The 54,414-nt window shown below is 73.8% G+C and carries 54 protein-coding genes and 2 riboswitches (2 of these 56 only partly in view); of the genes, 22 read left to right on the top strand and 32 right to left on the bottom strand.

Annotation, left to right across the window (positions count from 1 at the left end):
* The 8 genes from ACFVGS_RS05410 to ACFVGS_RS05375 all read right to left on the bottom strand — a co-directional run.
* Positions 1–2,140, bottom strand: the 5' portion of a protein-coding gene (locus ACFVGS_RS05410) for a putative T7SS-secreted protein (protein ID WP_385690585.1). The gene continues 2,483 nt to the left of window position 1, outside the view; only the first 2,140 of its 4,623 coding nucleotides appear in the window; it begins with the start codon at positions 2,138–2,140; its stop codon lies off the left edge, out of view.
* A complete protein-coding gene (locus ACFVGS_RS05405; protein WP_384411503.1) occupies positions 2,140–2,787 on the bottom strand; it encodes a hypothetical protein in 648 nt (215 codons plus the stop codon). The genes ACFVGS_RS05410 and ACFVGS_RS05405 overlap by 1 nt, the downstream gene beginning before the upstream one ends.
* Entirely contained in the window at positions 2,768–3,253 is a 486-nt protein-coding gene (locus tag ACFVGS_RS05400; RefSeq protein WP_385690582.1) for an SseB family protein, read from the bottom strand. The genes ACFVGS_RS05405 and ACFVGS_RS05400 overlap by 20 nt, the downstream gene beginning before the upstream one ends.
* A 178-nt stretch (positions 3,254–3,431) precedes the next feature.
* Entirely contained in the window at positions 3,432–3,989 is a 558-nt protein-coding gene (locus ACFVGS_RS05395) for a Uma2 family endonuclease (RefSeq protein ID WP_384411660.1), read from the bottom strand.
* 236 nt (positions 3,990–4,225) lie between these two features.
* Positions 4,226–4,552: a hypothetical protein gene (locus tag ACFVGS_RS05390; RefSeq protein WP_385690579.1), complete on the bottom strand. Its 327-nt coding sequence runs from the start codon at positions 4,550–4,552 to the stop codon at positions 4,226–4,228.
* Positions 4,549–4,677, bottom strand: a complete 129-nt coding sequence (locus ACFVGS_RS05385; RefSeq protein ID WP_385690576.1) for a hypothetical protein — start codon at positions 4,675–4,677, stop codon at positions 4,549–4,551. Before ACFVGS_RS05385 ends, ACFVGS_RS05390 begins: the two co-directional genes overlap by 4 nt.
* Before the next feature lie 189 nt (positions 4,678–4,866).
* Positions 4,867–6,474, bottom strand: coding sequence for a methionine--tRNA ligase (gene metG / locus ACFVGS_RS05380; RefSeq protein ID WP_385690573.1), 1,608 nt, complete (start codon positions 6,472–6,474; stop codon positions 4,867–4,869).
* Between the two features lie 214 nt (positions 6,475–6,688).
* Positions 6,689–8,707, bottom strand: coding sequence for a VWA domain-containing protein (locus tag ACFVGS_RS05375; protein WP_385690570.1), 2,019 nt, complete (start codon positions 8,705–8,707; stop codon positions 6,689–6,691).
* Between the two features lie 212 nt (positions 8,708–8,919).
* Between ACFVGS_RS05375 and ACFVGS_RS05370 the strand changes: the two genes are divergently transcribed.
* The gene (locus ACFVGS_RS05370; RefSeq protein WP_384411513.1) at positions 8,920–10,998 is read left to right on the top strand and encodes a PhoX family protein; all 2,079 of its coding nucleotides are present in this window, start codon (positions 8,920–8,922) and stop codon (positions 10,996–10,998) included.
* Positions 10,999–11,029: 31 nt separating this feature from the next.
* Here ACFVGS_RS05370 and ACFVGS_RS05365 read toward each other — a convergent pair whose 3' ends face one another.
* The 6 genes from ACFVGS_RS05365 to ACFVGS_RS05340 form a co-directional block, all read right to left on the bottom strand.
* Positions 11,030–12,085, bottom strand: coding sequence for a hypothetical protein (locus tag ACFVGS_RS05365; RefSeq protein ID WP_385690567.1), 1,056 nt, complete (start codon positions 12,083–12,085; stop codon positions 11,030–11,032).
* A gap of 302 nt (positions 12,086–12,387) precedes the next feature.
* On the bottom strand, positions 12,388–13,911 hold the full coding sequence (locus ACFVGS_RS05360; protein WP_384411516.1) for an APC family permease: 1,524 nt from the start codon (positions 13,909–13,911) through the stop codon (positions 12,388–12,390).
* Positions 13,912–14,135: 224 nt separating this feature from the next.
* Positions 14,136–16,319: an FUSC family protein gene (locus tag ACFVGS_RS05355; protein WP_385690564.1), complete on the bottom strand. Its 2,184-nt coding sequence runs from the start codon at positions 16,317–16,319 to the stop codon at positions 14,136–14,138.
* A 58-nt stretch (positions 16,320–16,377) separates the two neighbouring features.
* Positions 16,378–16,614: a DUF2630 family protein gene (locus tag ACFVGS_RS05350; protein WP_384411520.1), complete on the bottom strand. Its 237-nt coding sequence runs from the start codon at positions 16,612–16,614 to the stop codon at positions 16,378–16,380.
* A gap of 70 nt (positions 16,615–16,684) precedes the next feature.
* Complete coding sequence (locus ACFVGS_RS05345) at positions 16,685–17,134, bottom strand: hypothetical protein (RefSeq protein WP_384411521.1); 450 nt, start codon at positions 17,132–17,134, stop codon at positions 16,685–16,687.
* Positions 17,131–17,568 (bottom strand): hypothetical protein, encoded by a 438-nt coding sequence (locus tag ACFVGS_RS05340; RefSeq protein ID WP_384411523.1) that lies wholly within the window; start codon positions 17,566–17,568, stop codon positions 17,131–17,133. Before ACFVGS_RS05340 ends, ACFVGS_RS05345 begins: the two co-directional genes overlap by 4 nt.
* A 149-nt stretch (positions 17,569–17,717) precedes the next feature.
* On the opposite strand from ACFVGS_RS05340, the gene ACFVGS_RS05335 reads away from it, so the two are divergent.
* From ACFVGS_RS05335 to ACFVGS_RS05325, 3 genes are all read left to right on the top strand, one after another.
* Positions 17,718–18,188, top strand: a complete 471-nt coding sequence (locus ACFVGS_RS05335; RefSeq protein WP_384411661.1) for an RrF2 family transcriptional regulator — start codon at positions 17,718–17,720, stop codon at positions 18,186–18,188.
* Positions 18,189–18,323: 135 nt separating this feature from the next.
* Complete coding sequence (locus ACFVGS_RS05330) at positions 18,324–18,770, top strand: RidA family protein (protein ID WP_384411524.1); 447 nt, start codon at positions 18,324–18,326, stop codon at positions 18,768–18,770.
* A 108-nt stretch (positions 18,771–18,878) separates the two neighbouring features.
* On the top strand, positions 18,879–19,307 hold the full coding sequence (locus ACFVGS_RS05325; RefSeq protein WP_384411526.1) for a hypothetical protein: 429 nt from the start codon (positions 18,879–18,881) through the stop codon (positions 19,305–19,307).
* Here the strand turns inward: ACFVGS_RS05325 and ACFVGS_RS05320 are convergent.
* Complete coding sequence (locus ACFVGS_RS05320; RefSeq protein WP_385690559.1) at positions 19,265–19,828, bottom strand: hypothetical protein; 564 nt, start codon at positions 19,826–19,828, stop codon at positions 19,265–19,267. The genes ACFVGS_RS05325 and ACFVGS_RS05320 overlap by 43 nt on opposite strands.
* 438 nt (positions 19,829–20,266) lie before the next feature.
* On the opposite strand from ACFVGS_RS05320, the gene ACFVGS_RS05315 reads away from it, so the two are divergent.
* Together ACFVGS_RS05315 and ACFVGS_RS05310 are read left to right on the top strand one after the other, a co-directional pair.
* Positions 20,267–21,343: an ATP-binding cassette domain-containing protein gene (locus ACFVGS_RS05315; protein WP_385690555.1), complete on the top strand. Its 1,077-nt coding sequence runs from the start codon at positions 20,267–20,269 to the stop codon at positions 21,341–21,343.
* Positions 21,340–22,197: an ABC transporter permease gene (locus ACFVGS_RS05310; protein ID WP_384411532.1), complete on the top strand. Its 858-nt coding sequence runs from the start codon at positions 21,340–21,342 to the stop codon at positions 22,195–22,197. Before ACFVGS_RS05315 ends, ACFVGS_RS05310 begins: the two co-directional genes overlap by 4 nt.
* Before the next feature lie 19 nt (positions 22,198–22,216).
* Here ACFVGS_RS05310 and ACFVGS_RS05305 read toward each other — a convergent pair whose 3' ends face one another.
* The 3 genes from ACFVGS_RS05305 to ACFVGS_RS05295 all read right to left on the bottom strand — a co-directional run bounded on the left by ACFVGS_RS05305 (position 22,217) and on the right by ACFVGS_RS05295 (position 24,466).
* Entirely contained in the window at positions 22,217–22,591 is a 375-nt protein-coding gene (locus tag ACFVGS_RS05305) for a VOC family protein (RefSeq protein ID WP_384411534.1), read from the bottom strand.
* A 149-nt stretch (positions 22,592–22,740) separates the two neighbouring features.
* Positions 22,741–23,364, bottom strand: coding sequence for an FMN reductase (locus ACFVGS_RS05300; protein WP_384411536.1), 624 nt, complete (start codon positions 23,362–23,364; stop codon positions 22,741–22,743).
* 4 nt (positions 23,365–23,368) lie between these two features.
* Positions 23,369–24,466 carry an LLM class flavin-dependent oxidoreductase gene (locus ACFVGS_RS05295; RefSeq protein WP_384411663.1) on the bottom strand — a complete coding sequence of 366 codons (1,098 nt, stop codon included), beginning with the start codon at positions 24,464–24,466 and terminating at the stop codon, positions 23,369–23,371.
* Between the two features lie 118 nt (positions 24,467–24,584).
* Here ACFVGS_RS05295 and ACFVGS_RS05290 point away from each other — a divergent pair, with 118 nt between their 5' ends.
* From ACFVGS_RS05290 to cobM, 3 genes are all read left to right on the top strand, one after another.
* The gene (locus ACFVGS_RS05290; protein WP_385690550.1) at positions 24,585–24,719 is read left to right on the top strand and encodes a DUF6126 family protein; all 135 of its coding nucleotides are present in this window, start codon (positions 24,585–24,587) and stop codon (positions 24,717–24,719) included.
* A gap of 87 nt (positions 24,720–24,806) precedes the next feature.
* Complete coding sequence (gene cbiE / locus ACFVGS_RS05285) at positions 24,807–26,063, top strand: precorrin-6y C5,15-methyltransferase (decarboxylating) subunit CbiE (RefSeq protein ID WP_385690547.1); 1,257 nt, start codon at positions 24,807–24,809, stop codon at positions 26,061–26,063.
* Positions 26,060–26,809: a precorrin-4 C(11)-methyltransferase gene (gene cobM, locus ACFVGS_RS05280; protein WP_384411541.1), complete on the top strand. Its 750-nt coding sequence runs from the start codon at positions 26,060–26,062 to the stop codon at positions 26,807–26,809. The genes cbiE and cobM overlap by 4 nt, the downstream gene beginning before the upstream one ends.
* 21 nt (positions 26,810–26,830) lie before the next feature.
* Here cobM and ACFVGS_RS05275 read toward each other — a convergent pair whose 3' ends face one another.
* The 3 genes from ACFVGS_RS05275 to ACFVGS_RS05265 all read right to left on the bottom strand — a co-directional run bounded on the left by ACFVGS_RS05275 (position 26,831) and on the right by ACFVGS_RS05265 (position 28,943).
* Complete coding sequence (locus ACFVGS_RS05275; protein ID WP_099895366.1) at positions 26,831–26,905, bottom strand: 50S ribosomal protein bL37; 75 nt, start codon at positions 26,903–26,905, stop codon at positions 26,831–26,833.
* A 113-nt stretch (positions 26,906–27,018) separates the two neighbouring features.
* Positions 27,019–27,594, bottom strand: coding sequence for a GNAT family N-acetyltransferase (locus ACFVGS_RS05270; protein ID WP_384411543.1), 576 nt, complete (start codon positions 27,592–27,594; stop codon positions 27,019–27,021).
* A gap of 227 nt (positions 27,595–27,821) precedes the next feature.
* Complete coding sequence (locus ACFVGS_RS05265; protein ID WP_385690543.1) at positions 27,822–28,943, bottom strand: cobalt-precorrin-5B (C(1))-methyltransferase; 1,122 nt, start codon at positions 28,941–28,943, stop codon at positions 27,822–27,824.
* A 27-nt stretch (positions 28,944–28,970) separates the two neighbouring features.
* Here ACFVGS_RS05265 and ACFVGS_RS05260 point away from each other — a divergent pair, with 27 nt between their 5' ends.
* Together ACFVGS_RS05260 and ACFVGS_RS05255 are read left to right on the top strand one after the other, a co-directional pair.
* Positions 28,971–29,747, top strand: a complete 777-nt coding sequence (locus ACFVGS_RS05260; protein ID WP_385690633.1) for a cobalt-precorrin-6A reductase — start codon at positions 28,971–28,973, stop codon at positions 29,745–29,747.
* Positions 29,748–29,755: 8 nt separating this feature from the next.
* Positions 29,756–31,327, top strand: a complete 1,572-nt coding sequence (locus ACFVGS_RS05255; protein WP_385690540.1) for a serine hydrolase — start codon at positions 29,756–29,758, stop codon at positions 31,325–31,327.
* Positions 31,328–31,336: 9 nt separating this feature from the next.
* On the opposite strand, the gene cobJ is transcribed toward ACFVGS_RS05255, so the two are convergent.
* Genes cobJ through ACFVGS_RS05240 form a run of 3 tightly spaced genes read right to left on the bottom strand, consistent with a single transcriptional unit; the run spans position 31,337 to position 34,694 of the window.
* On the bottom strand, positions 31,337–32,830 hold the full coding sequence (gene cobJ, locus ACFVGS_RS05250; protein WP_385690537.1) for a precorrin-3B C(17)-methyltransferase: 1,494 nt from the start codon (positions 32,828–32,830) through the stop codon (positions 31,337–31,339).
* Entirely contained in the window at positions 32,827–33,480 is a 654-nt protein-coding gene (locus tag ACFVGS_RS05245; protein ID WP_384411557.1) for a precorrin-8X methylmutase, read from the bottom strand. The genes cobJ and ACFVGS_RS05245 overlap by 4 nt, the downstream gene beginning before the upstream one ends.
* Complete coding sequence (locus ACFVGS_RS05240; RefSeq protein WP_385690534.1) at positions 33,477–34,694, bottom strand: cobalamin biosynthesis protein CobG; 1,218 nt, start codon at positions 34,692–34,694, stop codon at positions 33,477–33,479. Before ACFVGS_RS05240 ends, ACFVGS_RS05245 begins: the two co-directional genes overlap by 4 nt.
* Positions 34,695–35,390: 696 nt before the next feature.
* Positions 35,391–35,528, top strand: a riboswitch (cobalamin riboswitch).
* A gap of 40 nt (positions 35,529–35,568) precedes the next feature.
* Here ACFVGS_RS05240 and cobN point away from each other — a divergent pair.
* The 4 genes from cobN to ACFVGS_RS05220 all read left to right on the top strand — a co-directional run bounded on the left by cobN (position 35,569) and on the right by ACFVGS_RS05220 (position 41,257).
* The gene (gene cobN, locus ACFVGS_RS05235) at positions 35,569–39,228 is read left to right on the top strand and encodes a cobaltochelatase subunit CobN (RefSeq protein WP_385690531.1); all 3,660 of its coding nucleotides are present in this window, start codon (positions 35,569–35,571) and stop codon (positions 39,226–39,228) included.
* A gap of 94 nt (positions 39,229–39,322) precedes the next feature.
* On the top strand, positions 39,323–39,628 hold the full coding sequence (locus tag ACFVGS_RS05230; RefSeq protein ID WP_385690528.1) for a hypothetical protein: 306 nt from the start codon (positions 39,323–39,325) through the stop codon (positions 39,626–39,628).
* Positions 39,629–39,722: 94 nt separating this feature from the next.
* A complete protein-coding gene (locus ACFVGS_RS05225) occupies positions 39,723–40,898 on the top strand; it encodes a hypothetical protein (RefSeq protein WP_385690525.1) in 1,176 nt (391 codons plus the stop codon).
* Between the two features lie 2 nt (positions 40,899–40,900).
* Positions 40,901–41,257 carry a GntR family transcriptional regulator gene (locus tag ACFVGS_RS05220; protein ID WP_385690523.1) on the top strand — a complete coding sequence of 119 codons (357 nt, stop codon included), beginning with the start codon at positions 40,901–40,903 and terminating at the stop codon, positions 41,255–41,257.
* Positions 41,258–41,305: 48 nt separating this feature from the next.
* Here ACFVGS_RS05220 and ACFVGS_RS05215 read toward each other — a convergent pair whose 3' ends face one another.
* Positions 41,306–41,908 (bottom strand): histidine phosphatase family protein, encoded by a 603-nt coding sequence (locus ACFVGS_RS05215; protein ID WP_384411567.1) that lies wholly within the window; start codon positions 41,906–41,908, stop codon positions 41,306–41,308.
* Between the two features lie 63 nt (positions 41,909–41,971).
* A riboswitch (cobalamin riboswitch) is annotated at positions 41,972–42,112 on the top strand.
* A gap of 35 nt (positions 42,113–42,147) precedes the next feature.
* Between ACFVGS_RS05215 and ACFVGS_RS05210 the strand changes: the two genes are divergently transcribed.
* Both ACFVGS_RS05210 and ACFVGS_RS05205 read left to right on the top strand, forming a co-directional pair.
* The gene (locus ACFVGS_RS05210; RefSeq protein WP_128984069.1) at positions 42,148–42,375 is read left to right on the top strand and encodes a CbtB-domain containing protein; all 228 of its coding nucleotides are present in this window, start codon (positions 42,148–42,150) and stop codon (positions 42,373–42,375) included.
* A 14-nt stretch (positions 42,376–42,389) separates the two neighbouring features.
* Positions 42,390–43,217, top strand: a complete 828-nt coding sequence (locus ACFVGS_RS05205; protein ID WP_384411569.1) for a CbtA family protein — start codon at positions 42,390–42,392, stop codon at positions 43,215–43,217.
* Between the two features lie 81 nt (positions 43,218–43,298).
* Here ACFVGS_RS05205 and ACFVGS_RS05200 read toward each other — a convergent pair whose 3' ends face one another.
* Positions 43,299–44,258, bottom strand: coding sequence for a D-2-hydroxyacid dehydrogenase family protein (locus ACFVGS_RS05200; RefSeq protein WP_385690519.1), 960 nt, complete (start codon positions 44,256–44,258; stop codon positions 43,299–43,301).
* Positions 44,259–44,325: 67 nt separating this feature from the next.
* Here ACFVGS_RS05200 and ACFVGS_RS05195 point away from each other — a divergent pair, with 67 nt between their 5' ends.
* From ACFVGS_RS05195 to ACFVGS_RS05180, 4 genes are all read left to right on the top strand, one after another.
* The gene (locus ACFVGS_RS05195; RefSeq protein WP_385690516.1) at positions 44,326–46,038 is read left to right on the top strand and encodes a carboxylesterase/lipase family protein; all 1,713 of its coding nucleotides are present in this window, start codon (positions 44,326–44,328) and stop codon (positions 46,036–46,038) included.
* Between the two features lie 159 nt (positions 46,039–46,197).
* Positions 46,198–47,547: a hypothetical protein gene (locus tag ACFVGS_RS05190; protein ID WP_385690513.1), complete on the top strand. Its 1,350-nt coding sequence runs from the start codon at positions 46,198–46,200 to the stop codon at positions 47,545–47,547.
* Positions 47,548–47,593: 46 nt separating this feature from the next.
* Complete coding sequence (locus ACFVGS_RS05185) at positions 47,594–48,712, top strand: YhjD/YihY/BrkB family envelope integrity protein (RefSeq protein ID WP_384411576.1); 1,119 nt, start codon at positions 47,594–47,596, stop codon at positions 48,710–48,712.
* A gap of 399 nt (positions 48,713–49,111) precedes the next feature.
* A complete protein-coding gene (locus ACFVGS_RS05180) occupies positions 49,112–49,654 on the top strand; it encodes a GNAT family N-acetyltransferase (protein WP_385690510.1) in 543 nt (180 codons plus the stop codon).
* Positions 49,655–49,768: 114 nt separating this feature from the next.
* Here ACFVGS_RS05180 and ACFVGS_RS05175 read toward each other — a convergent pair whose 3' ends face one another.
* Positions 49,769–51,049 (bottom strand): hypothetical protein, encoded by a 1,281-nt coding sequence (locus ACFVGS_RS05175; protein WP_385690507.1) that lies wholly within the window; start codon positions 51,047–51,049, stop codon positions 49,769–49,771.
* 195 nt (positions 51,050–51,244) lie between these two features.
* On the opposite strand from ACFVGS_RS05175, the gene ACFVGS_RS05170 reads away from it, so the two are divergent.
* On the top strand, positions 51,245–51,457 hold the full coding sequence (locus ACFVGS_RS05170; RefSeq protein ID WP_385690504.1) for a DUF4287 domain-containing protein: 213 nt from the start codon (positions 51,245–51,247) through the stop codon (positions 51,455–51,457).
* Positions 51,458–51,494: 37 nt separating this feature from the next.
* Here ACFVGS_RS05170 and ACFVGS_RS05165 read toward each other — a convergent pair whose 3' ends face one another.
* The 5 genes from ACFVGS_RS05165 to ACFVGS_RS05145 form a co-directional block, all read right to left on the bottom strand.
* Positions 51,495–52,724 (bottom strand): glycosyltransferase, encoded by a 1,230-nt coding sequence (locus tag ACFVGS_RS05165; RefSeq protein WP_385690501.1) that lies wholly within the window; start codon positions 52,722–52,724, stop codon positions 51,495–51,497.
* A gap of 36 nt (positions 52,725–52,760) precedes the next feature.
* Positions 52,761–53,099: a MerR family transcriptional regulator gene (locus ACFVGS_RS05160; RefSeq protein WP_384411584.1), complete on the bottom strand. Its 339-nt coding sequence runs from the start codon at positions 53,097–53,099 to the stop codon at positions 52,761–52,763.
* Positions 53,100–53,273: 174 nt separating this feature from the next.
* On the bottom strand, positions 53,274–53,582 hold the full coding sequence (locus tag ACFVGS_RS05155) for an SCO5918 family protein (protein WP_384411586.1): 309 nt from the start codon (positions 53,580–53,582) through the stop codon (positions 53,274–53,276).
* A gap of 64 nt (positions 53,583–53,646) precedes the next feature.
* A complete protein-coding gene (locus ACFVGS_RS05150) occupies positions 53,647–53,931 on the bottom strand; it encodes a CBS domain-containing protein (protein WP_384411588.1) in 285 nt (94 codons plus the stop codon).
* A protein-coding gene (locus ACFVGS_RS05145) for a DEAD/DEAH box helicase (protein WP_385690497.1) crosses the window boundary here: on the bottom strand, positions 53,928–54,414 show its end. Its footprint extends 923 nt past the window's final position; 487 of the gene's 1,410 nt are visible here — the last part of the coding sequence; the start codon falls outside the window, past its right edge — the gene reads right to left on this strand; its stop codon occupies positions 53,928–53,930. Before ACFVGS_RS05145 ends, ACFVGS_RS05150 begins: the two co-directional genes overlap by 4 nt.

Genomic DNA, 54,414 nt, shown 5'->3' with positions numbered 1-54,414 from the left:
TGTGGCCCAAGGGGTCCGTGCGGGACAGCAGGCGGCCCCGGCTGTCGTACGCGGACCGGGTGACGCCACCGTCAGGTGCCGTCTCGGCGGTGATCCTCGCCTGCTCGTTGACCTCGTAGCGGGTGGTCCGGCCGAGGGCGTCCGTGTACGTCGACTCGCCGTCGCCCCAGGTGAAGCTGCCCGCCATGACGCCGTCGCGGCCCGACTGAGAGACACACCGGTCGCGGTCGTCGTAGACGTAGTCGTAGCGGTGGCCGTTGCTGTCGGTCCAGGACGTCATCCGGCCGCGGTCGTCGTAGCCGAAGCGCAGCGGGCGGCCGGCGGAGTCCGCTACGGAGGTCAGACGGCCGTCGGTGTAGTCGTAGCGCCGGATCTCCTGGTCGCCCAGGTGCAGGGCCGTGATCCGCGAGCCGTCCGTGGACAGGCGGAGCCGGTACCCGCCGTGGTGGGCGATGTCCGTGGGCGCGCCGTCCGCGTCGTAACCGAAGGTGATCCAGTCGCCGTTGCGGTCGTCGATCTGGACGAGGACGGCCTCGTCGCCGTCGTTGTTGCCGCGCCCGTCGCCGTCCCCGTCGCCGACGGTGGCGAAGTGCCGGACGACGCCCGTCTCCGGGTCGGTCACCGTGTACGTGCCGTCCGAGGCGTCCTGGTCCAGCGCACAGCGGCGGGTGCCGTGGGTCGGCAGCACCGGAACACCGGGTGCCGGATGCGGAAAGGCGAGAATGCTGCCGTCGTCACCGACCAGGAGGACGCCTTCGGCGTCGATCTCCAGCCGCTGGTCCACCGTCGACGACCACCCCGGGCCGAACCAGCGGCCCGAGCGGCGGGACGAGTCGTAGACGCGCTGGAACACCAGGGGCAGGGAGCCGGCCAGCGTGAGGTCCGTCTGCGGCAGCAGCATGCGGCCCGTCGCCATGTCGATCGGGTCGCCCTCGCAGACCGTCTCTTTGCACCGCTGGCTGTTGCCGTCCGGGTTGTTCTCGTGGTCCCCGCGGGTGGTGCCCGGCTTCTTCGGCGCGTCCGGCAGGTTCTTCAGGCGGGTCAGGGACTTCAGGCCGCCCGCGCCCTTCGTGCCGATCAGCTCGGGTACCAGGCGGCCGAGGAACTCCGACGGGTCGCCCTTCGCCGCGTCCCAGGCGTTCTTCAGGGCACGGTCCGGGTTCGCGACCGTGGAGACCAGGCCGGCGAGCGTCATGTTGACGCCCTTGTAGTACTCGGCCGGGTGGGTCAGGTTGTACGGGTCGACCGGGTTGACCGAGCGGACGAAGTTGATCAGGCCTGCGGTGCCTTTGACGATGCCGCCGCCGAAGTGGGCCAGCTCCATGCTCTGGCCCACGCCGTAGTCCATCAGCTCCAGCTTGGCCTTCTCCAGGCCCGTCGGTTCCTTCGGCGCGTGCGCGAGCGCGGCGCTGACCGCCGCCTTCGCCGTCTCGCCGGCCTCGTTACGGGCCTTGCGGGCGTCGCCGAGGATGTCGCGGGCGCGCTGCCGCTTGGCCTCGCCCGGGTCGGAGAACTTCCCCGGATGCGGCAGCGGACTGTCCCCCGTGCGGGCCGCGTTGTAGGCGTCGACCTTCTTGTTGTAGCTGTCGGCGGCCGTCCTGGAGTCCTCGTCGCCCTCCTTGTACAGCGCGATCGCCTCACGCGCCTTGCCCTGCGCGCTGACGACCGCCTTCGCGTACGTCTCCAGGGCCTTGGCCGCGTTCTCCATCGCGTCCGCCGCGTGCAGCCAGTCCGTCGGCAGGGTCTGGAACTTCTCCCGGAAGGCGTTGGCCGCCTCGCCCTTCCAGTGACCGGAGTCCAGCTTCTTCATCCCGCCGCCGACCAGGTCGAAGGCCTTCTGGAAGTCCCGGAGGTTCTTCACCGTCGCCGCGATCTTGTCGGGCTTGCCGTGGATCAGCTCGTCCGCCTGCTCCGTCTGCCCGAGCTGCTGCTCCCCGACCTCCGCGCCCAGCGAGGAGGCGGTCTCGTCGCCCCAGTCCTCGACCGCGTCCGCCCAGTCGTGCGCACCGACCTTGTCCAGCGCCTCGCCGGTCTTGTCGGTCGCGTAGTCGATGCCCTCGCCGAGGAGTTCCTTGCCCTTGTCGATGCCCCGGTCGACACCGTCGACCAGCTTGTCGCCCCACTCCCGCCAGTCGACCATCAGCGGCTCTCCCCCCACCGCGGCTGCTCGGCCTGCTCGATCGTCGCCTGATCGGGATCGAGCGTGTCCTTCAGCTCCCGGTCCATCGCGTCACGCAGCTTCGGGTCCAGCGCACCGGAACGCTCCATCGAGTCCAGCAGCGAGTCCTCGACGTCGTACGCGGTGTTCTTCCAGGTCTGCTTGACCTCCTGGTGCGCCGCGGTGAACGACTCCGGGCTCCAGTCCGCGCCGTCCCACGTGTGCTGGTCACGGATGGACGCCCAGCTCTTCTGCTTGACCTCGTCCTCCGACAGGTGCGGATTCCCGTTGAGGGAGTTCACCCCGATCTTGAACGAGTCCTTGACGTACTGCTCCTGCTCCGCGAACGAACCCGCCGACAGGCCCACGCCCTGCGCGAAGCCGTTCCCCTTCAGCGTCAGCGCGCGGACACCCCACTCCCACCGGTTGCAGAACGTCTCGAACTGCGACGTCAACCCGCCGTGACCCAGCTCCAGCCCGGAAAGCGCCAGGTCCGAGAAGCCCCGGCCGACCGTCGCCTCACCGATCATCCCGAGATCCTTCAGCTCGGAATGCGCCAGGTTGATGCCCTTGGCTATCTCCGCCAGCGCCGCCGCCGGCGCCACCAGCTCAGGCTCGTTCCCGCCCACGTACGCCCCCCGTAGTCACCGACCTGTCCGCTTGCGATTCCGCGAGGTCCACTGCCACCTCGTCCGGAACGACCCCCGCCACCGGCGGGAACACCATCCCGTCCGCACTGCCCGCATCCAGCGCCACACCGCCCGGACCCGGCAGCATCGGCACCATCACGTCCAGCAGCCGCGCACCCAGGACCGTCCGGTACGTCCACTCCCGGCCCGCCTCACCCCGCGCCACCGCGAACCGCGCCAGCGCCTCCTCGTCCGAGAACGCGCAGATCCACCGCACCCCGTGGAAGTCGGCGGTCCACAGACTCTCGTTCTCGTCGAACGGCACCAGCACGGCCGTACGCCGGAATTCGCCTAGCAAACGGGCAAACTCGCGCCGTGCCACCGCCGGTTCGTCTGCCGGCCCGTCCGCCGGCTGAGCCGCCGGCGCGGGCGTCGCCGGTACGGCTTCCTCCGCTTCCTGCGCCAACTCCGTCAAACGCGAGACCCGTTGAGGCCTCGCTATGTCATCCCCGTTGCCAGTCACGCGCTCATGCTGTCACGTGATCATTTCCACGAGCAACGCTGAATATGGCCGATTGAGCTTCCGGCCCGTGCTCTGTGACCCGTGGCTGGTGGCTGGTGGCTGGTGGCCGATGCCCGTCGCTTTAGCCGGCCCATTCCTTCAGCGGCGCGGTGTCCAGTTCCATGCCCACGGGCTCCGGCAGGGTCACGGTCTTGCCGACGGTGACGGTCACGACCATGTCGTAGCGGCCTTCCCCCGGCTGCGAGTGGACCAGCACCTCGCCGGCCGCGCGGTCGATGAGGAGGTACACGGGGATGCCGGTCTCGGCGTAGGCGCGGGGCTTCTCGACGCGGTCGCGGCGGTCGCTGTCGGAGTCGTGGGAGGTGACCTCGACGGCCATGAGGACGCCGTCGGCGGAGGCCCACTCGCCCTGGCCGACGAAGGCGTCGCTCGGGGCGAGCACACCGTCGGGACGTGCGTTCCCCTTGCGGTAGGTCTCGACCCGCAGGCCTTGGTCCGGGTGCAGCCACCATTCCGTGTTGGTCTGAATGCAGAGGCGGGTGAGCCACTGGATGATCCGCCCGTGGTCGCCGTCAGGCAAAGCCTTCTCCCCGATCTTCCCGTCGATGAACTCCAGGCGCAGGGCGTCGCTCAGCCGGTCGCCGACCCTGGCGAGCTCCTCGAAGAGCTCCTGGGTCATCGCACGGGTCCGCTGCTCGACTGCCTCCACGGCGGCCTCCTCCGGGATCGGTGGTGCCTTCCACGGTACGTGTTCGTCCGACCGCGCGGACGGATTCGTCGCTGTCGCCATGGCCAGACGTTGGCATATGCCTGACGGCTATGTCGGTGCAGTGCGGGGGGGCTTCACCCTGGCGGGTGATGCCGGTTTCTCGTTCATCGAAGGCTGCCCGCCCACCCCACCCTGTGCCATCGACATCACGTCGTCGGATGGTGCTGTGCCTGGCGGAACCGGCGTAGAGCGGATGTGTAGTCCTTCGCTGCCGGGTCGCCTGCGGGCAGGGTTTCCAGGTGCTCGCCCGCGAAGCTCTGCGCGGCGGTCAGTACCGCGCGGGCGAGGCCTTCGGCGCTGCACCGGCCCACCGGGATGCCGTTCGCCCGTACCCGGACGTGCCCGTCGCGGTGGCGGTGGAAGTCCAGGCGGTACGACGAGCCGATGGGCGTGTAGGTGAGCTTCCGCCTCTCGCCTGAGAGCAGGGGCTCCAGTTGGTGCAGGAGCAGCGGCACCGACAGGTGGATCATCATCCCTGGTCGGGGACGTGTCCGGTCGAGGCCGCCGTGCCGCCTTCGCCCTCGCAGACCATGTCGCCCAGGTCGAAGCCGCTGGGTTCGCCCTGGCCGGGACGGACCGTGAAGGTCAGCTTGATCATGGGCTGTTCGTCTTCCCGGCCGAAGGAATCGACGCCGCCTTCAGCGTGGCCGTCAGGCACGGGGGCATCGGGGTCTCCTCTCCCTTCCGGTACGGCGACGGCCGCCGCCCCGGGCTCTTCCGGTACGGCGACGGCCGCCGCCCCGGGTGGGGCAGCGGCCGTCGAAGCGGGCATCAGGCGCGGCGGACGTCAGTCCTTCTTCGGGTCCTCCAGGCGCGGGAACAGGACCGCGCCCTTCGTCACCGTCGCGCCGGCCGGGAGCCTGCCCCACGTCGCGGCGTCCTGGACCGGCTGGGCGGACAGGGCGCCCAGGGAGGCCTCGGCGCCGAGGGAGTCCCAGAGGGCCTGCGAGGTCTCCGGCATGATCGGGTTGAGCAGGACGGCGACGGCGCGGAGGGACTCCGCGGCCGTGTAGAGGATGGTCGCCAGGCGGGCGCGGCCTTCCTCCGAGTCGTCCTTGGCCACCTTCCACGGCTCCTGCTCCGTGATGTAGCCGTTGACCTGCTTCACGAAGTCGAAGATCGCCAGGATGCCGGCCTGGAAGTCCAGCTCGTCGCCGATCTTCGCGTCGGCCGTCGCGACGGCCTTCGCCAGGCCCTCGTGCAGCGCCTTCTCCGCGTCGCCGTCCGCCGTCGCGGCCGGCAGCTCGCCGCCGAAGTACTTGCCGACCATCGCGGCCACGCGGGAGGCCAGGTTGCCGTAGTCGTTGGCCAGCTCGGACGTGTAGCGGGCGGAGAAGTCCTCCCACGAGAAGGAGCCGTCGCTGCCGAACGCGATCGCCCGCAGGAAGTACCAGCGGTACGCGTCCACGCCGAAGTGAGAGGTCAGGTCCTGCGGCTTGATGCCGGTCAGGTTCGACTTCGACATCTTCTCGCCGCCGACCATCAGCCAGCCGTTGGCCGCGACCCTGCCGGGGACGGGGAGGCCCTGGGCCATCAGCATCGCCGGCCAGATCACCGCGTGGAACCGCAGGATGTCCTTGCCGACCAGGTGCACGTTCGCCGGGAAGGTCTCCTCGAACTTCGCCGGGTTCTCGTTGTAGCCGACCGCCGTCGCGTAGTTCAGGAGCGCGTCGACCCACACGTAGATCACGTGCTTGTCGTCCCACGGGATCGGGATGCCCCAGTCGAAGGTCGAGCGGGAGATCGACAGGTCCTGCAGGCCCTGCTTGACGAAGTTCAGGACCTCGTTACGGGCCGACTCGGGCTGGATGAAGCCCGGGTTCGCCTCGTAGAACTCGAGCAGCTTCGGACCGTACTCGCTCAGCTTGAAGAAGTAGTTCTCCTCCTTGAGGATCTCCACCGGCTTCTTGTGGATCGGGCACAGCTTCGTGCCGTCCTCCGCCTCGATGAGGTCGCCCGGGAGCTTGTACTCCTCGCAGCCCACGCAGTACGGGCCCTCGTAGCCGCCCTTGTAGATCTCGCCCTTGTCGTACAGGTCCTGCACGAACTCCTGCACGCGGTCGGTGTGACGCTTCTGCGTGGTGCGGATGAAGTCGTCGTTCGCGATGTTCAGGTGCTCCCAGAGGGGCTTCCAGGCCTCCTCGACGAGCTTGTCGCACCACTCCTGCGGGCTGACGCCGTTCGCCTCCGCGGTGCGCATGATCTTCTGACCGTGCTCGTCCGTGCCGGTGAGGTACCACACCTTCTCACCGCGCTGGCGGTGCCAGCGGGTGAGCACGTCGCCTGCGACGGTCGTGTAGGCGTGGCCCAGGTGAGGAGCGTCGTTGACGTAGTAGATGGGGGTCGTGACGTAGTACGCCTTCGAGCCCTGCTTCTCGGATCCAGTGGCCGCCATGGTGCGAATTTTAACGGCCGGGGCGAGCGGTCCTCACACGGATAAACCGGGGGCGGGACTCGGGGCCCCGCGCGCGGACCGCTCGGGTCCGGCTCGCGGTCCGCCCCAGGTCCCGCCACGCCCCGCCCCGCCCCGGTCCGGTCGGCTGGTCGGCCGGTGGGTGGGTCGGTGAGTCGGTGGGTTCGGCCGGTGGGTCGGCCGTTGGGTCGGGCCGTCAGACCGTCCAGTCCGCGAGGAGCTCGCGGTAGAAGGTCGCGTGCGGGGTCTCGACCGGGGCCGGGCCCGCGAAGTGGACGGCCGTACGAGGGGTGGCCAGCTTGCGGAGGTAGTCGAAGGCCTTCGTCTCCTCCTCGCCCCACACCGTGAACCGCCAGTGCGTCGCGTACGGGCGGTCCGCGGCCTCCGTCAGCGCCTGCGTGGCGGTCGTCTTCGACTCGGGCGCGCCGTCCGTCTGGAACACGACCAGGGCCGGGCGGGCCGGGTCCGCCGACTTCTCGTGGAGGGCGAGGACCTCCTCGACCGCGCGGTCGTAGTTGGTACGGCCCATCCGGCCGAGGGTCGCGTTGATCTCCTCGACGCGGGTCGGGGTGAGGTCGGCGGGGGTGAGGACGGCGGTGCCGTCGATCTCCGTGGAGAAGAAGACGGCGGTCACGGCGGCGTCCTCGGAGAGGTGCGCGGCGAGCGCCACCGTCTGCTCGGCGAGCCGCTGGACCGAGCCGTCCTTGAAGTACGGCCGCATCGACCCGGACCGGTCCACGACCAGGTAGACGGCGGCGCGGGCGCCGGTCAGTCCCTGCTTCTTGAGGACGGCGCCGGCCGCCTTGTAGGCGTCGGCGAGGTGCGGGGCGGCGGCCTTGACCTTGGCGAGGGAGAGGGCGGGGGCCGGGGTGGCCGCGGTCGGGGTCGCGGAGGGTTCCTCCGCGGTCTCCTCGGCCGCCGCCGGGGCCTCGGCCTCGGGCTGGGCCTGGGGCTCGGCCTCCGGCTGCGCCGGGGCGGGCTCCGCGCTCGCGGCGACGGGCTCGGCCGCCGGAGTCTCGGTTACGGCCTCGGGCTCCGCCTCCGGCTGTACGGGAGCCTCGTCCGCCTCGGCGGCGGGGGCCGCCTCCGGCTCGGCCGCCGGGGCCTCGGGCTCGGCCTCGGTCATGGCGTCGGCCGCCGGGGCCTCGGCTACCGGCTCCGCCGACGTGGGCTCCGCGTCCGCGGCGACGGCGTCTGCGGTGGTCTCGGCCTCGGCGACGGCGTCCGCGGTGGTCTCGGCCTCGGCGGCGGCCGGGGCGGCCTCGTCGGCAACCGGGGCCTCGGGCTCGGCCTCATCCGCGACGGGAGTCTCCGGCTCGGCCTCGGCTACGGGGGCCGCCTCCACGGCGGCGACGGCCTCGGTCTCCACCTCGGCGGCAGCCGCCGGGGCCTCGGTCTCCGGCTCCGCCGGGACTTCCTGCTCGCTCGCCGCCGCAGAGACCGGCGCCTCCGCCTCCGTCTCGGTTTCGGTCGCAGCGGTCGGTTCCTCCGCAGCAGCGGCCTCGGCGGCCTGCGGCTCCTCGGGCTCCACGGCGGGGCTCTCCGCGGCGAGGTTCTCCACGTCGTCAGTGGCCTCGGCACTGGCGGCAGCACCGGCGGCAGGCTTCTCCGTAGCGCTCTGCTCCGGCTCCGCGGAGGAGCCCTCGACGGCAGCCTCGGTCTCGTCCACAGCCGCGTCCGCCGTCGCCTGCGTCTCGGCCTCAGCCTCAGCCACAGTCGCGTCCGCCGTCGCCTGCGCCTCGCCCTCGGCCACAACCGCGTCCGCCGCCTCCGCAGCGTCCGTCTCCGTCTTCGCCCGCGGCGTCTCCGCGTCCCCCGCCCGCCGGGCCGGCGGGATCTGCGGGTTGTCGAACGCGGCCGCCACCAGGTCCGCCGCCGCGCGCTCGGCCGCCGAGGGCCTTCCGCCGCCCGCGGCGCCAGCCGCGGCGCCGGCCCCGGCCTCGGGCGAAGCCGTGTCGGCGCCCGCGCCCGCGCCCGTACCCGCGCCGTCAGCCCTGCCGCCGGTCTGTGCCTCGGCCTGCGCCGCTGCCTGCGCCCCGGTCTGTGCCTCGGCCTTCGCCTCCGCCTTCACCTCGGCGTCCGCCTGCGGCGCCGCGTCCACCTCCCCGTCGCGAGACGTGCCCTGGGGCGGGACGGAGGTTGCCGGGACCTCGAGTTCCGCGGTGTTCGCGCGGTCGCGGCCGAATACCTTGCGCAGCAAGCTCCGAATACCCATGGGGTAACCCCTTCGCATGAGTTGGGTGCGGTATGCGTCCTTCATCCCTGGCCAGGGCGGACACGTAAGGTTAGCGGCCGGGCTCCCCGCGCCCTACGACCCGGGCGCCCCCGGTCGCCACGCATTCATCGTGCGTTCATTCTCCCGCCTCCACCGTGCAGACGTGCGCACATAACGTCACCGCGGACCCGCGCTCAAACCTGGAGGACGACGTGCGCAAACTGCTGCCGATGCTGAGCAACCACTCACACGGAGGCGGCCGTTCCGCCCTGACGTGCCGTTTCCGCTGTGGCGACGCCTGCTTCCAGGAGGTGCCCAACACCAGTGACAACGAGTACGTCGGTGACGTCATAGCCGGCGCGCTCTCGCGCCGCTCCGTCATGCGTGCCGCCGCCGTCGTGACCGTCGCCTCCGCCGCCGGCTCCGCGCTCGCGCTCGGCGACGCGCCCGCCGCCGAGGCCCACACCGGACCCGCCGGACACCACGGGCACACCGCGCCCGGCAAGGCCGACGGCGCCCGCGGCCTGCGCTTCGCGCCCGTCGCGCCCAACACCGCCGACCAGGTCACCGTCCCCGCCGGCTACTCCCAGAACGTGGTCATCCGCTGGGGCGAGCCCATCCTGCGCGGTGCGCCGGCCTTCGACTCCGAGAAGCAGACCGCCGCCGCCCAGGCAGGGCAGTTCGGCTACAACAACGACTTCCTCTCCCTCCTCCCGCTGCGCGGCGAGCACCACCGCCAGGTCCTCGTGGCCAACCACGAGTACACCGACGAGGTCCTGATGTTCCGGGGCTACGACCCCGAGAACCCGACCCGCGAGCAGGTCGAGATCGCCTGGGCCGCGCACGGCCTGTCCGTCGTCGTGGTCCAGGAGGAGCACCGCACCGGCAAGCTCACCCCGGTCACCCGCCACCACCTCAACCGGCGGCTCCACACCACCAGCGAGTTCGAGCTCACCGGTCCCGCCGCGGGCAGCGCGCTCGTGAAGACCTCCGCCGACCCGGCCGGCCGTACCGTCCTCGGCACGCTCAACAACTGCGCGGGCGGCACCACCCCGTGGGGCACCACCCTCCACGGCGAGGAGAACTTCAACCAGTACTTCGCCAACGGTTCGAGCGCCACGGACAAGCGGTACGGCATGGTCGCCGGCGCCTCCGAGCGCAAGTGGGAGCGCTTCGACAAGCGCTTCGACCTCGCGCAGGAGCCCAACGAGGCCCACCGCTTCGGCTGGGTCGTCGAGCTCGACCCGTACGACCCGGAGTCCACTCCCCGCAAGCGCACCGCGCTCGGCCGCTTCAAGCACGAGGCCGCGCAGCCCCGCCTCACCGCCGACGGCCGTCCCGTCGTCTACATGGGCGACGACGAGCGCTTCGACTACTTCTACAAGTTCGTGTCGAGCAAGCGGATGATGAAGGGCGGCTCCCGCAAGGCGCGCGAGCACAACCTCACCCTGCTCGACGAGGGCACCCTGTACGTCGCCAGGCTCACCGGCGACTCCCCGGCCGCGGAGATCGACGGCACCGGCAAGCACCCGAGCGACGGCGAGTTCGACGGCACCGGCGTGTGGATCCCGCTCGCCACGGCCGGCCCCGACGGCGCCGTCTCGCACGTGCCCGGCATGACCGCCGAGGAGGTGTTCGTCTTCACCCGCATCGCCGGTGACAAGGTCGGCGCCACCAAGATGGACCGCCCCGAGGACGTCGAGCCCTCCCCGCGCACCGGCCGGGTCTACGTCGCCCTCACCAACAACAAGGACCGCGGCAAGGCCGGCAAGGCCCCCGCCGACGAGGCCAACCCGCGCAACGCCAACAAGCACGGCCAGATCCTGGAGCTCGCCGAGAACTGGGACGACCCGGCCGGCGACGGCTTCGCCTGGCGGCTCTTCCTCGTCGCGGGCGACCCGAACGACCCCGCCACCTACTTCGCGGGCTTCCCGAAGGACAAGGTCAGCCCGATCTCCTGCCCCGACAACGTGGCCTTCGACCCGCACGGCAACCTGTGGATCTCCACCGACGGCAACCAGCTCGGCTCGCACGACGGCCTCTTCGGCGTCGCCACGCGCGGCGAGCGGCGCGGTGAGCTGAAGCAGTTCCTGACCGTCCCGGCCGGTGCCGAGACCTGTGGCCCGCTCATCCAGGACCGCCGCGTCCTCGTCTCCGTGCAGCACCCGGGCGAGGTCGACGGAGCCTCCGTGGAGAAGCCGGCCTCCGTCTGGCCCGACGGCCCCGGCAAGATCGTCCGCCCGGCGGTCGTCGCCGTGTGGCGCGCCGACGGCCGCGACATCGGCGTCTGACCCACGCCCCGGCGTCGGTCGGGGGCGGGCGTCAGCCCGTCCCCGGCCCCGCCCCTCTCCCTGTCGACGTCCCCGTCCCCGTCCCGGTCCCCGGCCCCGTCTCCGTCCCGAGGCCCAGCCCCTCCCTGAACCGGACGAACTGTTCCTCGGGCTCGCCCGTGTACACCCACGGCACCCACGCCGCCCGCGGCCCCAGCATCCCGAGCAGTTCCCGGGCCAGTTCCACCTGGCCCGCGTAACAGGCGGCGTGAGCGAGGTAGTTGAGCTCGGCGACCTCCTCCGGGCGGACCGGTGCCCCCGGCTCGCGGCCGCCGATCCAGCGGGCGTGCGTACGGCGCAGCTCGGTCACCGCGAGCTCGTGCTTCCAGTGCTGGTCGAAGCCGCGCACCGGCCCCCGCCCGAGTGCCCCGTCCACGACGTAGCGGTACTCCTCGACCCGGGCGATCTGCACCAGGATCGGCAGCGGCGAACCGGGCGGCGCCACGCCCGCCGCGTCCCGCGCGAAGTCGTACATCGCGCCGTGCGTCCCGTGCCAGCGGGCCGACCAGTAGCGGAGCACCTGGGTGTGGCCCTCGGTGTTGTACGGGTCGCGGCGCCGCAGCTCGTCGAACCAGTGGCGCAGTTGGCGGCGCGGCACGCCGCCCTCGTACAGCCGGGCGACGGACAGCAGCGACACCCACGGCATCGGGTCGGCCGGTGCCGCGTCGGCCGCCGCCAGGCACGCGTCGACGGAGGCGTCGACCCGGCCCCGGTCGACCGTGCTGCCCCGGCCGGCGGCGATGGCCGCGTCGAAGACCCGGACCACCTCCGTCGCCGCCCGCAGCACCGCCGCGTCCGGGTTGTCCGGCTCGGCCGCCCGCCAGGCCTCCACCGTCGAGCTGCCCGCGGCGGCGTGCGAGAGCAGCCGCAGCCGGTGGGTGCGGCGCGACCAGTCCTCGCCGGTCGCCGTCAGCAGATCCCGTACGCCCTGCCAGCGGCCGATCACCATGTCGTGACGGGCCTCGGTGAGCGCCCGGTCGCCGAAGTCGGGGTCGAAGTCCGGGGTGAACCGGCCCTGTCGGGCCGAGCGGCGGCGCAGCGCGGCCATCCTGGTACCTCCCTCGCAGGCAGTGGCGGCCGTCGGCGGTGGTGTGGTGGCCGACGGTGTCAGGACTCGGACGTGAGGACGGGAAAGTCGGACTCAGGGGTCCGGATTCAGGGTCCGGACTCGGGGTCCGGACTCAGGCGTCCGGATTCAGGGGTCCGGACTCGGGGGCCGGACTCGGGATCGGAAAACGGTCTCCGGTCCGGCCTTCCGGTCCGGCGCTCCGGTCCGGCGCTCCGGTCCGGTGCTCCGGGCGGGGTGCTCCGGTCCGGTGCCCCGGACCCGGAGGGCGGGAAATCGGGTGCTCAGAAGTCCGTCGCCAGCGATTCGTCCGCCCGCCGCGCACGCGGCGAGTCCGGCGAGGCGAACGGCTCGGCCGCGGCGAGCGAGCGGGCGGCGTCCAGGCGCGCCGGGCGGTAGTAGGCGCTGCCCTTCTTCCAGTACACGAGCATCGGTACGACTCCGGCGGCGAGCCCGCCGAGGCCGATCGTGAGCGAGGCGGTGGAGAGTTCGCCGAGCGACTCGACGAACGCCCACAGCATGAACGCCGAGCCGAGCAGCGGCCAGGCCCCGCCCAGCACGAACTCCTTCACCGAGGTCAGCAGCAGGCCCTTGTACGCGACGACGGCGGCGATGCCCGCGAGGGCGTAGTAGAAGGCGATCTGCAGGCCGATCGCGCTCACCGCGTCGCCGAGGACCTGGCCGATCGAACCGGCGGCGGCCGCGGCGGCGAACATCACGAGCGCGGCGCCGCCGACGACGGCCACCGCCACCCACGGCGTGTTCCAGCGGCGGTGGACGGTGCCCAGCACGGCGGGCAGGGTGCGGTCGCGGCCCATCGCGAACAGCGAGCGGGTGACCTGGATGAGGGTGGTCTCCAGGGTGGCGACGGTCGACAGGAGCACCGCGAGGACCAGCAGCTTGCCGCCGACGCCCGGCCAGATCTCCTGCCCGAGGACGGCGAGCACGTTCGCGCCGCCGCGCTCGATCTGCTCGGCGCTCAGCAGCACGTTGACGGCGACGGTGAACGCCTCGAAGAGCAGGAACACCACGCCCATGCCGACGAGGGCGGCGAGCCCGGCGGTGCGGCGGCTGTCGCGGGTCTCCTCGCTGAGGTTGCTGGTGACGTCCCAGCCCCAGTAGTAGAACGCGGCGATCAGCGCGCCCGACGCGAAGCCGGAGGCCCCGCCGAAGTGGCCGAGGCCGAACCAGGACCAGTCGAAGGCGGTGGCGTGCCCGCGGTGGATGACCGCGCCGAGGACGAACAGCACCAGGATCAGCAGCTCGACGCCCGACATGAGGAGTTGGGCGCGGACGGTGAGCCGCGCGCCGCCGAGGACGACGAGCAGCATCATCAGGAACCAGCCGGCGCCGACCGCCAGGGCCAGGGTGGTGTTCTCGGCGAGGTCCGGGTCGAGGAGGGAGAGCGTGAGGGAGCCGGCGGGCAGCGATCCGGCCACCATGAAGACGGTCGCCGCGAAGACCAGGGCCCAGCCGGAGAGGAAGCCGAGGAAGGGGTGGAGGGTGCGGCCCACCCACGAGTACCCGGCACCGGCGTTGACGTCGATCCGGCCGAGGCGCGCGTAGGCGAGGACGATGCCGAGCATGGGTATCGCGCAGTAGAGCAGCGACGCGGGTCCGGCGAGGCCGACCGCGCCGAAGAGCACGGCGGTGGTGGCGGCGAGCGAGTACGCGGGCGCGCTGCCGGCCACGGCCATCACGATCGTGTCGAAGGTGCCGAGGGCGTTGGGCTGGAGGCCCCGGCCGGGGCCTCGGTCGGGAACGCGGCGGCCGGAGGTGCCGGGTGCTCTGCCGGAAGTGGTGCGCATGGCGGTGTCCTCGGGGGCGCGGGGGGAGGAGGAACGCAGGACGGAGGGGGGAGGTACGCAGGACGACGTGACCGGGCCACCAGGTCGCTCGGGGACGGAACGCGACGTGGATCACGGTGAATTCGAGCGCATCGTAGTCGTACGCGTGGGATCCGGTAACGGCGGTGGGAGGGTTCGATTCCGCAACCGCCGGTAAGGGCTCCCGTACGCCCCTTTGGCCGGGTTTACGGCGCGCTGCGGCCGTCCCGTGCCGAGGAGGCCGAGGAGGCCGAGGAGGCCGAGGAGTTCGAGGAGTTCGAGGAGCCGGTGTCGGGAGATGACGTCCCGGTGTCCGTGGACGGGGTGGCGACGGCGCGGGCCGCCCGTACCTCCTGGCGGAGCGGCGCGAGCACGCCGTCCTCGTCGCCGCCGAGGTCGGCGCGCACCTCCACCAGGACCTCGCTGGAGCGCAGCCCCTCCGCCAGTTCCCGCAACTGCCGTTCCACCACGGCGACCTCGGCCGGGTGCGGGGCGGGCGCGCCGTGGTCGACGCGGATCCGGGCGGCGGTCGTGGCGTCGACGATCCGCTCCACGGCGATGGCCAGCGGCCACCACGCGGCGGCCAGGTCCCCGGCGGGCGGCGGTTCGGTCAGCGCCCGCTGGAACTCGGACCGTACGGTCGACATGTCGCGGTACAGCTTGCGCCGGGCCCGGTGCCGTGCGCCCTGGTCGCCGCCGCCGGCTCCACCGCCCCCGCCGCCGCGCCCGCCGTCGGCCCCGGCCCCTGTCCCGGGTCCGGCCCCGGTGCCGAAGGCCAGTGCCACGTACGCGGCGGTGTCGGCGACCGCGTCGGCGAGCCGGTCCGCGACCCGGGTGTGCCAGGACTCCGGCCACAGCAGGTAGCCGGCGACCAGCGCGATGGCGCAGCCGATGAGCGAGTCGTAGAGCCGCGGCAGCACCAGGTGGAAGCCCTGCTGGTTGAGCAGGTCCGACAGGAGCAGGATGACGGGGGTGATGGCCGCGGTCTGGAAGGCGTAACCCTTCGCGGAGAAGGCCGGGATGAGTGCGGCGAGCACCAGCATCACCGGCACGTCCCACCATCCCCCATAGCCTTCGGCATGGGAGGTGCCCCCAAGGGGCAGCGCGGCGAGGATCGGCGCGGCGACGAGCAGCCCGGCGGCGGTGCCGAAGGCGCGCAGCACGGCCCGCGAGAACACCGAGCCGAAGTCCGGCTTCATCACGAACGTGACGGTGAGCGCGACCCAGTACGAGCGGGGCACGGCGATCAGCGACACGAAGGCCTGCGCGAGGCCGATGCACAGCGCGAGCCGCAGGCCGTAGCGCCAGGACGCCCCGGACAGCAGCACGCCGCGCGCGGCGCGGCGCACCCGCACCCGCAGGGCGGCGGGCAGTCCGAGCCGGTCGTCGACGTTGTACGGGCGCGGCTCGGCCTCGTGGACGACGGTCGCCGCGTACCGCACGGCCGCGTCCACGGCCTTCTCGGACGGGCGGCGCGCCTCGGGCAGGTGCAGCTCCGGCGTGCCGGTGCGGCCGGCTTCGACGGCGTCGGCGAGCTCCCGCACGGCGGCCGGGATCTCCGGGGGCAGCGGCCGGTGGAAACGGCGGGCCGCGAGGTGGGCGGCGGGCGCGGCCTCCACGATCGGGATGACCACGTTGAGCTGCGCGAGCAGCCGCACCAGGGTCGGCGCCCGGCCGTGCCGGCGGGCGCGGCGGCCGAGGACCAGGTCGTAGGACTGGTTGAGCGAGGCGGTGACCGCCTGCCGTTTCTCGTCGTACGCGTCGGTGCCGGCGGCCTCGAAGAGTTCGGCGACGGCCCGGTAGGTCCCGGCGACCGCGGCCCGTTCCGGCGCGCCGCCGCGCAGCGGCCAGCCGAGCAGGGTGAGGACCAGCACGACGACCCCGCCGAGCGCGAGCAGCAGCGGCGCCTTCCACCAGGGGTCGGGCATCGGCAGGCCGGCGCCGACGACGGCGTTGAGGAGCAGCAGCAGTCCGGAGACGGAGGCGACGGCGCCGATCGAGGAGATCATCCCGGAGACCAGCGCGATCAGGGTGAGCACGGCGACGGCGAGCCAGCCCTGGTCGAAGACGAGCGCGCCGAGGGTGACGCCGAGCGCGCCGAACAGCTGCGGGACGGCGATGTTGAAGACCCGCATCCGGTAGGCGTCGGCGGTGTCGCCGATGACTCCGGAGAGGGCGCCCATCGACACGAGCGCGCCGTACGTGGTCTGGCCGGTGGCGAAACCGACGGCGAGCGGCGCGGCGAGCGCGATCGACGCCCGGGCGACGGCGGGCCAGGGCACCGGGGTCGGCTGCGGCTTCAGCCCGGCGGTGAGCCAGGCGGGCGGCGCGAGGCGCGCGCGGGGAGCGCGGAACGCGCGGGTGCGGGGCGGCAGTGCGGGTTTCGCCATGCGTCAAACGTACGGCGGGCGGTGCGGGGCCCGGGGCATCCGGCCGGCGGCCGGTCCGTCAGCTGCGGTAGCCCTCGACCTCGGCCGCCGGCCGGACGGCCGCGGTGTCCGGGTCCTCGCCGAACTCGGCCTTGGCGCGGCGCTGTCGCAGCAGGTCCCAGCACTGGTCGAGCCGGACCTCCAGCTCGGCGAGCCGGGCGCGTTCCTCGTCGTGGAGGCCCCCGGTGCGCTGCCGCAGGCTGCGCTCCTCCTCGACGAGGGAACCGATGTTCTCGAGGATCTCGTCGTTCTCCATGCCTTCCAGCGTGGCCGATCGCTGCCCGTCGCGCGAGGCGGAGACACCCGAGCCGTCAGGTGGCCGGGGCTCAGTGGCGAACCGCCTGGGCGACCTCGGCCTTCGTCTCGCCGGTGAGGGTCCGGTTGCTGCGCGCCGTACCGGTTCTGGACTTCCCGGGTTCGACCGCGTCGATGCTCAGGACGACGGCGTCGAGCAGATTGCCCTCCGTGTCACGGAAGTTCACCATGACCGTGTAGTCGGCGATCTTGTCCTTGGGATTGGTCGCGGTGATCTCGGCGACCGTCCGGTCGGCGTCCACGGAGGTCGGCCCGGCCTTGACGTCGGCGGTGGCGTTGACCCCGTCCTTGATCTCGTCCATCTGCTGCTGTGCGGCGGACGCCACCGCCGCGGTGGCCGAGGAGACGATGTCCCCGGCCGTCTCCTTCGCCGCGTCGCAGCCCGTGAGGGCCGGACCGAACGCGGCGAGGGAGAGCAGCGCGGCGGCGGCGGAAGCCGTACGGCGACGGCGGCGCGTCATACGTCCGCTTTCTTCCCGTACGAGTGGTCGGTGGCCAGGGCCCAGATCACGAAGATCGAGACGGCCATGGAGAACAGCGCCCACCAGGGCTGGTAGGGCAGGAACAGGAACTGGGCGACGATGTTGAGCGAGGCGAGCGCGATGCCCGCGATCCGGCCCCACTCGGCGCCGCTGAGGATCCCGAAGCCGGCGATGGTGACGACGATGCCGAGGCAGAGGTGGATCCAGCCCCAGGAGGTCAGGTCGAACTTGAAGACGTAGTCGCCGACCCGGGCGTAGACGTCGTCCTCGGCGATGGCGGCGATGCCCTGGAAGATGTCCAGGATGCCGATGACCGCCATGAGGACGCCGCCGAAGACGGTGCCGCCGGCGGCCCAGCCGCCGCCCTTCGACGGCTGCGGGGATGTGCGCGGGGGTGTGGTGTTCTGGCTCATGGTGCTCATCGTGAGAGCGCCTGTTCGGTTCGGAACCTTCTGATGGGCCGTACGGGTGAGACGGACGAGACCGGTGAGGCCGGTGGGGCCGGGGCTTTCCAGGGGATTGCGAAGCCGTATTCTGGATGTCTAATATCCAGGATATGAGGATGAACGAGGGCGTGGAGTGGGCGCTGCACAGCTGCCTCAACCTGGCCTGGATCGGCGAGGAGCGGGCGGTCACCGCGGCCCGGCTCGCCGCGTACCACGAGCTGCCCGCGCCGTACCTCAACAAGCAGCTCCAGGCCCTGGTCAAGGCCGGGATCCTGAGCTCGGTCCCCGGTCCCAGGGGCGGCTTCCGGCTGGCCAGGTCGCTCGAGCGGATCACCCTGATGGACGTGGTCACGGCGATCGAGGGGCCGGACGAGGCCTTCCGCTGCACCGAGATCCGCGGTCAGGGGCCGGGGGCGACGGCGGGGAGGCCGACCGCCGAGTGCGCCATCGCCGGTGCGATGGGCCGCGCGGAGCTGGCCTGGCGGCGCGAGCTTGCCGCCCAGACCCTGGCGGACGTACGGGCCCGGGCGGAACGGCAGGCGCCGGGCGCGCCGGACCGGATCCGCCGGTGGTTCGCCAACCTCTGATCCGCCGCGGCCCGCGCGTCCCGCAGATCCGTCCAGCCGATCCGTCCGCCTGATCCGTCCGGCCGGTCCGTCCCGGCGGCCATGAGCTGATTCTGGATGTTCAATGTCCCGTTTATGGAAGGAAGTACGTACGTCATGAGCGTCACGCACCCGCACGAGGACCAGCGCACCATCACCAACCCCGCGACCCTCCACGACCCGACGCCGTTCGGCTACGCCCACGTCGTCTCCGCGCCCGGCGAACTCGTCTTCGTCGCGGGCCAGTACGCCTCCGACGCCACCGGCGCGCCCGTGCCCGGCGACTTCCCCGCGCAGGTCGAGCTCGCCCTCGCCAACCTCCGCCGCGCCCTGGAGGGCGTCGGCCTCGGCCCGCAGCACGTGGTCCGCCTCGGCTCCTACGTCGTCGACCACGACCTCCCCAAGCTGGAGGTCCTCGGCAAGGCCCTGCACGCCGTCTTCGGCGAGCGGCTGCCGGCCCAGACCCTCAGCGGCGTCGCGGCCCTCGCGCTGCCCGGCATGCTCTTCGAGATCGACGCGGTCGCGGTGAGGCCTGCGGCCGGGGCGGGGGCCGCGACCGGCTGATCCACTTGCGGCGGGTACGGGGCGGGTGTGCCCTGGAGGGTGCAGCACGGCCGCACGGCACGTTGCACCGCACGTCCGTGCGGGAAGGCGCGGGAAAGGAGTCTCCCCATGGCCGCACACGCAGCGGTACCCGCCCGCAGGCGGTCCCGCGGGCAGTCCCACAGGGAGTTCAGCACGCACGGCTGGGGCCTGCCCGTCACCCTCGGGATCGCCTACGGCCTGTGGGCTCCCGTCATCGCCCGCCGGGGCGAGGCCCTGTCGTGGGGCCAGTTCTGGCTCGGCCTGGTCTCGGCCGTCGTCCTCGCCGTGTCCGTGTACGGGCTCCGCCGCTACGGCCGGGCGCTGCGGCGCGAGGTGCGCGCGGTGGCCTGGGGCGCGTTGACCGGCATCGCGATCGGCTTCCTCTTCAGCCTGTCCGACCACAGCGTGTTCTCGTCGTCGATGCTCGGCCTGATCGTCGGCGCGGCCACCTTCGCCGCCGCCTTCTACCTCTTCTACACCCACGAGGACGCCGCCGGCCGCCCCGCGCCGTACTGACCGCGACCCGCCCCGCGACCGGTCCGGCGCCGGTAGTACGCGACCGCCACCGCCGCGAGCAGCGGCGGCCAGGCGGCCAGCGGGGCGTAGCAGACGAGGAGCACGGCCTCCTGGACCGGTGAGGCCGGGATGCCCGGGCCGAGCCCGGCGTACGAGGCGTAGACGCCCCACGCGGCGATCGCGCACAGCCCGGCCACGCCCGCGAGCGCGGCCCCGGTCGCGGCGGCCGGGTTCACCCGGCGCCCGCCGAGGAGGGGCAGCCAGCGCGGGAAGACCTCGCCCCAGGGGCGGACGAGGCCGAGGGTGAGGAAGGCGAGCAGTTCGGAGACGACGCTGAGGGACACGACGTAGAGGGTCTCGCCGGGTCCCATCGTGAGGAGCCCGGCGTCCTGGGTGACCGGAAGTCCGGCGACGAGCGCGAGCCGCCACAGTCCGGACGGCAGGACCGCGAGCGGGACGGCGTGGGCGGCGAGGGCGGCCCAACGGGGCACGTCAGGGAGGGCGTTCAGCTTCATCGGCATGGGGCGAGCCTCCCGCCGCGCCCGTACCGGCGCGTCGCCCGGCAGGCCGTTCCGTCTCCGCCGCACGGCGGAGACGGCCTCGTACCCGGGCTACGTGACCGGCTTCGTACCCCGGCTGCGTGATCGGCCTCGTACCCCGGCTTCGTACCGTGCTGCGTACCCCGGCTTCGTACCCGGCCTGCCATGCGGACCTCGTACGGCAGGCCCGGCACCGGCCCGTCACCTGGCACGCCGGACCGGCACGCCCGGCCTGCCCCCGGCCTGACACGCCCCGCCCGGCCTGGCACGCGCCGCCCGGCCTGGCACGCCCCGCCCGGCACGCCCCGCCCGGCCCGCCCTGCCCGGCCCGGCACGCCCCGCCCGCCCTGGCACGACCCGGCGGGCCGTCGGAGACTGGTGGGAGCGGGCGCGAGATCGCCCGCCCGGGAGGACACGCGTATGACCGACCGCGTCGCAGACCCCGCCACCGGCCTCGCCGTCCGGACCGAAGGCCTGGTGAAGGTGTTCGGCACCAACCGTGCCGTGGACGGCATCGACCTGCGCGTCCCGGCCGGCACGGTCTACGGCGTCCTCGGCCCCAACGGCGCGGGCAAGACCACCGCCGTGAAGATGCTCGCCACCCTCCTCCGGCCCGACGGCGGGCACGCGTGGGTCTTCGGCAAGGACGTCGTGCGGGACGCCGACGCGGTGCGCGGCCGGGTCAGCCTCACCGGTCAGTACGCCTCGGTCGACGAGGACCTGACCGGCACCGAGAACCTGTTCCTCCTCGGCCGGCTGCTCGGCCACTCCCGACCCGCCGCGCGCGAGCGGGCCGCGCAGCTGCTCGCCGCGTTCGGGCTCGCGGAGGCGGCCGACCGGCAGGTCAAGAACTACTCGGGCGGCATGCGGCGCCGCATCGACATCGCCGCGTCCATCCTCAACACGCCCGACCTGCTCTTCCTCGACGAGCCGACGACCGGTCTCGACCCGCGCAGCCGCAACCAGGTCTGGGACATCGTCCGTGCGGTCGTCGCCCAGGGGACCACGGTGCTGCTGACCACGCAGTATCTGGACGAGGCCGACCAGCTGGCCTCCCGGATCGCCGTGATCGACCACGGCAAGGTGATCGCGGAGGGCACGAAGGGCGAGCTGAAGGCCTCGGTGGGTTCGGGTTCCGTGCACGTGCGGCTGCGGGAGGCGGAGCAGCGGCCGGCGGCCGAGCGGGTCCTCGCCGCCGCGCTGAACGCCTCCGTGCAGCTCGACCCGGACCCGGTCGCGCTCACGGCCACCGTGAACGGTCACGGCACCGATCTCGGCGCCGCGGAGCAGGCGGCGCGGGCGCTGGCCGAACTGGCGCGGGCGGGGATCACGGTCGACGATTTCGGGCTCGGTCAGCCCAGCCTGGACGAGGTCTTCCTCGCGCTGACGGACCACACGTCGGGGGACGGCAGCGACGGCAGCGACGGCAGTGACGGGGGCGGCGGTGGCGACGGCGGCGACGGAAGCGCCGCCCGGGCGAAGGAGAGCGGGGCATGAGCAGCAGCGTGACCACCACCACCGACGCCGCCTCGGAGTTCGTCGCCCCGAAGGCCGACGAACTGGCCGCCCTGCTCGTCGGCCACACCCGCCCACCGCGGCCGAGCGCGCTGTCCGCCTCGCTGACCTTCGGCTGGCGGGCGATGCTGAAGATCAAGCACGTGCCGGAGCAGCTGTTCGACGTGACGGCGTTCCCGATCATGATGGTGCTGATGTACACGTACCTCTTCGGAGGCGCGCTGGCCGGCTCGGTGTCGGAGTACATCCAGTTCCTGCTGCCCGGCATCCTGGTGCTGAGCGTCATGATGATCACGATGTACACCGGTGTCTCGGTCAACACGGACATCGAGAAGGGCGTCTTCGACCGCTTCCGCACGCTGCCGATCTGGCGGCCCGCGCCGATGGTCGGCTATCTGCTCGGTGACGTCGTGCGCTATCTGATCGCCTCCGCGGTGATGCTGACGGTGGGCGTCGTCATCGGCTACCGGCCGGACGGCGGTGTGGCGGGCGTGCTGCTGGGGACCGCGCTGCTGCTGGTCTTCGCGTTCGCGTTCTCGTGGATCTGGACGATGTTCGGACTGCTGCTGCGCAGCGAGAAGTCCGTCATCGGCGTCAGCATGATGGTGATCTTCCCGCTGACCTTCCTGTCGAACGTCTTCGTCGACCCGAGGACCATGCCGGGCTGGCTGCAGGCCTTCGTCAACAACAGCCCGGTGACCCATCTGTCGACGGCGGTGCGGGAGTTGATGGCGGGCGCCTGGCCGGCGGCGGACCTGGCGTGGACGCTGGGCTGGTCGGCGCTGTTCGTGGTGGTGTTCGGCCCCGTGACGATGCGCCTCTACAACCGCAAGTGACCGGAGAAGGGCCGAGGGATCAGGCGGAGGTACGGGGCGTGGTCTGCTGCACCGCCCAGCGGTTGCCGTCCGGGTCGGCGAAGTAGACGAAGGAGCCCCAGGGCTGGTCGTCGATCGCGCTGACGTCGACGCCGCGGGAGGTGAGGTCGGCGTGCGCGGCCTCGATGTCGGCGACGACCACCTGCATGTTGTCCAGGGAGCCCGGGGCCATCTCGGTGATGCCCTTGCCGAAGGCGATCGAGCAGGCCGACCCGGGCGGCGTCATCTGGACGAAGCGGATGTCGTCGCTGACGGTCACGTCGTGGTCGGCGTGGAAGCCGACCTGCTCGTAGAAGGCCTTGGCGCGGTCGATGTCGGTGACGGGCACGCCGATCAGTTCGAGCTTGATGTCCATGAGAGGCATCATGCGCCGGGCGGCGGCGGGGCGCCCGTCGACCTTCCCGTACGGGTGGGGAGGCCCGGTCGCCCCCTGGGCGCGCCCTCCGGACGGGCCCAGGCGGTTTCTTCCGGATCACGACCCGGCCAAGATCCGGAAGAGGCGGCCTAGTCCAGCCGCAGGTCCGCCAGCTGCTTCTCGAAGGGGACGACCTCGTCGTCCTCCCGCGCCCGTTCCGGGCGGCCCGCGATCAGGTCCGCGAACTCGTTGCCCGCCCGGGTGATCCGGGACGGCAGGCCCTCCGTGTAGTCGTCGCCGCCCGAGCCCCAGTCCTCGGAGGCCGCGTAGACGGCCGTCGGGGCCACCAGGGCGCGGAGGTAGGCGAAGAGCGGGCGCAGGGCGTGGTCGAGGACGAGGGAGTGGCGGGCGGTGCCGCCGGTGGCGCCGATCAGGACCGGGGTGCCGGTCAGCGCCGCCGGGTCGACCAGGTCGAAGAAGGACTTGAACAGGCCGCTGTAGGAGGCCGTGAAGACCGGGGTCACGGCGATGACGCCGTCGGCGCCGGTGACCTCGTCGATCGCCTTCCGCAGCTTCTCCGACGGGAAGCCGGTGACGAGGTTCTTGGCGATGTCGACGGCCAGGTCGCGCAGTTCGACCACCTCGACGTCGACGGCGTACTCCTGTTCGGCCAGCCGGTACCGGGCGGCCTGGAGCAGCCGGTCGGCGAGCAGCCGGGTGGAGGAGGGGCTGCTGAGTCCGGCCGAGACGGCGACGAGCTTCAGGGTGCGCATGAGGTCAGACCTCCTGGTTCTCGGTGTTCTCGGCGTTCCGCAGGACGGCGGGGTGCAGCGGGGCGGTGTCCGGTACGCCGGCCGGGCGCAGGTTCGCGAACTCCTTGCGGAGGACCGGGACGACCTCCTCGCCGAGGATGTCCAGCTGTTCCAGGACCGTCTTCAGCGGCAGGCCGGCGTGGTCGACGAGGAACAGCTGGCGCTGGTAGTCGCCGACGTAGTCACGGAAGGACAGCGTGCGTTCGATGACCTCCTGGGGCGAGCCGACCGTCAGCGGCGTCTCGCGGCTGAACTCCTCCAGGGACGGGCCGTGCCCGTAGACCGGCGCGTTGTCGAAGTACGGGCGGAACTCCCGTACGGCGTCCTGCGAGTTCTTGCGCATGAAGACCTGGCCGCCGAGGCCGACGATCGCCTGCTCGGGGGTGCCGTGGCCGTAGTGCGCGTACCGCTGCCGGTACAGCCGGACCATCTTCTCGGTGTGCTGCCGGGGCCAGAAGATGTGGTTCGCGAAGAAGCCGTCTCCGTAGTACGCGGCCTGCTCGGCGATCTCGGGCGAGCGGATGGAGCCGTGCCAGACGAACGGCGGGACGCCGTCCAGCGGGCGCGGGGTGGACGTGAAGCCCTGGAGGGCGGTGCGGAACTTCCCCTCCCAGTCGACCACGTCCTCCCTCCACAGCTTGTGGAGGAGCGCGTAGTTCTCGATGGCGAGCGGGATGCCCTGGCGGATGTCCTGGCCGAACCACGGGTAGACCGGTCCGGTGTTGCCGCGGCCCATCATGAGGTCCACGCGGCCGTCGGCGAGGTGCTGGAGGGTCGCGTAGTCCTCGGCGATCTTCACCGGGTCGTTGGTGGTGATGAGGGTCGTGGAGGTGGAGAGGATCAGGTTCTCCGTGCGGGCGGCGATGTGGCCCAGGAGCGTCGTGGGGGACGACGGCACGAACGGCGGGTTGTGGTGCTCGCCGGTCGCGAAGACGTCCAGGCCGACCTCCTCGGCCTTGAGCGCGATGGCGACAGTGTTCTTGATCCGCTCGTGCTCGGTCGGGGTGCGGCCGGTGGTGGGGTCGGTCGTCACGTCGCCGACGGTGAAGATCCCGAACTGCATCGTGCTCACCTCTCGCAGGCTTTCCGCCGGCGCTCTTCCCGGCTTTGGTTGAATCTTAAACTGTCATGCGCCTCAACGGCACCCCCGCGCCGGCTATTCCCGCCCGTACCCTGAACCCATGACCGAGCCGGACCTGGAACGCTGGAAAGAGCGGGGCGTCATGCTCCGCGTCTTCGTGTACGTCTTCGTGACGCACGCCCTCGCGGGCTTCGTCTGGCTGCTCTTCTACGTCGGCGAGCACGCGCCGAAGTAGCCCCGGGCGGCAGCCCCGGGCCCCCGCGCGGCAGCCCCCGGCGGCCGGTTCCCGCCGCCCGGAACCCCCTCCCGTAGAGTCCCCGTCGTGAACGACGCGAGAGACGCGGCAGACGAGGCGGACGCGATATCGGTGGTCGGCATCGGTGCCGACGGCTGGGACGGGCTCCCCGAGAACTCCCGCCGCACCCTGCGCGCCGCCCAGGTGCTGATCGGCGGCCCCCGCCAGCTCGACCTGCTGCCCGCCGGCGACTGCCCCGGCGAGCGGGTGCCCTGGCCGAGCCCGCTGCGCCCCGCCGTGCCCGGACTCCTCGCCGCCCACCAGGGCCGCCGCATCGCCGTCCTCGCCAGCGGAGACCCCTCCTTCTACGGCATCGCCCGCACCCTCACCGAGATCCTCGGCCCCGGCACCCGCCTCGACGTCCTGCCGCACCCGTCCTCCGTCTCGTACGCCTGCGCCCGGCTCGGCTGGCCCCTGGAGGCCGTCGAGACCGTCTCGCTCGTCGCCCGGCCGCTCGACGCCCTCACCGCCGCGCTCCACGACGGCCGCCGGCTGCTCGTGCTCGGCGAGGGGCCCGGGACGCCCGCCCGGGTCGCCGCGCTGCTGCGCGAGCGCGGCTGGTCCGGCACCCGGATACGGGTCCTGGAGCAGCTCGGCGGCCCGCGTGAGGGCCTGCTCGACGGGACCGCCGCCGACTGGCCGTACGAGCGCGCCGACGCCCTCCACGTCCTCGCCCTCGACTGCGTGCGCGACCCGGACACGCTGCGGCTCGGCACCACGCCCGGCCTGCCCGACGAGGCGTACGAGCACGACGGCCAGCTCACCAAGCGGTACGTGCGCGCCGCGACCCTCGCCGCGCTCGCCCCGGCCCCCGGCGAACTGCTCTGGGACGTCGGCGGCGGCTCCGGCTCCATCGGCATCGAGTGGATGCGGGCGCACCGGACCTGCCGGGCGGTCGCCGTCGAGAAGTCGCCCGAACGCGCCGCCCGCATCGCCCGCAACGCCGCCGCCCTCGGCGTACCGGGCCTGGACGTCGTCACCGGGCCCGCGCCCGCCGCGCTCGCCGGCCTCCCCGCCCCCGACGCGGTCTTCATCGGCGGCGGCCTCACCGCACCGGGACTGCTCGACGCCTGCTGGGACGCGCTCCCGGCCGGCGGCCGGCTCGTCGCCAACACGGTGACTCTGGAGTCCGAGGCGTTGCTCGCCGACCTCTACCGGCGCCACGGCGGCGAGCTGATCAGGCTCGCGGTCGCCGCCGCCGTGCCCGTGGGCGGCTTCACCGGCTGGCGCCAGGCCATGCCCGTCACCCAGTGGTCCGTAACGAAGGGTTCTCCAGAGCAATGACCGTCTACTTCATCGGCGCGGGCCCCGGCGCGGCCGACCTGATCACCGTGCGCGGCGCGCGGACCCTCGCGAAGTGCGGGGTCTGTCTGTACGCCGGGTCGCTCGTGCCGACCGAGCTGCTCGCCGAGTGCCCGCCGGACGCGAAGCTCGTCGACACGGCGAAGATGGACCTCGACCAGATCGTCGCCGAGATCGCCGCCGCGCACGAGGCCGGCCAGGACGTGGCCCGGCTGCACTCCGGTGACCCGTCCGTCTTCAGCGCCATGGCGGAGCAGATGCGCCGCCTCGACGCGGCCGGCATCCCCTACGAGGTCGTGCCCGGCGTCCCGGCCTTCGCGGCCGCGGCGGCGGCGCTGAAGCGGGAGCTGACGGTCCCCACCGTCGGCCAGACCGTCATCCTCACCCGCATCGCCCAGCAGGCCACGCCCATGCCGGCCGGCGAGGACCTCGCGACCCTCGGCCGCAGCGGCGCCCTGCTCGTCCTCCACCTCGGCGCCCGCTACGTCGACCGGATCGTCTCCGAGCTCGTCCCGCACTACGGCGTGGACTGCCCTGCCGCCGTCGTCGCCATGGCGAGCCGCCCGGACGAGGTCGTGCTGCGCGGCACCCTGGAGGACATCGCGGAGCAGGTGAAGGCCGCGGGCATCACGAAGACGGCCGTCATCGTCGTGGGCCGCACGCTGGCCGCCTCGGAGTTCCGCGACAGCCACCTCTACGACCCGGCCCGGGACCGCCACACCTGCTGACGGCACCCGGGCGTACTCCGCTCAGGCGTTGGGCCGCTTGCCGTGGTTGGCCTTCTTCTTCTTGCGGGCCCGCTTCTTGTTGCCACGCTTCGCCATGGTGACTCCTCCCGGTCTGTGGGCCTGATGGGGGCTTTGCCCTGCCGAGCCTAGGGTCGGGGCGGCGGGCCCGCATGCCGAACGGGCTCAGGCCGGAGTGAGCGCCGCCGGGCTCAGGCCGGAGTGGCGCCCCACTCCGGCGCCAGCGCCGCCATCAGCGTCGCGTCCACCCGCTCGCCCTCCCACAGCAGCGCCCCGCGCAGCACGCCCTCCGGGCGGAAGCCGGCCTTCTCGTACGCGCGGCGGGCACGCGGGTTGAAGGCGTAGACCTCCAGCCAGACGCGGTAGAGGCCGAGGGCCTCGAAGGCGTGGCCGAGGATCAGGCGGGTGGCCTCGGTGCCGAGGCCGCGGCCGACGGTGTCCGGAGTGAGGGAGATCCGGAAGGCGCAGCTCTCGTTCGCCTGGTCCCACTCGTTCAGGACCGCCTCGCCGACCACCCGGCCGGTCGCGCGCTCGACGACCGCGAGGTCGAGCCGGTTCGGCTGGGCGCCCCGCGAGCCGTACCAGGCGCGCAGCGCGGACTCGTCGATGTCCGCGTGCGAGCCGGTGAGGCGGGCGATCTCGGGGTCCCGCAGCATCGGCAGCAGCGCCGGCACGTCGTCCTCGGTGACGGGCCGGAGGACGACCAGGTCGCCGGTGAGGGTCGGCTTGTGCGAGAAGCCGCTGCGGGAGGGGTCGGAGTGCGCCATCCACGGATTGTCGCCCGCCGCCCGGCGCCCTGTCGCCCGGTTTTGGCACCCTGCGGCGGCGCCCTGTCAGCCGTGTTCCGGCCCGGGGCCCTCCCTGTCGCGTGGTTCCGCGCACCCGCCCGCGGACTACGCCCCCCTGGGCTACGCCCGGCCCGCCTCCGCCCGCGCGGACTACGCCCCCGGCCCGCCTCCGCCTCGCGGGCTACGCCCCGGCCCCGCCTCGCGGGCTACGCCCCCGGCCCCGCCACCGTCGACCGGCCCACCACCACGCCCGCCCGGTCGACGCACACCACGTCCACCGCCACCGGTGCGCCCCGCAGCACCGTCAGGGCCTCGTCGCGGGCGCGGGCGGCGACCAGGTCGCCGAGGGGGACGCCGGCGGCCTCGCAGAGGCGGAGCGCGGCGAGGCCGGTGTTGGCGGCGGTGATCTCCTCCGCCAGGGCCTCGGACGCGCCGCCGGTGCGGGCCAGATCGGCGAGGAAGGCCTTGTCGACCTGGGAACGGGCGGAGTGCAGGTCCAGGTGGCCCGCCGCCAGCTTGGACAGCTTCGCGAAGCCGCCGCAGACGGTGAGCCGGTCCACCGGATGGCGGCGGAGGTACTTGAGGACGGCGCCCGCGAAGTCGCCCATGTCGAGCAGGGCGATCTCCGGCAGGTCGTACAGCGACGTCACCGTGCGCTCCGACGTCGAGCCGGTGCAGCCGGCGACGTGTGTGAGGCCGCCCGCCCGCGCCACGTCGACACCACGCCGGATGGAGTCGATCCACGCGGAGCACGAGTAGGGGACGACGACGCCGGTCGTCCCCAGGATCGACAGGCCGCCGAGGATGCCGATCCGCGGGTTCCACGTGGAGCGGGCGATTTCGGCGCCGTGGTCGACGGAGACCGTGATCTCCACGTCGGGGGTGCCGCCGTGGGCGGCGGCGACCTCGGCGACGTGCTCGCGCATCATCTGCCGGGGCACGGGGTTGATCGCCGGTTCGCCGACCTCCAGCGGCAGGCCGGGCAGGGTGACCGTGCCGACGCCCTCGCCCGCCCGGAAGACGACTCCCGAGCCCGGCGGGAGCAGCCGTACCGTCGAGCGGATCAGCGCCCCGTGCGTGACGTCCGGGTCGTCGCCCGCGTCCTTCACGACCCCGGCCATGGCCGCGTCGCCGGTCAGGGACTCGGCGGCCAGCGCGAAGGACGGCCGGTGGCCCCTGGGCAGGGTGATCGTCACCGGGTCCGGGAAGTCCCCGGTGAGCAGCGCGGTGTACGCGGCGGTCGTGGCCGCCGTCGCGCAGGCGCCCGTCGTCCAGCCGGGGCGCAGACCGGTGTGCTTGAGTTGGGCCGCACGCCCGCCGGAACTCATGAACGGACTCCCAGGATTCCCATGTCCCTGCACATACTCATCCTCGGCGGGACGACCGAGGCCCGCGCCCTGGCCGGGCTGCTGCACGCCACGGACCTCGGGGTCCGCGTGACGAGCTCGCTCGCCGGACGGGTCGCGGCGCCCCGGCTGCCGGCCGGAGAGGTGCGGATCGGCGGCTTCGGCGGGCCGGAGGGGCTCGCGGCGTGGCTGCGGGAGCACGCCGTGGACGCGGTCATCGACGCCACCCATCCCTTCGCCGAGCGGATCAGTTTCAACGCGGCCGCGGCGGCCGCCACCGCCCATGTTCCCCTGCTGGCGCTGTGCCGCCCCGGCTGGGTCCCGGTCGAGGGGGACGACTGGCACGAGGTGGCGTCCCTCGACGCGGCCGCGGCGGCCCTGGACGGGTTCGGCGAGCGGGTCTTCCTCACCACGGGCCGGATGGGCCTCGCCGCGTTCGCCGGCCGCCCCGAGTGGTTCCTGGTCCGCTCCGTCGACGCGCCCGAGGCCCCGATGCCCGCGCGCACCGAAGTGCTGCTCGACCGCGGCCCGTTCACCCTCGACGGCGAGCGCGAGCTGCTCCGCTGTCACCGCGTCGACGTCCTCGTCACCAAGGACAGCGGCGGCGCGGCGACCGCGCCCAAGCTGACGGCCGCCCGCGAGGCCGGCGTCCCGGTCGTCGTCGTCCGCCGCCCGCCCGTACCGGAGGGCGTGCCGACGGCCGCGACGCCCGAGGAGGCCGCGGCGTGGGCACGGCGGGTCCGTGGCCGGGCGTACGGCGCGACAGACACCGCCCGGGCCCGTTGAATGGAGGAATGAGCACCGTTCGACGGCGACTCGCGGCGGCCGGCCTCGCGGCCCTGCTCGGCGTCACCGCACCCGCCCTCGCCACCGGCACCGCCTCCGCCGCCCCCGGCCCCTCGCCGCCTCCGCCCCAGCCTCCGCCGCAGCTCGACGACGCGGAGGTGCGGCGGGCGGTCGACCGGCTCGACGACGTGGTCGGATCGGCCATGAAACGCACCGGAGTGCCCGGCGTGGCCGTCGCCGTCGTCCACGACGGCAAGGTGCTGGCCCTGAAGGGCTACGGCATACGGAAGGCCGGCGAGAAGGCCGCCGTCGACGCCGACACCGTCTTCCAGCTGGCCTCCGTCTCGAAGCCGATCGCCTCCACCGTCGTCTCCGGCGCCGTCGGCGTCGACGGCTGGACGAAGCCCGTCGCCCCGAACGTGCCGGACTTCCGCCTCAAGGACCCGTGGGTGACCTCCCACGTGACGGTCGCCGACCTGTTCTCGCACCGCAGCGGCCTGCCCGACCACGCCGGCGACCTCCTCGAGGACCTGGGCTACGACCGGGCGTACATCCTGTCCCACCTGCGCTACGAGCCCCTCACGCCGTTCCGCGCGAGCTACGCCTACACCAACTTCGGCCTCACGGCGGCCGCCCAGGCCGTCGCCGACGAGAAGGGCGTGCCCTGGGAGAAGCTGGCCGAGGACGTCCTCTACAAGCCCGCCGGCATGAGCCACACCAGCTCCCGCTTCGAGGACTACGCGAAGGCCGCGAACCGGGCCTGGGGCCACGTCGAGATCGACGGCGCCTGGAAGGCCGCGTACGTGCGCGACCCGGACGCCCAGTCGCCCGCCGGCGGCGTCAGCTCCACCGCCCGCGACATGGCGGCCTGGCTGAGGCTCCAGCTCGCGAACGGCAGGCTCGACGGCAGGCAGATCGTCGACGCCGAGGCCCTGGAGCGCACCCACTGGCCCGAGTCGGTCTCCGGCCCGCCCCGCGCACCGGCCGCCAGGACCGGCTTCTACGGCCTGGGCTGGAACGTCAGTTACGACGACGAGGGCCGGCTCCGGCTCTCCCACACGGGAGCGTTCGCCGAGGGCGCGCACACCAACGTCACCATGCTGCCCGGCGAACAGCTCGGCATCGTCGTCCTGACCAACACCTCACCGGTGGGCGTCGCCGACGCCGTCGCCCTTGACTTCTTCGACATCGCGCAGACCGGCAAGGTCAGCCGCGACTGGATCCCCCTGGTGGACGCGCTGTACCAGCAGGAGGCGGACGAGGGCCGGTCGAAGACCGACTACGCCCGCCCGCCGTCCGGCGCCACGCCCGCGAAGGCCGCCGACACCTACACCGGCACGTACGCCAACGCCTACTACGGCCGCGCCGAGGTCACCGCCGCCGCGGACGGCACCCTGACCCTCCGCCTGGGCCCGGAGCCCCAGACGTACCCGCTCACCCACTACGACGGCGACACCTTCAGCTTCGAGACCCGCGGCGAGAACGCCGTCGGCCGCACGGGCGTCACCTTCACCCCGGACGGCAGGTCCTTCACGGTCGAATACCTGAACACGGAGGGCCTGGGCACCTTCACCCGCTAGGCGGCCGGCTCAGCCGTACCGGCGCGGCGTCCAGGCGATCCTGTGGCCGTCCGCGCGTTCCGTGACCCGGGTCTGGGAGGAGCCGATCAGGAGCAGGGTGCGCATGTCGACCTCGGACGGGTCCAGGGTCTTCAGGGTGAGGACGCGGACCGACTGCTCGGGGCCGCCGACGTCGCGGGCCACCACGACCGGGGTGTCCGGCGAGCGCACCTCCAGGAGCAGGTCGCGGGCCGCGGCGACCTGGTGGGTGCGGGACCTGGAGCCCGGGTTGTAGATCGCGAGGACCAGGTCGGCCTCCGCGGCCGCGCGGACGCGGGTGGCGATGACGTCCCAGGGCTTGAGGCGGTCGGACAGCGAGATGGTGGCGTAGTCGTGGCCGAGGGGCGCGCCCGCGGCGGCGGCCGCGGCGTTGGCGGCCGTCACGCCCGGGAGGACCCGTACGGGCACGTCGGCGTACCGCTCCTCCGACGCCACCTCCAGGACCGCCGTCGCCATCGCGAAGACACCGGGGTCGCCGCCCGACACGACGGCCACGCGGCGGCCGCGGCGGGCCAGGTCGAGGGCGAACTCGGCCCGCTCCGACTCGACCTTGTTGTCGGAGCCGTGGCGGCGCTGCGAGGCGCGCAGCACCGGGACGCGGTCCAGGTAGGTGGTGTAGCCGACGAGGTCGTCGGCGTTGACCAGCGCGCCGCGCGACTCGGGCGTCAGCCAGGGCGCCCCGGCCGGGCCGGTGCCGACGACGACGACCTCGCCCCGCTCCCGTACGGGCGGCTGCTCGTCGATACGGGAGGGCAGCACGGCCACCGAGAAGTACGGCACCGACTCGGGGTCGATGTCCGTGAGGCGCCCGGTGCGCTCGCCCGCCATGAACGCCCGCTCCACGTACCGCGCGTCGTCGATCCGGCCGGCCCGCTCCAGGGCCCGCTTCACGGTCGGGAACGTGCGGCCGAGCTTCATCACGACGGCCGAGTCGGTGGCCGCGAGACGGGCTGTCAGCTCGTCCTCCGGCAGCGTGCCGGGGACGATCGTCAGCACCTCCTCGGCCTCGCACAGCGGCTCGCCGAGCCGCGCCGCCGCCGCGCTGACCGAGGTGACGCCGGGGATGACGGTGGTGTCGTAGCGGTGCGCGAGCCGCTTGTGCATGTGCTGGTACGAGCCGTAGAACAGCGGGTCGCCCTCGGCGAGGACGGCGACGGTGCGCCCGGCGTCGAGGTGGGCGGCGAGCCGGGCCGCTGCCTCCTCGTAGAAGTCGTCGAGCGCGCCCCGGTAGCCGCCGGGGTGGTCCGTGGTCTCCACGGTGAGCGGGTACATCAGCCGCTCCTCGACGTGGTCCTCGCGGATGTGCTCGGCGGCGATGGACCGGGCGATCGAACGGCCGTGGCGGGCCGAGTGGTAGGCGACGACGTCGGCCTCGGCGATGGCCTTCACGGCGGCCACGGTCATCAGGTTCGGGTCGCCGGGCCCGAGCCCGACCCCGTACAGCTTGCCCTTCACGACGCTCATGCCTGGATCTCCGCTTCGTGAGCGAGCGCGTTGAGCGCCGCCGCCGTCATCGCGCTGCCGCCGCGCCGGCCCCGTACCACCAGGTACTCCAGACCGAGTTCGTTCGCCGCGAGGGCGTCCTTGGACTCGGCGGCGCCGATGAAGCCGACCGGGATGCCGAGCACGGCCGCCGGCTTCCCGGCGCCCTTCGCGATCATCTCCAGGAGGTGGAAGAGCGCCGTCGGCGCGTTGCCGACGGCGACGACCGAGCCCTCCAGGCGGTCCCGCCACAGCTCCATCGCGGCGGCCGAGCGGGTGGTGCCCAGCTCGGCGGCGAGCGCGGGCACGGCCGGGTCGGACAGCGTGCACAGCACGTCGTTGTCGGCGGGCAGCCGCTTGCGGGTGACGCCGCTCGCGACCATCTGCGCGTCGCACAGGATCGGCGCGCCGGCGCGCAGGGCGGAGCGGGCGGCGGAGACGACACCGGGGGAGTACGCGAGGTCCCGGACGAGGTCGGTCATGCCGCACGCGTGGATCATCCGCACGGCGACGGTGGCGACGTCGTCGGGCAGGTCCGCGAGGTCCGCCTCGGCGCGGATCGTGGCAAAGGACCGGCGGTAGATCTCCGCGCCGTCCTTCTCGTACTCGAACATCCTGTTGCTCTCGCTCATCTCGTCGTGCGGGCCGTGGCCACGGCTTCGGGCAGGGAGGTACGGGGGGTGGCGGCGCCGTCCACCAGGTAGTCGCCGTCGCGGGTGGCGAGGACGTCCACCCACGTGCCGTGCGGGTGCCCGCAGCGCCGCTCGCACCCGGAGAAGTGCACGGGCAGCCCTCCCGCGGGCGCGCGCGCCGCCTCCGCCCGCACGTCCGCGAGGGACTTGGCGCAACCGGGCCGTCCGGTACAGGCGGTGACACCGGCGCCGGGGGCGTCGGGGCCGGCGATGAGCCCGTACGCCGCCAGCTCGGGGAGCCGGACGGGATCGGTCCGCACGACCACCCCGCGCCAGGGCGTGAACCGCACCTCGTCGGCGGGCAGCAGGCCCCGCAGCTGAGCGGCGGTCAGCCGGCCGAGCGGCGCGAGCACGTAGACGGCGTCCGCACCGAGCGGCCCCGGCGTGAGCGGGGCGCTGTGCGACGGCGAGATGCCGTGCGGGGGCGGGGCGCCGTGTGCGAGCGGAGTGCCGTGGGGCGGCCGGGTGCCGTGCGGCGGCGTCGAGTCCGCCGCGGGCTCGGCCGCGATCCCGGCCCGCGCCAGGGCCCCGGCCAGGTCGGGTACGTGCCCCTCGGGCAGCTCCCGCACCCGCCAGGCACCGTTCCCGGCGTCCGCGGCGGCCCGCAGAAACGCGTCGGCGGCGGCGAGCGCGGCGCGCGGCGCGTCGGCGCGGGAGACGCGGAAGGCCTGACCGCCGAGGCGGACCAGGGCGTGACCGGTAGCCCCGCCGGCCCCGCGGGGCTCGCCCGCGGCCGGCGGGTCCGCCGGGGGCCGGGGCCCCCTCCCGCCGTCGTCCGCTGCGACCAAGGTCACATCGCCGCCGAGCCCGGCGACGTCACCGCGCCCGTCGTCGAGGACGAACAGGAACCGTCCCGAAAGGGCAGCGGCCCACGCCTCGCCGCACAGCAGCGCGTCCAGCTCGCGCACCCACAACTGGGCGTCCGCGTAACCGAGTCCGTCGAGCCCGGCGGCCGGCGAGGCGACGATGTTGCGCACTCGCTCGTGGGTGGGCGAGGGCAGGAGCCCGCCCCGCTCCAGAAGGGCGGCGAGCTCGCCGCCGCACCCGTCCCGCAGGCCCCGCAGCTCGGCGTTCCCCCGCGAGGTGATGCTGATCCCGCCGTCACCCAGGCGCTCGGCCGCGTCGGCCAGGAGCTCGACCTGACGGTCGGTCAACCGACCTCCGGGGAGGCGGAGTCGGGCGAGGAACCCGTCATCGGCGCGGTGCAGACGCAGCGCTCCCGGGCATGCGTCACCACGGTCCCGTATGAGCGGTTCGTCCCGCCGGGACGAGGCGTGAGGGGTGGCCGGCATGGCGGCGAGCATACCCACGGGCGGAACGCCCGCCCGGCTGCCGTGAACGACGGCACAGTCGGGAACGGGCCGGGCCCGGGACGGGCCTGCTGAGGAGGGGCCCGGTCCGCGACGGGCCTCGTGGGAGGGGCCTGGTCCGCGACGGGCCTCGTCGGGAGGGGCCTGGTCTGCGACGCGCCTCGTGGGAGGGGCCTGGTCCGCGACGGGCCTCGTGGGAGGGGCCCGGTCTGCGACGCGCCTCGTCGGGAGGGGCCTGGTCTGCGACGGGCCCGGTCCGCGACGTGCCTGGTCCGCGACGGGCCTCGTCGGGAGGGGCCCGGTCCGCGACGGGCCTGGTCCGCGACGTGGCCGGTCCGCGACGGGCAGCGCTGAGCCCCGGTCCGCGACGTGGCCGGTCCGCGACGTGGCCGGTCCGCGACGGGCAGCGCTGAGCCCCGGCCCACGACGTGCCCCGTCCGCGACGCCGCGGCCCGCGGGCGCGGCCCGCGTCGCGCGAGCACCGCCCGGTGTGACCCGGCCGACGTCCGGTCCCCGCCCGTGCCCGGGCACGCACGATCTAGGATGCAGACCGGCATGGGGTCCCAGGGCCCCGGGGAGGAAGCCCGGTGAGAATCCGGCGCGGTCCCGCCACTGTGAGCCGGCTCCGGGTGTCCGGGTGGCCGGTGAGTCAGGAACTCCCGCCGTCCATACGACCACCCGGGGCGCGGACAACCCCGAGGAAGGGCCTGAGCTCGCCATGCTCCTGCTGCTGTCGCACTCCGACACCGACCTGCTCAGCGCCCGCGCGGCGAACGCCGCCGCCGCGGCCGGGGACACCGAGAACCCGGTGGAGTGGCGTTTCGCCAACCCCGCCCGGCTGCCCCGGCACGACCTCCCCGCCCTCCTCGACGGCGCCGAGCTCGTCGTCGTCCGCCTCCTCGGCGGCGTGCGCTCCTGGCAGGAGGGCCTGGACGAGGTCCTCGCCACCGGGAAGCCCGTCGTCGTGCTCAGCGGCGAACAGGCGCCGGACGCCCAGCTGATGGGCTCCTCCACGGTCCCGGTGGGCGTCGCCACCGAGGCCCACGCCTACCTGGCGCACGGCGGCCCGGCCAACCTCGGCCAGCTCGCCCGCTTCCTCTCCGACACGGTCCTCCTCACCGGCCACGGCTTCGAGGCCCCGGCGCCCGCCCCGACCTGGGGCCCGCTCGACCGGACCCCGAAGAGCACCGAGGGCCCCACGGTCGCCGTGCTCTACTACCGCGCCCACCACATGAGCGGCAACACCGCCTTCGTCGGCGCCCTCTGCGACGCGATCGAGGAGGCCGGCGGCCAGGCCAAGGCCCTGTACGTGGCGTCCCTGCGCGCTCCCGAGCCGGAGCTCGTCGACACCCTCCGCGCCGCCGACGCGATCGTCACCACCGTGCTCGCCGCGGGCGGCACCACTCCGGCCGACGCGCAGGCCGGCGGCGACGAGGAGGCCTGGGACGCGGGCGCGCTCGCCGCGCTCGACGTGCCGGTGCTGCAGGCCCTGTGCCTGACCGGATCCAGGTCGGCGTGGGAGGAGAACGACGAGGGCCTGTCGCCGCTGGACGCCGCCAGCCAGGTCGCGGTGCCCGAGTTCGACGGCCGGCTCATCACCGTCCCGTTCTCCTTCAAGGAGATCGACGAGGACGGCCTCCCGGCGTACGTGGCCGACGCCGAGCGCGCCGCCCGCGTCGCCGGCATCGCCGTACGCCACGCCCGCCTCCGGCACATCCCGAACGCCGAGAAGAAGCTGGCGCTCGTCCTCTCCGCGTACCCCACCAAGCACTCCCGCATCGGCAACGCGGTCGGCCTCGACACCCCCGCCTCCGCCGTCGCGCTCCTGAAGCGCCTCATCGCCGAGGGCTACGACTTCGGCCCGGTGGAGGACATCCCGGGCCTCGTCTCCGGCGACGGCGACGAGCTGATCTACGCCCTGATCGAGGCAGGCGGCCACGACCAGGACTGGCTCACCGAGGAGCAGCTGGCCCGCAACCCGGTCCGCATCCCGGCCGCCGACTACAAGCGCTGGTACGCCGAGCTGCCGCAGGAGCTGCGCGAGCAGGTCGAGGAGCACTGGGGCCCGGCGCCGGGCGAGATGTTCCTTGACCGCTCCCGCGTGGGCCGGGGCGGCGACCCCGAGGGCGACATCGTGCTCGGCGCGCTGCGCTGCGGGAACCTGCTCGTCCTCATCCAGCCGCCGCGCGGCTTCGGCGAGAACCCGATCGCGATCTACCACGACCCGGACCTGCCGCCGTCGCACCACTACCTGGCCGCCTACCGCTGGATCGCCGCCCGCGCCGAGGACGGCGGCTTCGGCGCCGACGCCATGGTGCACCTGGGCAAGCACGGCAACCTGGAGTGGCTGCCGGGCAAGAACGCGGGCCTGTCCGCCGCGTGCGGCCCGGACGCGGCGCTCGGCGACCTGCCGCTGGTCTACCCGTTCCTGGTCAACGACCCCGGCGAGGGCACGCAGGCCAAGCGCCGTGTGCACGCCACGCTCGTCGACCACCTGGTGCCGCCGATGGCCCGCGCCGACTCCTACGGCGACATCGCGCGCCTGGAGCAGCTGCTCGACGAGTACGCGCAGATCAGCAGCATGGACCCGGCGAAGCTGCCGGCGATCCGTGCCCAGATCTGGACCCTGATCCAGGCCGCGAAGCTCGACCACGACCTCGGCATGGCCGACCGCCCGGACGACGACGGCTTCGACGACTTCCTGCTGCACGTCGACGGCTGGCTGTGCGAGGTCAAGGACGCCCAGATCCGCGACGGTCTGCATGTCCTCGGCGGCGCCCCGGCCGGTGAGGCGCGGGTGAACCTGGTCCTCTCGATCCTGCGCGCCCGGCAGATCTGGGGCGGCACGCAGGCGCTGCCCGGTCTGCGCGAGGCGCTCGGCCTGGACGAGTCGGCCGCGACCCGTACGACGGCCGACGAGGCGGAGGCCAGGGCGCGCGAGCTGGTCGAGGCGATGGAGGCGGCGGACTGGGACCCGGCCGTCGTCGCGACCGTCGCCGCCGCGTACGGCCCGGAGGTCGCGGCCGTGCTCGACTTCGCCGCCGCCCAGGTCGTCCCGCGCCTCGCCGCCACGACCGACGAACTCGACCACGCCGTCCACGCGTTGAACGGCGGCTTCGTCCCGGCGGGCCCGTCCGGCTCGCCGCTGCGCGGCCTGGTGAACGTGCTGCCGACCGGCCGCAACTTCTACTCGGTCGACCCGAAGGCCGTGCCGTCCCGCCTCGCGTGGGAGACGGGCCAGGCGCTCGCCGACTCGCTGCTCACGCGCTACCGCGACGACAACGGCGAGTGGCCGACGTCCGTCGGCCTGTCCCTGTGGGGCACCAGCGCCATGCGCACCGCCGGCGACGACGTCGCCGAGGCCCTCGCGCTGCTGGGCGTCCGCCCGCTGTGGGACGACGCCTCGCGCCGCGTGAACGGTCTGGAGCCGATCCCGCTCGCCGAGCTCGGCCGCCCGCGCGTCGACGTGACGCTGCGCATCTCCGGCTTCTTCCGCGACGCGTTCCCGCACGTCATCGGGCTCCTCGACGACGCCGTACGGCTGGTCGCGGGCCTGGCGGACGAGTCCGCCGAGGACAACTACGTGCGCGCCCACGCCCAGGCCGACCTGGCCGAGCACGGCGACGAGCGCCGCGCCACCACCCGCATCTTCGGCTCCCGTCCGGGCACGTACGGCGCGGGTCTGCTCCAGCTGATCGACTCGCGCGACTGGCGCACGGACGCCGATCTGGCCGAGGTGTACACGGTGTGGGGCGGCTACGCGTACGGCCGCGGCCTGGAGGGCCGCCCGGCGCGGGCCGAGATGGAGTCGGCGTACAAGCGGATCGCGGTCGCGGCGAAGAACACGGACACCCGTGAGCACGACATCGCCGACTCGGACGACTACTTCCAGTACCACGGCGGCATGGTGGCGACCGTGCGCGCGCTGCGGGGCACGGCCCCGGAGGCGTACATCGGCGACTCCACGCGCCCGGAGACGGTCCGCACCCGCACGCTCGTCGAGGAGACCTCCCGGGTCTTCCGCGCCCGCGTGGTCAACCCGCGCTGGATCCAGGCGATGCGCCGCCACGGCTACAAGGGCGCGTTCGAGCTGGCGGCGACGGTCGACTACCTCTTCGGCTACGACGCGACGACGGGCGTGGTCGCCGACTGGATGTACGACAAGCTGACGCAGGAGTACGTCCTCGACCCGGAGAACCAGGCCTTCCTGAAGGAGGCCAACCCGTGGGCGCTGCACGGCATCGCGGAGCGGCTCCTGGAGGCGGAGTCCCGCGGCATGTGGGAGAAGCCCGACCCGGAGACGCTGGCGGCGCTGCGGCAGGTCTTCCTGGAGACCGAGGGAGACCTCGAAGGCGGCGCAGGCGGCGACGAGGACTGAGGTCCGGGGGCCGGCCGACGATCCCGGCCGCACGTGCGTGCGACTCGATGACGTGACCGGCGTGACCGGCGTGACCAGGGGTGGGGTGGTGGGCGTGCGTGCCCGCGGAGCTGTGACGGTGTCGGTGGTGCTCGGCCTGAGCCTGGCCCTGGGGGGCTGCTCGGGCTCGGGCTCCGACCCGGATTCCGGCGACGGTACGGGCAGGAAGCCGGGCGCCACCGGCTCCGCGACGCCCACCGGCTCGCCGAGGCCGTCGGCCACGCCGTCGGATGAGCCGTCGGCGGCGACGCAGACCGCGAAGCCGTCCGGCGCCCCGTCGGGACTCCGGACCCCGCCCTCCGTCGGCCGCTCGCCCAAGCCGTACCCGACGAGCGGGAAGACCGGCGTGACGGCGCGCTGACGGCCCGCCCCCTGGCTTTTCGTCAGGGGGCGACGCATTTCTCAGTTGTTCTAGTAGAGTGCGAATAACTAGAACTGAGGGAGGCCCTGGTCCCGTGAACCGTCTCCGTGTACTCGCCGCCGCGCCGTTCGTCCTCGCACTCGCCCTCCACCTGCTGCTCCTCGCCTTCTGGCGCGACCGGCTCCCCGACCCGCTGGCCACGCACTTCTCCGCCGGCGAGGGCGGCAGGGCCGACGGCTTCACCCCGCTCGCGGGCTACGCCGCCGTCAGCTCCGGGCTGCTCGTGGCCCTCGGGGCGGGCTGGACCCTGCTCGTCCGGCGCGCCGTGCTCTGGGGCGCCTGGGCCACCGCCGGTTTCATCGGCGGGCTGCTCGACCTGCTCCTGCGCGCCAACCTCGACGCCGCCGACGCTGCCGAGGTCACCACGCCGCTCGCCACCCTCACCCTCGCCGCGGGCATCGCGGCGCTCGCCGCCCTGGCCGGACGCGCGCTCACCGGACTCGTAACGGCGGAGCCGGTGGCGGCGTACGGCCGTGACGGCTCTGACGGCAGCGAAGTATCCGACGGCCGTGACGGCCCGTCGCGGGTGCCCCGGCTCGAACTCGGCGCGCACGAGATCGCCGGCTGGTCGCGCGACACCGGCTCGCGCGGGATGACCGCGCTCTCCACGGTGTTCGTCCTGGCGGGAGCCACCGCGCCGGTCCCCGCGGTGCTGTTCACGCCCTGGCCGTACGCCCTGATCGCCCTCGTCGGCCTGGCGGTCGGCGTGCCGGGCCTCGCGTTCTCGCGCGTCCGGGTCGCCGTCGACCGCCGCGGCCTGACGGTCACGCCCGCCCTGCTCTCCCGCCCCAGGATCCGGATCCCGCTCGACGAGATCACCTCCGCGACCGTCCACGACGTGGACGCCCTCGCCGAGTTCGGCGGCTGGGGCTACCGCACCCGCCCCCACCGCTCGGCCCTCCTCCTCCGCTCCGGCGAGGCCCTGTCCGTACGACGCGCCAACGGCTTCGCCTTCCTGGTCACCGTCCCGGACGCGGAAACGGCGGCGGCGCTGCTGAACGCGCTGGCGGCACGGGCACGGGCACGGGCGGGGGCGGGGGCGGGGGAGGACGGGGGGTCGGGTGAGGACGGTGGGTCGGGTGGATCGGATGGATCCGGTGACTCCGGTGGGTCCGGCCAGTCCGGCCAGTCCGGCAGGTCCGGCGCACAACGCGCCTCCGGCGCGCCAGGCGCCCCCGGCGCCCCCGACGCCCGTGGTGAGAGGATCTGACCGTGCTCTTCCGGGTCGACCCCGCCTCCTCCGTCCCGCTCGGCGACCAGATCGCCGCCTGCGTGCGCGGCGCCCTCGCCGACGGCAGTGCCGCTCCCGGCGAGCGGCTTCCCGCGGCGCGCGAACTCGCCGACTCGCTCGGCGTCAACGTCCATACGGTGCTGCGCGGTTACCAGCGGCTGCGTGAGGAGGGCCTGATCGAGCTGCGGCGCGGGCGGGGCGCCGTGATCATGCCCGGCGCGCAGGCGCCCGACCGCGCCCAGCTCGTCGAGCGGCTGCACGCCCTGGTCGCCGAGGCGCGCCGACTGGGCCTGACCGACGAGGAGTTCCTGGAGCTAGCCCGCGCCGGTCTCGGCTGACCCCGCCGGTCTCGGCTGACTCCGCCGGGCGCCGGCCCCGGTCGCGTACTACGGCAGCGGCGCGCCGAGCCGCAGGTTCCAGCGGCCGGATCGCCCGGACAGCTCGACGCACTGCAGCGGGCGTACGTCCAGCCGCCAGAACACCTCTTCGGGGGCGCCCAGCGCGTGGGCGACGGCCGCGCGGATCACGTCCGGTTCGGCCACCGCCCACACCGTCACCGATGCCGAGGCGTCCGTGTCCCGCGCGGCCGCCGGCGTGCCCAGCCCCTCCATCCACTCCGCGACCCGGGACCGCAGTTCCCGCAGCGACTCGCCGCCGTGCGGGGCGGCGGCCGGGTCGGCGAGCCAGGCGGCCACCGACTCCGGCTCCTCCACGCCGAGTTCGTCGAGGCGCCGTCCTCGCCAGCGCCCCATCGCGCAGCCCGCGAGCGCGGGCTCCGCCTCGTACGCGGACAGGCCCAGCGCCTCCGCCGTCGCCCGGCACCGCCCGGACGGCGAGCTCAGCACGCGTACCCGCGCGCCGAGGCACAACGGATCCAGGCCGTCCGGCGGCAGTTCCACGGGCCCCGCGTCGTCGAACCTGGCCTGGCGCAGGGCCGCGTTCACGGCGGGGGCGACCAGCGAGAGCCGAACGGTCGTGGGCGGGGCCATGGGTGATACATCCCTCAATTCATCGGGCGCTGCCTCATGCGCCCTTGGCGCGGAGTGTCCGGCGCGGTACGGTCAGTCGACATTTCCACAGAACGACGACGGCGAGACGGAAGTCCGGTGCAAGTCCGGCACGGTCGCGCCACTGTGAGCCGCCTCCAGCCCGCGAGGTGGCGAGTCAGACCCGACGACCGTCGTCGCGCACCACCGTATGGGACGCGCGTTCCCGAGGAGGTTCCACCATGGCCGAGGCCATTGCGTCGCCCGCCGTCACGTCCACCCCGTCCGTCGCCCCGGTCTCGCTGCCGGTCCGCGCGGTGCTCCCCTGGGCGGCGTTTATCGGCATCCTGGCGCTCGTCGCGCTGTACTTCGTCGGTGCCGAGCAGGGTGCCACCTCCCTGATCGCCGGCAGCGACGTGCACGAGTGGGTGCACGACGGTCGTCACCTGCTCGGTTTCCCCTGCCACTGAGGGGTAACCGCTCCATGTCTGCTCCAACCGCTCCTACGGGTTCGCTCGTAGGAAAGCTCCTGGTCCGCGGCATGCTCGCGGGCCTGATCGCCGGACTGTTCGCCTTCGCCGTCGCCTACGTCGCGGGCGAGCCGTCCGTCAACGCCTCGATCGCCGTCGAGGAGGCCGCCGCCAAGGCCGAGCACGCCACCGCGCACGACCACGGCGGAGGCCACGGCGCCGCCGAGGAGCCCGCCGAGGAGGAGATCGTCAGCCGGGACATGCAGTCCACGGCGGGTCTCGCCACCGGTGTCCTCGTCTACGGCGTCGCGCTCGGCGGCATCGCGTCCCTGGCGTTCTGCTTCGTCCTGGGACGGGTGGGCCGGTTCACCCCGAAGGCCACCGCGGCGCTCGTCGCGGCGGCGGCCTTCACCACGGTCTATCTGGTGCCGTTCCTGAAGTACCCGGCGACCCCGCCGGCCGTCGGCAACCCGGACACCATCGGGAAGCGCACCACGCTCTTCTTCCTGATGATCCTGCTGAGCGTGCTGCTCGGCATCGCCGCGGTCATCGCGGGCCGCCGGCTCGCCCCGCGCCTCGGCAACTGGAACGCGACCGTCGTCGCCGGCGCGGGCTTCGTCGCCGCGGTCGCGATCGCCTGCGCGTTCCTGCCCGCCAACGAGGACGCCGTGAAGCCCGACTTCCCGGCCGCCGTGCTGTGGGACTTCAGGCTCGCCACGCTGGGCATCCAGGCGGTCCTGTGGGCGGTCTTCGGACTCGCCTTCGGACTGCTCGCCCAGCGACTGCTCGCACCGGGGCCCGCCTCGGCGCAGGCGGTCCAGGCGACCGCTCCGGCCGCCTGATCCGGCACCGCCGGACCCGTAACGACGCGATCGGCCCCGTACCCCCTTCTCTTCTGCAGGGGTACGGGGCCGATCGCGTCGTCAGCCCAGCTCTCGTACGGGCGCACCCGCCAGCCACGCCTCGATGTCCTCGACCGCCTGGCCGAAGTAACGGCCGTAGTTGGCCTCGGTGACGTAACCGAGGTGCGGCAGCGCGAGCACGTTCGGCAGGGTCCGCAGCGGGTCGTCGGCGGGCAGCGGCTCGGTCTCGTACACGTCGAGCCCCGCCCCCGCGATCGTGCCCTCGCGCAGCGCCCGCAGCAGCGCCGCACCGTCCACGAGGCCCGCGCGCGAGGTGTTGACGAGGTACGCGCCCGGGCGCATCGCCGCGAGTTCCGGCTCGCCGATCAGTCCGCGGGTGCGGTCGGAGAGCACCAGGTGCAGCGAGACGACGTCGGCGGCGCCGAGCAGCTCGTGGAGGCTTCCGGCGCGCCGCACGCCGTGCTCGGCGGCCCGCTCGTCGGTGAGGTTCGGGCTCCAGGCGACCACGTCCATGCCGAAGGCGAGGCCGATCCGCGCCACCCGGCCGCCGATCTTGCCGAGGCCGACGAGACCGAGGACGCGGCCCGCGAGGTCCAGGCCCACCGTGGACTGCCACGGCCCGCCCTCGCGCATCGCCCGGCTCTCCGTGTGCACCTGCCGGGCCAGCCCCAGGATCAGCGCCCAGGTCAGCTCGGTGGGCGGCTCCGAGCCGCTGGCCGTACCGCAGACGACGACGCCGCGGGCGCGGGCGGCGGTGACGTCGATCGAGGCGTTGCGCATGCCGGAGGTGACGATCAGCCGCAGCCGGGAAAGCCGGGCGAGGAGGCCGGCGTCGAGCGGGGTCCGCTCGCGCATCACGACGAGGATCTCGCAGTCCTCGACGGCGGCGACGAGGGCGTCCCGGTCGGTGAGGTGCTCGCGCAGGACGCGGACGTCGACCCGCCCGTCGAGCGGGCTCCAGTCGGCGGAGGAGAGGGCGACGCCCTGGAAGTCGTCGAGGACGGCACAACGCAGCTTCATGCAGCGCATGATCGCGCACGGCGGTGCGCCCCGGGCGGGCGGGGTGCGGCGGGGGACACTGGCGCGCATGAACGACGAACGATCATGCGACGGCGGGGCGGTCTTCCGGACGACGGGCGGCGAGGTGAGGGGCAGGGCGGCCGTCGACGGTGTCACCGCCGTGCTCGGGATCCCTTACGCCGCACCGCCGTTCGGCGACCGCCGGTTCCGGGAGCCGCAACCGGCGGCGGCCTGGGAGGGGGTGCGGGACGGCACGGAGTTCGGGCCGATCGCGCCCCAGTCGGCGGAGCTGCCGGGAGCACCCGTGTGGCGGCCCGGCGACGAGGACGTCCTTACCGTCAACATATGGACGCCCGCGCCGACGCCGGTATGCGGGCCCGGGCCGGCAGGGGCGCCCGCGCCCATGTCCGGGCCCGCGCCCGGCCCTTCGCCCGCCCTGGCGGAGGGCGGCGGCGCGGCGCTGCCCGTCCTGTTCTGGATCCACGGCGGCGCGAACACCTTCGGCTCCTCCGCGCAGCCCGACTTCGACGGGACGGCGCTGGCGCGCGCCGGACTCGTGGTGGTCAGCTGCAACTACCGGGTCGGCTTCGAGGGCTTCGGCCACGTGCCGGGCCGCCCCGACAACCGCGGACTCCTGGACCAGGTGGCGGCCTTGCGCTGGGTGCGGGAGAACGTGGCGGCCTTCGGCGGCGATCCGGGGAACGTCACCGTGGCCGGGCACTCGTCGGGCGGAGCCTCTGCGGTCTGCCTGATGGCGATGGGTGCGGGCGGCAAGTCGACTGCGGGTGCGGGTACGGGTGCGGGTACGGGTACGGGTTCGGGTACGGATATGGCTGGGGACGCGGGCACGGGTGCGGGCACGGCTGCCCGGGGCCTGTTCCGGCGGGTCATCGCCCACAGCGTGCCCGGCGTGTTCTACACGGTCGAGCTCGCCGCGGCGGTCACCGCGCGCGTCGCTGCCGAGGCCGGAGTCGCACCGACGGCGGAAGGACTGTCGTCCGTGCCGCCCGAGGCGCTGGTGGCCGCCTCCGACAGGACCGCCGCGGGCTGCGCGAAGGATCCGGTGACGCCGATCCACGCCTGCGCTCCGGTGATCTTCCAGCCGGTCGTCGACGGCGCGGTGCTGCCCGCCTCCGTTGCGGCGGCCAGGACGGCGCCGGACGTGGACCTGCTCGTGTGCCACGCCCTGGAGGAGCAGTGGTTCCTCCACAGGGTGGGCGCCGTACGAGGACTCACGACGGAGGCCGAACTGGCGGCCTTCGTCCAGGACCTGGAACTCCCCTCCCGACTGGTCGACGGCTACGGGGCACTGATGCCGGACGCCCCGGTGCTCGACCGCTTCCTCGCGCTCTTCGGCGACGCGCAGTTCGCCGAGTACACCACCCGCCTCGCCGAGCGGCACGCGAGGGACGGCGGCCGCGCCCACCTGGCCCGTTTCGCCCGCCGACGCGAGGGAGCCAGGCCCTGGCACACGGCGGACGTCCCCTTCGCCTTCGGCAACCTCGACGTCGCCGGCGCCGACTTCCTCGTCGGCGGCGCTCCCGACGCCGACGACCGCGCCCTGTCCGACCGGATGCTCCGCGCCTGGGCCGCCTTCGCGGCCACCGGCGACCCCGGCTGGCCGCCGGTCACCGCCGAGAGGACGCCGGTCCGCTCCTGGGCCGTCCCCGCCGACCGCCTGAGCGACGGCGACCCGTCGCCGTTCCGCGCCCTGTGGCAGGACGTCGAGTTCGCCCCGCACCGTCCGCACATGCGGCACCGCACGCGACAGGATCGGTGAACCGGGCCCGGTCCCGCGCTGCCCGGCCGGCTCCCGCCCGTACAGCCCGTACAGCCCATCCGGACGTGCGCTCGCGCCGTCCGACCACGGAAATGGAAGGCAGGCAGGCAAGGCAAGGCAAGGCAGGCATGGCAGGCAAGCCCAGACCCAGGAGCGCTCATGAGCAGCCAGGACGGGAAGCCGGAGGACGGGAGACCGGCCGAGGGGAAACCGGCGGCCTCGACGGCAGGCTCGACGGGAGGCTCGAAGGCGGGCTCGGCGGCGGGCAGGTGGGCACGGATCGTCTCCTCCGCGGTCCTCCTGGTGCTCACCTGCGTGCTGGTGCCGGTCGCGCTGCTCACCGTATGGGTGCACGACATCGCCCTCGACACCGACCGGTACGTGGAGACGGTCGCCCCGCTGGCGAGCGACCCCGACATCGAGGCGGCGGCCGTCCACCGCATCACCCAGGCGGCCGACGTACGCGTCGACGGTCCGCAGGTCATGGCGGACGTCGCCGCCTGGCTGAAGAGCCAGGGGCTGCCGCCGCGCGCCGCGGACGCGGTGATGAAGCTCGGCCCCCAGCTCGACTCGGCCGTCGACGGCGCCGTCGAGAAGGTCGCCACGCGCTTCGTGGAGAGCGACCGCTTCGAAACGGTGTGGACGACCGCCAACCGGGCGGCCCACGGCGCCGTCGTGCACGCGCTGACCGGGCAGGGGCGCGGCGCGGTCGGCGTGGACGACGGCACGGTCACCCTCGACATCGGCGAGGCCGTGGACCGCGTCAAGGAGGAGCTGGTCGACGCCGGCGTGGCACCGGCCGGCAAGATCCCGGACGTCGACAAGCAGATGGTGCTCTTCCAGTCCGACAAGCTCGACAAGATCCGCGACCTGGCGCACGCGCTCGACGTGGTGGGCAACTGGTTCCCCGTGATCGTCGTCGTGATCGGCGCGGTGGGCGTCCTGCTGGCGCACAAGCGGCGGCGGGCGCTGGCCCGCACCGCACTGGGAGCCGCCTTCGCCTGCCTGGTCGTGGTCATCGGCCTGGTCGTCGCCCGCCGCTACTACCTCGACCACCTCCCGTCACAGGTCCAGTCGGAGGCGGCCGCGGCGTCCGTGTTCGACACCCTGCTGCACTTCCTGCGGGTCGCGCTGCGCACGGCGATCGTCCTCGGCGTCGTCATCGCCCTCGGCGCCTATCTGGTCGGCCCCGGCCGACTGCCCGTGGCGGTACGGGGAGCCGCGGAGCGCACCGCGGACTCCGCCGCCACCTGGGGATACGTCCACCACGTTCGGACCGGCCGGGCAGGGGTCTGGACGCAGGCGAACCGGCGGTGGATCACGCTCGGCGCCCTGCTGATCGTGGCGCTGCTCTTCGCGCTCTGGAACCACCCCACGGCGCTCACCATCCTGCTCCTCGTACTGATCCTGCTGGCCGTCCTCGCGGTGATCGCCCTCCTGGCGGCGAGCGGCCGCGCCACGGCAGACGCCGAGCGCCTGGCGCCGCCACGCCCGGAGGGCGATGCCTGAGGCGAGGCCGGAGGCGCGAGGGAGGCCCGTTGAGCGGGGAGGCCCGTTGAGTGGGGCCGATTCCGGCGGAGGCCGCGATAGGCGGCGGGCCGAGCCCGACCGCACCGACGGGCCTGACCGCACGAGCGAGCTCAGCGAGGCCGGCGAGGCGAGCGAGGCCAGTGAGGCGAGCAGAGCCCGCGAGGCAAGCGAGGCAAGCGAGGCAAGCGAGGCAAGCGAGGCCAGTGAGGCCAGCGAGGGCAGTGAGGCGAGCAAGTCCCGCAAGTCCCGCGAGGCCCGCGTGGCCCGCGAAGCCCGCTGGACCGGCCGGACCGGGGCGGCCCTGGCCGCGGTCCAGCGGACGCCGGTCGTCGGCCGGGTCGTCACCCGGCTGGCCCGCGTGAACACGATGGAGGCCGCCGCGCGCCTGGCCGCCCAGACGTTCCTGGCGGCGCTGCCGCTGCTGATCGTCGTGGCCGCGTTCGCGCCGCAGAGCGTGAAGGACCTTCTGGTCGACACCGTCCGCTCCTTCATGGGAGACAAGGTGCCGACCGACGACATCGAGCGGGTGCTGACCGCGAACGGCCAACTGAGGGGCAGCATCGGCGTGGCCGGCGTGATCGTCATGCTGATCTCGGCGACGGCACTCAGCCGGGCGCTCCAGCAGGTCTGCGAGCGCTGCTGGGACCTGCCCAAGGGGGGCGCCCGCCTCACGGCCTGGAGGTGGCTGGTGTGGATCCTGGGCTGGCTGGTGGTCATCGTCTTCCAGTCGGCGATCCGCCACGGCTTCGGCGCCGGAACCGCCGTCGGTGTGCTGGTCTCCGTGGTGACGTCCGTGGCGCTGTGGTGGTGGACGCAACACCTGCTGCTGGGCGCGCGGATCGGCTGGGCACCGCTGCTGCCGGGCGCACTGCTCGCGGGCGTCGCGATGACGGCCTTCGGCTACGTCTCGCCCCTCGTGATGCCGCAGGCGCTGGAACAGAGCCAGGAGCACTACGGTCCCCTCGGCTACGTGTTCACGTTCCTCTCCTGGCTCATCGCGGGCGGCTGCGTGATCGTCGTCTGCGTGGCGGTGGGTCAGGTCGTCGCGTCCTCGGGCCCGTTCCGCGGACGGCTGGGAACGCCCGTGCCCGGAGACACCGCGCGGCCCGCCGCCGACGGGAGGACCACGGAAGCGGACCGCTGAACCCGGGCCCGCACGCACGGCGCTCTTCCGCCCGCCCGTCGCTATCGTGGACGCGGGAGACGTACGAAGACGTGCGGGGGTGGGCCGGTATGGGGACCTGGGCGACGTACGAATGCCGGTGTGGCCACCCGCGCTACCGCCATGACGCCCCCCGCTTCTCGGGCCCCTGCTCGGACTGCGCGTGCGAGTCCTTCGCGACGCCGCCGCCGGGTCCCGGCTACTGGGATCCCGAGCCGTCGGCACCCGAGCCGGATCGCACACCGCATCCCTCGTGCCCGCTTCAGGACCCGGACTGCATCGGCTTCCATGACCTCGGCGCCTGAGGTCCGGGCGCCTGAAGAGCCGTCGGCTCCGGCGGACCGGCACGCACCGACGACCCCTCAGGGAGACTCCGCGCCCATGCCCCCGACCCACCTGGCCGGCCCTCACCTGGCCCTGCGCGACATCGACCCCGGGGACACCGACGCGCTCCTGGCGGTCTACGGCGACCCCGAGGCCACCCGGCACCTCAGCTTCGAGCCCCGTACCCCCGAGCAGGTCCAGACGATCGTCGACCGGTCCGTCGCCTCCGCCGAGGACACCCCGAGGACCGAGTACTGCCTTGCCGTCACCCGGCTCGGCGACCCCCGGCTGATCGGCTGCGCCCGCCTGGCGACCGAACCCCAGCGGGCGGCCGCCATCGGCTTCGCGCTGCACCCGGCCGAATGGGGCAGGGGCCTGGGCACGGAGACGGTCCGCCTGCTCTGCGCGCTCGGCTTCGAGGAGCTGGGCCTCCACCGCATCTGGGCGGCCCGCGCACCCCTCAACGAGGCGTCGGCACGAACCCTGCTGAGGGCGGGCATGACGGAGGAAGGCAGGATCCGCGACCACGTGTTCGTACGAGGGGTATGGCGGGACTCGATCACGTACTCGATCCTGGAACACGAGTGGACGAAGCCGTGACCGCGGCCGAACGCCGAAGGCCATGCCTTCGAGGACGCCTTTAGAGACGCGTTTAGGGACGCATTCAGGGACGCCTCTTTCGACGCGGGCACCGGCTCACGGGATGCCCCGCTATCAGGGCACCCGCACAGGGCCGACGGTGCAGTCCACCACGGAGGCTTCGGCACCGCCGCCCGTCATGACGAAGGCCAGCTCGCCGCCTTCGTACGGCGCGCCGACCATGACGGCCTCGCGCAGTCCGGCGGCGGGGAACGGCACGCGGCCGTCGACGGTGCAGACGTCGGCGGTGTCGACGTCATCGGCTTCATCGACGTCATCGAGATCGTCGACGCCGCCGGCCTTGCCGTGCTCACCCGCGCCGGTGGACACCGGCAGGCAGACGCACGAGAACAACGGCCTGCGCCCGGCCGTGTCGTCCGCGGCGTACACCCAGCTCCGGCCCTTGCGGTCCCAGCGCTTCAGCACCCGCAGGGCGGGCACCTCTCCGCGACGCAGCGCCGCGGCCCGTCGACGTGCCAGCAGCCCGGTCGTCAGCAGCGAGAGCCCGGGCAGCCCGGCGGCCAGGGCCGCCAACTGCCGGTCGAACGCGTCGTACGGCTCGGCGGCCAGACGCCGCCACGGCCCGTCCTCCAGCACCACCACGGTGCTCTCGAGGCGGTAGTCCTCCGGGAACAGGGCGTCGACGGTGAGGCGACGCCCGTCATGGGTACGGACCTTCAGCGTCATGTCCGTACGGCCGGTGACCACCGCCTCCGTACGGGTCGCCCGAGCGGCCTGCCGCTCGTCCTCGCCCACGCCGCGCAGGCCCAGGACGACCGCCCCGACGGCCACGGCACACAGCAACGCCCCGACCGCGATCGGTACGAGCCCTCGCCGCCCTCGCCCCGGCGCCGCACCGGTCGACTTCACCCACCCGTGCCCCACGGCGGCGGCCCCGGCCTGCCGGACCAGGTCCCGCTGCCGGCGCCGGGCGGCCAGCCGGGCCCGCGCCGCCGCCCAGCCGAGGCCGAGGGCCGCGATGACCGCCAGATTCGCCGAACGGGACGCCCACCCGGTGGCCGGAAGTTCCTCCCATGCCACGATGACCGCGAGGACCGGCGCGGCGACGAGAGCGAGCTCGGGGAGCCGGGCGAACCAGTACGGCATCCCGACGGCGAGGCCGAACTGGACCATGCCGACCCAGTCCGGACCGCACGGCGCCGCCTCGCTGCACACCGCCATCGGCTCCAGGCCGATCGCGGCGGCGACGGACGCCAGCAGCGCCAGGACGGACCACAGGGGCCTCGCCCACCAGCCCGGCCGGGCGCCCGCCCAGGCCGCCGCGTCGGCGGACAGCCAGGCGGGGACGCTCTCGAAGGCGGGGCCGACGGATATCGGTGCGGAAGTCTGGGTCACGCGAGGATTATGCGGCAGCTCCTGCCGAGCCGACCGTCGCCTCCCTCGCTCCGGGAAGAGCGATGAGTTCCGGCGCCGCCGTCGGTCGTAGGACATGACACGACCGACGCAGGGAAGACCGCGACGCGCCCGGCACGCGCCCGGCACGCGGCCTCCTTTCCCGGCTCGGACCGACAGGACGAAACGGAGACATCGATGACCGCCGCTGTGAAGGGCCCCGCCAGCTACTTCCCGTCCATCGAGAAGAAGTACGGCCGCCCGATCGCCGAATGGAAGGACCTGGTCCGTTCCTCTCCGCTGACGAAGCACATGGAGCTCGTGACCTGGCTCAAGTCCGAACACGGCCTGGGCCACGGTCACGCCAACGCCCTCGTGGCCCACACCCTTGCGGAGGACAGCGGCCGGTGACGAGACCGCGAGGGGAGAGCGTCCGGAGAACGCCCCTTCACCCGGCGCCGTCGGGGCCGCCGATGTGCGCCAGCAGCGAAGCGGCGCCGTCCTCCGTGGCGATGCCGCGGGCGAGTTCCGAGGCGCGGCGTCGGTGGACCGGTTCGGACAGGCAGGCCGTGATCGCGTCGCCGAGGTTCTCGGCGGTGAGGTCCTGGAACGGCAGGGGCCGGGGAGCGACGCCCAGTTCGTGCAGCCGGGAGGCCCAGAAGGGCTGGTCGGCCATGACGGGGACGGGCACGGCGGGCACTCCGGCGCGCAGTCCGGCCCCGGTGGTACCGGCCCCGGCGTGGTGGACGACGGCGGCGGTGCGGGGGAACAGCCAGTCGTGCGGGACGTCGCCGACGGCAAGGACGTCGTCGCCCTGGCCGCTCAGCCCGGCCCACCCCGCCTGCACCACCACGCGGACGCCCGCCCGCCGCACCGCCGCGGCGACCAGCTCACCGAGCCGTTCGCCCTCGCCCGGGGCCATGCTGCCGAAGCCGACGAACACCGGCGGCGGACCGGCCTGGAGGAAGTCGACCAGTTCGGGCGGGGGTTGCCAGCCGGCAGGCCGCGCGGGCCACCAGTAGCCCGTCACGTCGACCCCGGACGGCCAGTCGTCGGGGCGCGGCACCACCAGCGGGCTGTAGCCGTGGAACACCGGCCGGATGTCCGCCGGCGCGGAGGGTGTCCCGTCGGGCAGCCCGAGGAGGGCACGCAGCCGGGTCACGGCGCCCGCGAGGGCCGCGTCCGCGCGCCGCAGCACGTCCCGGCCCGCGGCGAGGTTGCCTTCCGGCCCCCGGCCGGGGCCCGCGCCACCGGCGCCGTTCGCGTGGGGGAGCGCGAACCGTCCTGTGGCGAACGCCGGTACGAGATAGGTGCCGACGACGGAGATGCCGTACGCCTCGCCGGCCGTCCTGCTGAGCGGCGCCGGGCCGAAGGGCGTGAGCAGCAGGTCGGCACCGCCTGCCACGGCCTGCGCGACCCCGTCGGCGAGCCCCTCCGCGTAGGCCCTCGTGAGCGCCCGCGCCTCCTCCCGCGACCCCGCCCGCGCCCAGTCCCGGATCAGCCCCTGCGGATCCCCGGGCACGGGCCGGAACTCGAGACCGCACGCGCCGATGAGCCCGGCGAAGGACGCGTGAGCCGCGACGGCCACCTGGTGCCCGGCGTCCGACAGGCGCCGCCCCAGCCCCGTGAAGGGCGCGACGTCGCCCCGGGAACCGGCGGTGACGATCAGAACGCGCATGGCGCGGCCTTCCCTTCCGGTACCGATGACGGGGCTTCAGTCGGCTGCCGGAGGGGGGAGTTCGCCCGCCGCGCGGCGGTACTCGGCGTTGATGCGCTGGGCTTCCTCCAGCTGGTCCTCGAGGGCGATGATGCGGCAGGCGGCCTCGATGGGGGTGCCCTGGTCGACGAGTTCGCGAGCGCGTGCGGCGATACGCAGCTGATAGCGGGAGTAGCGGCGGTGGCCGCCCTCGGAGCGGAGCGGGGTGATCAGCCGGGCCTCTCCCAGGGCGCGGAGGAAACCGGGCGTCGTACCGATCATCTCGGCGGCCCGGCCCATCGTGTAGGCGGGGTAGTCGTCGTCGTCGAGACGGCCGAGCGGATCGTCTGCTGTCATTCTCACCTCTCCGGCGAACCTTCCGGTGCGCGGGCCGGCGGTCCGGCTCGTTCACCGAGCGTAACGCCGCCGCCCGGGGCGCCGGTACCGGCGCTCCTGACGGCTGGAGAGGAGAGGAAGGGAATCGGACAGGCGGACGGGGGGATCCCGTCCCGCCCGCCGGCTCTTCGACCGTCAGCCGGCCGTCGGCGTGCCCAGGAGGGCCGACGCCCGCTGGACCGCGCCGGCGGTGGCCGAGGGGGCGGCGGCCGTGCCGGTGCCGCACGTGAAGCCGAGCCGGGTCATGGCCCGCAGGACCTCGCCGACGCCGAAGTCACGGCGGTCCTGTCGCGTGACGACGGCGCCGACCTGCTTGGCGGGGTAGTCACGGCGTCCGATGCGCACGAAGGCGCCGGACAGGGGTTCGGGTTTGACGCCCTTCATCGCCTCCAGGACGTCGTTCTTCGTCAGCTCGAACGGGAAACGGGCGATCACGCAGCGCATGGGACCTCACAGGAGGAGAGGAAGGGAAGGTGAGCGGCGGGGTGGTCGTGCCGGCAGCGGGCGGTCACGAGCGGGGTGCGGTGTCCGTCGGGCCGAGTTCGCGCAGGCGCACCCGGTCGGTGTACGCGGGACTGGCGCGGAAGCCGGCGAGCTGGGCCCGGGTGACGACGCCGGTGCGCCGGCCGTCGGCGTCGCGGATGATCAGGCGTGCGGTGCGGGCTCCCTGCATGACCGCGAGGGCGACCTCGACGGTCATGTCCGCCCAGACGTGCGGTTCGGCCACGGCCGGGGCGGACGGGTGGTGGGGTGGTGTCTGCGTCTGGTGGGTTGGTGTCTGCGTCGCTGTCACGAGCGGCTCCTGGTCGGGGAAGGGGAAGGCGGGGGTGCCGGCTCCGGTGCGAGGTGCCGGGAGGTGCGGACGCGCCGGGCCGGAGCGGCGGCTTCGGGCGGGACGCGGACGACCGGCGGCTCCGTCCCGGGGACGCCCGAGGGGGTCCGCGCGCCGGTGATGCGGTGCAGTTCCGCCTCGCCGGGGCGGATCGGGGTGATCCGGGGCCGGACGCCGGCCTGGGACATGAGGCGGGCGGCGGCGCGGCGCTGGTTCGGTGTGACCAGGGTGACGACGCTGCCGGGCTTTCCGGCCCTGGCGGTGCGGCCGCTGCGGTGCAGGTAGTCCTTGGGGTCGGCGGGCGGATCGACGTTGACGACGAGGTCGAGGTCGTCGACGTGGATGCCGCGGGCGGCGATGCTCGTGGCGACGAGCACCGGCACCTGTCCGCTCCGGAACCGGGCGAGCGTGCGGGTCCGCTGGGGCTGGGACTTGCCGCCGTGG

The organism is Streptomyces sp. NPDC127114 (genome assembly GCF_042677525.1).
In the GTDB taxonomy this organism is placed as follows: domain Bacteria; phylum Actinomycetota; class Actinomycetes; order Streptomycetales; family Streptomycetaceae; genus Streptomyces.
The sequence above is the reverse complement of the archived record's forward strand: the minus strand, read 5'-3'. Positions and strand labels throughout refer to the sequence as shown.

What these genes read in the sequence shown, in the direction of transcription:
- ACFVGS_RS05295 (WP_384411663.1), bottom strand. Translation starts at nt 24,466, where the DNA reads ATGCAGTTCGGGATCTTCACCGTCGGCGACGTGACGACCGACCCCACC.
- ACFVGS_RS05350 (WP_384411520.1), bottom strand. Translation starts at nt 16,614, where the DNA reads ATGGAGAACGACGAGATCCTCGAGAACATCGGTTCCCTCGTCGAGGAG.
- ACFVGS_RS05165 (WP_385690501.1), bottom strand. Translation starts at nt 52,724, where the DNA reads ATGCGCGTTCTGATCGTCACCGCCGGTTCCCGGGGCGACGTCGCGCCC.
- ACFVGS_RS05170 (WP_385690504.1), top strand. Translation starts at nt 51,245, where the DNA reads ATGACCGCCGCTGTGAAGGGCCCCGCCAGCTACTTCCCGTCCATCGAG.
- ACFVGS_RS05365 (WP_385690567.1), bottom strand. Translation starts at nt 12,085, where the DNA reads ATGGCCGCGCTGCGCCGCCGCTCGGCCCGACAGGGCCGGTTCACCCCG.
- cobM (WP_384411541.1), top strand. Translation starts at nt 26,060, where the DNA reads ATGACCGTCTACTTCATCGGCGCGGGCCCCGGCGCGGCCGACCTGATC.
- ACFVGS_RS05195 (WP_385690516.1), top strand. Translation starts at nt 44,326, where the DNA reads ATGAACGACGAACGATCATGCGACGGCGGGGCGGTCTTCCGGACGACG.
- ACFVGS_RS05315 (WP_385690555.1), top strand. Translation starts at nt 20,267, where the DNA reads ATGACCGACCGCGTCGCAGACCCCGCCACCGGCCTCGCCGTCCGGACC.
- ACFVGS_RS05340 (WP_384411523.1), bottom strand. Translation starts at nt 17,568, where the DNA reads ATGAGCCAGAACACCACACCCCCGCGCACATCCCCGCAGCCGTCGAAG.
- ACFVGS_RS05205 (WP_384411569.1), top strand. Translation starts at nt 42,390, where the DNA reads ATGTCTGCTCCAACCGCTCCTACGGGTTCGCTCGTAGGAAAGCTCCTG.
- ACFVGS_RS05325 (WP_384411526.1), top strand. Translation starts at nt 18,879, where the DNA reads ATGGCCGCACACGCAGCGGTACCCGCCCGCAGGCGGTCCCGCGGGCAG.
- ACFVGS_RS05375 (WP_385690570.1), bottom strand. Translation starts at nt 8,707, where the DNA reads ATGGGTATTCGGAGCTTGCTGCGCAAGGTATTCGGCCGCGACCGCGCG.
- ACFVGS_RS05335 (WP_384411661.1), top strand. Translation starts at nt 17,718, where the DNA reads ATGAACGAGGGCGTGGAGTGGGCGCTGCACAGCTGCCTCAACCTGGCC.
- ACFVGS_RS05290 (WP_385690550.1), top strand. Translation starts at nt 24,585, where the DNA reads ATGACCGAGCCGGACCTGGAACGCTGGAAAGAGCGGGGCGTCATGCTC.
- ACFVGS_RS05360 (WP_384411516.1), bottom strand. Translation starts at nt 13,911, where the DNA reads ATGCGCACCACTTCCGGCAGAGCACCCGGCACCTCCGGCCGCCGCGTT.
- ACFVGS_RS05330 (WP_384411524.1), top strand. Translation starts at nt 18,324, where the DNA reads ATGAGCGTCACGCACCCGCACGAGGACCAGCGCACCATCACCAACCCC.
- ACFVGS_RS05215 (WP_384411567.1), bottom strand. Translation starts at nt 41,908, where the DNA reads ATGGCCCCGCCCACGACCGTTCGGCTCTCGCTGGTCGCCCCCGCCGTG.
- ACFVGS_RS05320 (WP_385690559.1), bottom strand. Translation starts at nt 19,828, where the DNA reads ATGCCGATGAAGCTGAACGCCCTCCCTGACGTGCCCCGTTGGGCCGCC.
- ACFVGS_RS05390 (WP_385690579.1), bottom strand. Translation starts at nt 4,552, where the DNA reads ATGATGATCCACCTGTCGGTGCCGCTGCTCCTGCACCAACTGGAGCCC.
- ACFVGS_RS05190 (WP_385690513.1), top strand. Translation starts at nt 46,198, where the DNA reads ATGAGCAGCCAGGACGGGAAGCCGGAGGACGGGAGACCGGCCGAGGGG.
- ACFVGS_RS05345 (WP_384411521.1), bottom strand. Translation starts at nt 17,134, where the DNA reads ATGACGCGCCGCCGTCGCCGTACGGCTTCCGCCGCCGCCGCGCTGCTC.
- metG (WP_385690573.1), bottom strand. Translation starts at nt 6,474, where the DNA reads ATGGCGGCCACTGGATCCGAGAAGCAGGGCTCGAAGGCGTACTACGTC.
- ACFVGS_RS05180 (WP_385690510.1), top strand. Translation starts at nt 49,112, where the DNA reads ATGCCCCCGACCCACCTGGCCGGCCCTCACCTGGCCCTGCGCGACATC.
- ACFVGS_RS05265 (WP_385690543.1), bottom strand. Translation starts at nt 28,943, where the DNA reads ATGAGTTCCGGCGGGCGTGCGGCCCAACTCAAGCACACCGGTCTGCGC.
- ACFVGS_RS05245 (WP_384411557.1), bottom strand. Translation starts at nt 33,480, where the DNA reads ATGAGCGAGAGCAACAGGATGTTCGAGTACGAGAAGGACGGCGCGGAG.
- ACFVGS_RS05210 (WP_128984069.1), top strand. Translation starts at nt 42,148, where the DNA reads ATGGCCGAGGCCATTGCGTCGCCCGCCGTCACGTCCACCCCGTCCGTC.
- ACFVGS_RS05155 (WP_384411586.1), bottom strand. Translation starts at nt 53,582, where the DNA reads ATGCGCTGCGTGATCGCCCGTTTCCCGTTCGAGCTGACGAAGAACGAC.
- ACFVGS_RS05385 (WP_385690576.1), bottom strand. Translation starts at nt 4,677, where the DNA reads ATGATCAAGCTGACCTTCACGGTCCGTCCCGGCCAGGGCGAACCCAGC.
- ACFVGS_RS05160 (WP_384411584.1), bottom strand. Translation starts at nt 53,099, where the DNA reads ATGACAGCAGACGATCCGCTCGGCCGTCTCGACGACGACGACTACCCC.
- cobJ (WP_385690537.1), bottom strand. Translation starts at nt 32,830, where the DNA reads ATGAGCGTCGTGAAGGGCAAGCTGTACGGGGTCGGGCTCGGGCCCGGC.
- cobN (WP_385690531.1), top strand. Translation starts at nt 35,569, where the DNA reads ATGCTCCTGCTGCTGTCGCACTCCGACACCGACCTGCTCAGCGCCCGC.
- ACFVGS_RS05355 (WP_385690564.1), bottom strand. Translation starts at nt 16,319, where the DNA reads ATGGCGAAACCCGCACTGCCGCCCCGCACCCGCGCGTTCCGCGCTCCC.
- ACFVGS_RS05310 (WP_384411532.1), top strand. Translation starts at nt 21,340, where the DNA reads ATGAGCAGCAGCGTGACCACCACCACCGACGCCGCCTCGGAGTTCGTC.
- ACFVGS_RS05200 (WP_385690519.1), bottom strand. Translation starts at nt 44,258, where the DNA reads ATGAAGCTGCGTTGTGCCGTCCTCGACGACTTCCAGGGCGTCGCCCTC.
- ACFVGS_RS05300 (WP_384411536.1), bottom strand. Translation starts at nt 23,364, where the DNA reads ATGCGCACCCTGAAGCTCGTCGCCGTCTCGGCCGGACTCAGCAGCCCC.
- ACFVGS_RS05395 (WP_384411660.1), bottom strand. Translation starts at nt 3,989, where the DNA reads ATGACCCAGGAGCTCTTCGAGGAGCTCGCCAGGGTCGGCGACCGGCTG.
- ACFVGS_RS05270 (WP_384411543.1), bottom strand. Translation starts at nt 27,594, where the DNA reads ATGGCGCACTCCGACCCCTCCCGCAGCGGCTTCTCGCACAAGCCGACC.
- ACFVGS_RS05255 (WP_385690540.1), top strand. Translation starts at nt 29,756, where the DNA reads ATGAGCACCGTTCGACGGCGACTCGCGGCGGCCGGCCTCGCGGCCCTG.
- ACFVGS_RS05305 (WP_384411534.1), bottom strand. Translation starts at nt 22,591, where the DNA reads ATGGACATCAAGCTCGAACTGATCGGCGTGCCCGTCACCGACATCGAC.